51 protein-coding genes and 1 pseudogene (1 of these 52 only partly in view) are annotated in these 57,186 nt (G+C 67.5%); 40 read left to right on the forward strand and 12 right to left on the reverse strand.

Features of this window, described 5'->3' with window-relative positions; translation table 11 throughout:
- The 8 genes from G8760_RS27755 to G8760_RS27790 all read left to right on the forward strand — a co-directional run.
- A partial coding sequence (locus G8760_RS27755) for a phosphotriesterase family protein (RefSeq protein ID WP_207782813.1) occupies window positions 1-460 on the forward strand: 460 nt, incomplete at its 5' end.
- 107 nt (window positions 461-567) lie between these two features.
- Window positions 568-1,542, forward strand: a complete 975-nt coding sequence (locus G8760_RS27760; RefSeq protein ID WP_166356100.1) for an alpha/beta fold hydrolase — start codon at window positions 568-570, stop codon at window positions 1,540-1,542.
- An 8-nt stretch (window positions 1,543-1,550) separates the two neighbouring features.
- Window positions 1,551-2,297, forward strand: coding sequence for an enoyl-CoA hydratase/isomerase family protein (locus G8760_RS27765; protein ID WP_166356101.1), 747 nt, complete (start codon window positions 1,551-1,553; stop codon window positions 2,295-2,297).
- Window positions 2,298-2,302: 5 nt separating this feature from the next.
- On the forward strand, window positions 2,303-3,085 hold the full coding sequence (locus G8760_RS27770; RefSeq protein ID WP_246222712.1) for an enoyl-CoA hydratase-related protein: 783 nt from the start codon (window positions 2,303-2,305) through the stop codon (window positions 3,083-3,085).
- Window positions 3,086-3,310: 225 nt separating this feature from the next.
- Window positions 3,311-4,960, forward strand: coding sequence for an ABC transporter substrate-binding protein (locus G8760_RS27775; RefSeq protein ID WP_166356103.1), 1,650 nt, complete (start codon window positions 3,311-3,313; stop codon window positions 4,958-4,960).
- Window positions 4,961-5,012: 52 nt separating this feature from the next.
- Window positions 5,013-6,077, forward strand: a complete 1,065-nt coding sequence (locus G8760_RS27780) for an LLM class F420-dependent oxidoreductase (protein WP_207782814.1) — start codon at window positions 5,013-5,015, stop codon at window positions 6,075-6,077.
- Between the two features lie 31 nt (window positions 6,078-6,108).
- On the forward strand, window positions 6,109-7,536 hold the full coding sequence (locus G8760_RS27785) for an aldehyde dehydrogenase family protein (RefSeq protein ID WP_166356104.1): 1,428 nt from the start codon (window positions 6,109-6,111) through the stop codon (window positions 7,534-7,536).
- A gap of 40 nt (window positions 7,537-7,576) precedes the next feature.
- On the forward strand, window positions 7,577-7,942 hold the full coding sequence (locus G8760_RS27790; RefSeq protein WP_166356105.1) for a cupin domain-containing protein: 366 nt from the start codon (window positions 7,577-7,579) through the stop codon (window positions 7,940-7,942).
- Between the two features lie 39 nt (window positions 7,943-7,981).
- Here the strand turns inward: G8760_RS27790 and G8760_RS27795 are convergent, their stop codons facing one another.
- The gene (locus G8760_RS27795; protein ID WP_166356106.1) at window positions 7,982-8,533 is read right to left on the reverse strand and encodes a YbaK/EbsC family protein; all 552 of its coding nucleotides are present in this window, start codon (window positions 8,531-8,533) and stop codon (window positions 7,982-7,984) included.
- A 1-nt stretch (window position 8,534) separates the two neighbouring features.
- The gene (locus tag G8760_RS27800; protein WP_166356107.1) at window positions 8,535-9,089 is read right to left on the reverse strand and encodes a YbhB/YbcL family Raf kinase inhibitor-like protein; all 555 of its coding nucleotides are present in this window, start codon (window positions 9,087-9,089) and stop codon (window positions 8,535-8,537) included.
- Between the two features lie 122 nt (window positions 9,090-9,211).
- On the opposite strand from G8760_RS27800, the gene G8760_RS27805 reads away from it, so the two are divergent.
- From G8760_RS27805 to G8760_RS27880, 16 genes are all read left to right on the forward strand, one after another.
- A complete protein-coding gene (locus G8760_RS27805; RefSeq protein WP_166356108.1) occupies window positions 9,212-10,075 on the forward strand; it encodes a GTPase in 864 nt (287 codons plus the stop codon).
- A complete protein-coding gene (locus tag G8760_RS27810) occupies window positions 10,072-11,577 on the forward strand; it encodes a GTPase family protein (protein ID WP_166356109.1) in 1,506 nt (501 codons plus the stop codon). The genes G8760_RS27805 and G8760_RS27810 overlap by 4 nt, the downstream gene beginning before the upstream one ends.
- Window positions 11,578-11,806: 229 nt before the next feature.
- Window positions 11,807-12,448, forward strand: a complete 642-nt coding sequence (locus G8760_RS27815; RefSeq protein WP_166356110.1) for a single-stranded DNA-binding protein — start codon at window positions 11,807-11,809, stop codon at window positions 12,446-12,448.
- 110 nt (window positions 12,449-12,558) lie between these two features.
- Window positions 12,559-14,235, forward strand: a complete 1,677-nt coding sequence (ettA, locus tag G8760_RS27820; RefSeq protein ID WP_166356111.1) for an energy-dependent translational throttle protein EttA — start codon at window positions 12,559-12,561, stop codon at window positions 14,233-14,235.
- A gap of 607 nt (window positions 14,236-14,842) precedes the next feature.
- A complete protein-coding gene (locus G8760_RS27825) occupies window positions 14,843-16,168 on the forward strand; it encodes an ABC transporter substrate-binding protein (protein ID WP_166356112.1) in 1,326 nt (441 codons plus the stop codon).
- Window positions 16,169-16,205: 37 nt separating this feature from the next.
- Window positions 16,206-17,189 carry a carbohydrate ABC transporter permease gene (locus tag G8760_RS27830; RefSeq protein ID WP_166356113.1) on the forward strand — a complete coding sequence of 328 codons (984 nt, stop codon included), beginning with the start codon at window positions 16,206-16,208 and terminating at the stop codon, window positions 17,187-17,189.
- Window positions 17,190-17,193: 4 nt separating this feature from the next.
- Window positions 17,194-18,096, forward strand: coding sequence for a carbohydrate ABC transporter permease (locus G8760_RS27835; protein WP_166356114.1), 903 nt, complete (start codon window positions 17,194-17,196; stop codon window positions 18,094-18,096).
- Window positions 18,097-18,127: 31 nt separating this feature from the next.
- Window positions 18,128-19,279 (forward strand): ABC transporter ATP-binding protein, encoded by a 1,152-nt coding sequence (locus tag G8760_RS27840; protein WP_166356115.1) that lies wholly within the window; start codon window positions 18,128-18,130, stop codon window positions 19,277-19,279.
- Window positions 19,276-20,271: an NAD-dependent epimerase/dehydratase family protein gene (locus G8760_RS27845; protein WP_166356116.1), complete on the forward strand. Its 996-nt coding sequence runs from the start codon at window positions 19,276-19,278 to the stop codon at window positions 20,269-20,271. The genes G8760_RS27840 and G8760_RS27845 overlap by 4 nt, the downstream gene beginning before the upstream one ends.
- A gap of 2 nt (window positions 20,272-20,273) precedes the next feature.
- A complete protein-coding gene (locus tag G8760_RS27850; protein ID WP_166356117.1) occupies window positions 20,274-21,086 on the forward strand; it encodes an IclR family transcriptional regulator in 813 nt (270 codons plus the stop codon).
- A gap of 67 nt (window positions 21,087-21,153) precedes the next feature.
- Complete coding sequence (locus G8760_RS27855; RefSeq protein ID WP_166356118.1) at window positions 21,154-22,437, forward strand: aspartate aminotransferase family protein; 1,284 nt, start codon at window positions 21,154-21,156, stop codon at window positions 22,435-22,437.
- Entirely contained in the window at window positions 22,434-23,309 is an 876-nt protein-coding gene (locus tag G8760_RS27860; protein WP_166356119.1) for an SDR family NAD(P)-dependent oxidoreductase, read from the forward strand. Before G8760_RS27855 ends, G8760_RS27860 begins: the two co-directional genes overlap by 4 nt.
- Entirely contained in the window at window positions 23,296-24,750 is a 1,455-nt protein-coding gene (locus G8760_RS27865) for a hypothetical protein (RefSeq protein WP_166356120.1), read from the forward strand. The genes G8760_RS27860 and G8760_RS27865 overlap by 14 nt, the downstream gene beginning before the upstream one ends.
- A complete protein-coding gene (locus G8760_RS27870) occupies window positions 24,747-26,492 on the forward strand; it encodes a dihydroxy-acid dehydratase (RefSeq protein WP_166356121.1) in 1,746 nt (581 codons plus the stop codon). Before G8760_RS27865 ends, G8760_RS27870 begins: the two co-directional genes overlap by 4 nt.
- Before the next feature lie 70 nt (window positions 26,493-26,562).
- Window positions 26,563-27,441 carry an acyl-CoA thioesterase gene (locus G8760_RS27875; protein WP_166356122.1) on the forward strand — a complete coding sequence of 293 codons (879 nt, stop codon included), beginning with the start codon at window positions 26,563-26,565 and terminating at the stop codon, window positions 27,439-27,441.
- Window positions 27,438-28,076 carry a DUF8185 domain-containing protein gene (locus tag G8760_RS27880; protein ID WP_166356123.1) on the forward strand — a complete coding sequence of 213 codons (639 nt, stop codon included), beginning with the start codon at window positions 27,438-27,440 and terminating at the stop codon, window positions 28,074-28,076. Before G8760_RS27875 ends, G8760_RS27880 begins: the two co-directional genes overlap by 4 nt.
- 114 nt (window positions 28,077-28,190) lie before the next feature.
- On the opposite strand, the gene G8760_RS27885 is transcribed toward G8760_RS27880, so the two are convergent.
- A complete protein-coding gene (locus tag G8760_RS27885; RefSeq protein ID WP_166356124.1) occupies window positions 28,191-29,837 on the reverse strand; it encodes a glycoside hydrolase family 13 protein in 1,647 nt (548 codons plus the stop codon).
- 117 nt (window positions 29,838-29,954) lie between these two features.
- Here G8760_RS27885 and G8760_RS27890 point away from each other — a divergent pair, with 117 nt between their 5' ends.
- Complete coding sequence (locus G8760_RS27890; protein ID WP_166356125.1) at window positions 29,955-30,476, forward strand: mycothiol transferase; 522 nt, start codon at window positions 29,955-29,957, stop codon at window positions 30,474-30,476.
- Between the two features lie 63 nt (window positions 30,477-30,539).
- Here the strand turns inward: G8760_RS27890 and G8760_RS27895 are convergent, their stop codons facing one another.
- Complete coding sequence (locus tag G8760_RS27895) at window positions 30,540-30,938, reverse strand: globin (RefSeq protein WP_166356126.1); 399 nt, start codon at window positions 30,936-30,938, stop codon at window positions 30,540-30,542.
- Between the two features lie 98 nt (window positions 30,939-31,036).
- Between G8760_RS27895 and G8760_RS27900 the strand changes: the two genes are divergently transcribed.
- Complete coding sequence (locus G8760_RS27900; RefSeq protein WP_166356127.1) at window positions 31,037-31,462, forward strand: OsmC family peroxiredoxin; 426 nt, start codon at window positions 31,037-31,039, stop codon at window positions 31,460-31,462.
- A 72-nt stretch (window positions 31,463-31,534) separates the two neighbouring features.
- On the opposite strand, the gene G8760_RS30680 is transcribed toward G8760_RS27900, so the two are convergent.
- From G8760_RS30680 to G8760_RS27915, 3 genes are read right to left on the reverse strand one after another with little or no spacing between them, the layout of a single operon-like run.
- Window positions 31,535-32,692: a mechanosensitive ion channel family protein gene (locus G8760_RS30680; RefSeq protein ID WP_207782815.1), complete on the reverse strand. Its 1,158-nt coding sequence runs from the start codon at window positions 32,690-32,692 to the stop codon at window positions 31,535-31,537.
- On the reverse strand, window positions 32,689-34,806 hold the full coding sequence (locus G8760_RS27910; protein WP_166356128.1) for a prolyl oligopeptidase family serine peptidase: 2,118 nt from the start codon (window positions 34,804-34,806) through the stop codon (window positions 32,689-32,691). The genes G8760_RS30680 and G8760_RS27910 overlap by 4 nt, the downstream gene beginning before the upstream one ends.
- A 39-nt stretch (window positions 34,807-34,845) precedes the next feature.
- The gene (locus G8760_RS27915; RefSeq protein WP_166356129.1) at window positions 34,846-35,436 is read right to left on the reverse strand and encodes a GNAT family N-acetyltransferase; all 591 of its coding nucleotides are present in this window, start codon (window positions 35,434-35,436) and stop codon (window positions 34,846-34,848) included.
- Between the two features lie 74 nt (window positions 35,437-35,510).
- On the opposite strand from G8760_RS27915, the gene G8760_RS27920 reads away from it, so the two are divergent.
- Window positions 35,511-36,704 carry a MalY/PatB family protein gene (locus G8760_RS27920; protein WP_207782816.1) on the forward strand — a complete coding sequence of 398 codons (1,194 nt, stop codon included), beginning with the start codon at window positions 35,511-35,513 and terminating at the stop codon, window positions 36,702-36,704.
- Between the two features lie 213 nt (window positions 36,705-36,917).
- Window positions 36,918-37,304 (forward strand): annotated as a pseudogene (locus tag G8760_RS27925) (RNA polymerase sigma factor); the annotation flags it as partial.
- 295 nt (window positions 37,305-37,599) lie between these two features.
- Here G8760_RS27925 and G8760_RS27930 read toward each other — a convergent pair.
- From G8760_RS27930 to G8760_RS27945, 4 genes are all read right to left on the reverse strand, one after another.
- The gene (locus G8760_RS27930; RefSeq protein WP_166356131.1) at window positions 37,600-39,129 is read right to left on the reverse strand and encodes a DNA polymerase Y family protein; all 1,530 of its coding nucleotides are present in this window, start codon (window positions 39,127-39,129) and stop codon (window positions 37,600-37,602) included.
- Entirely contained in the window at window positions 39,129-39,845 is a 717-nt protein-coding gene (locus tag G8760_RS27935) for a hypothetical protein (protein ID WP_207782817.1), read from the reverse strand. The genes G8760_RS27930 and G8760_RS27935 overlap by 1 nt, the downstream gene beginning before the upstream one ends.
- Before the next feature lie 90 nt (window positions 39,846-39,935).
- Complete coding sequence (locus G8760_RS27940) at window positions 39,936-40,442, reverse strand: GNAT family N-acetyltransferase (RefSeq protein ID WP_166356132.1); 507 nt, start codon at window positions 40,440-40,442, stop codon at window positions 39,936-39,938.
- A gap of 96 nt (window positions 40,443-40,538) precedes the next feature.
- Complete coding sequence (locus G8760_RS27945; protein ID WP_166356133.1) at window positions 40,539-41,291, reverse strand: SAM-dependent methyltransferase; 753 nt, start codon at window positions 41,289-41,291, stop codon at window positions 40,539-40,541.
- A gap of 83 nt (window positions 41,292-41,374) precedes the next feature.
- Between G8760_RS27945 and G8760_RS27950 the strand changes: the two genes are divergently transcribed.
- From G8760_RS27950 to nucS, 7 genes are all read left to right on the forward strand, one after another.
- On the forward strand, window positions 41,375-41,884 hold the full coding sequence (locus tag G8760_RS27950) for a GNAT family N-acetyltransferase (protein WP_166356149.1): 510 nt from the start codon (window positions 41,375-41,377) through the stop codon (window positions 41,882-41,884).
- Window positions 41,885-41,999: 115 nt separating this feature from the next.
- Complete coding sequence (locus G8760_RS27955; RefSeq protein ID WP_207782819.1) at window positions 42,000-43,136, forward strand: FecCD family ABC transporter permease; 1,137 nt, start codon at window positions 42,000-42,002, stop codon at window positions 43,134-43,136.
- Complete coding sequence (locus G8760_RS27960) at window positions 43,133-43,978, forward strand: heme ABC transporter ATP-binding protein (RefSeq protein WP_207782820.1); 846 nt, start codon at window positions 43,133-43,135, stop codon at window positions 43,976-43,978. The genes G8760_RS27955 and G8760_RS27960 overlap by 4 nt, the downstream gene beginning before the upstream one ends.
- 14 nt (window positions 43,979-43,992) lie before the next feature.
- Window positions 43,993-44,964 (forward strand): ABC transporter substrate-binding protein, encoded by a 972-nt coding sequence (locus G8760_RS27965; protein ID WP_166356134.1) that lies wholly within the window; start codon window positions 43,993-43,995, stop codon window positions 44,962-44,964.
- Window positions 44,965-45,282: 318 nt separating this feature from the next.
- Entirely contained in the window at window positions 45,283-48,624 is a 3,342-nt protein-coding gene (locus tag G8760_RS27970) for an error-prone DNA polymerase (RefSeq protein WP_166356152.1), read from the forward strand.
- A 77-nt stretch (window positions 48,625-48,701) separates the two neighbouring features.
- On the forward strand, window positions 48,702-49,523 hold the full coding sequence (locus G8760_RS27975) for a phosphotransferase (protein ID WP_166356135.1): 822 nt from the start codon (window positions 48,702-48,704) through the stop codon (window positions 49,521-49,523).
- Between the two features lie 10 nt (window positions 49,524-49,533).
- Window positions 49,534-50,196, forward strand: coding sequence for an endonuclease NucS (gene nucS / locus G8760_RS27980; RefSeq protein WP_166356136.1), 663 nt, complete (start codon window positions 49,534-49,536; stop codon window positions 50,194-50,196).
- On the opposite strand, the gene G8760_RS27985 is transcribed toward nucS, so the two are convergent.
- The gene (locus G8760_RS27985) at window positions 50,148-50,726 is read right to left on the reverse strand and encodes a MarR family winged helix-turn-helix transcriptional regulator (protein ID WP_166356137.1); all 579 of its coding nucleotides are present in this window, start codon (window positions 50,724-50,726) and stop codon (window positions 50,148-50,150) included. The genes nucS and G8760_RS27985 overlap by 49 nt on opposite strands.
- 91 nt (window positions 50,727-50,817) lie before the next feature.
- On the opposite strand from G8760_RS27985, the gene G8760_RS27990 reads away from it, so the two are divergent.
- The 5 genes from G8760_RS27990 to G8760_RS28010 all read left to right on the forward strand — a co-directional run.
- Window positions 50,818-52,374, forward strand: coding sequence for an LLM class flavin-dependent oxidoreductase (locus tag G8760_RS27990; RefSeq protein WP_166356153.1), 1,557 nt, complete (start codon window positions 50,818-50,820; stop codon window positions 52,372-52,374).
- A gap of 55 nt (window positions 52,375-52,429) precedes the next feature.
- Window positions 52,430-53,830, forward strand: a complete 1,401-nt coding sequence (lpdA, locus tag G8760_RS27995) for a dihydrolipoyl dehydrogenase (RefSeq protein ID WP_166356138.1) — start codon at window positions 52,430-52,432, stop codon at window positions 53,828-53,830.
- Between the two features lie 504 nt (window positions 53,831-54,334).
- Window positions 54,335-55,375 (forward strand): dihydrodipicolinate reductase, encoded by a 1,041-nt coding sequence (locus G8760_RS28000; protein WP_166356139.1) that lies wholly within the window; start codon window positions 54,335-54,337, stop codon window positions 55,373-55,375.
- 9 nt (window positions 55,376-55,384) lie between these two features.
- A complete protein-coding gene (locus G8760_RS28005; protein ID WP_166356140.1) occupies window positions 55,385-57,070 on the forward strand; it encodes an N-acyl-D-amino-acid deacylase family protein in 1,686 nt (561 codons plus the stop codon).
- Window positions 57,034-57,186 carry the 5' portion of an ABC transporter permease family protein gene (locus G8760_RS28010; protein WP_166356141.1) on the forward strand. It continues 129 nt past the right edge of the window, so only the first 153 of its 282 coding nucleotides appear in the window; its start codon is at window positions 57,034-57,036; its stop codon lies off the right edge, out of view. Before G8760_RS28005 ends, G8760_RS28010 begins: the two co-directional genes overlap by 37 nt.

A 57,186-nucleotide genomic window follows, 5' to 3' on the forward strand; every position in this document is an offset into this window, starting at 1 on the left:
TCGGGCGCAGAAGGAGACCGGGCTGGGTTTGGTGTTGCATGCGGTGAAGAGTGAGGTGGGGGCGTGGATGTTGGATGTCCTCGAGGATGAGGGTGTTGATCTGCGGCGGGTGGCGGTGGGGCACTGTGACACGTATCCGAAGGTGGATTATCACGAGAGTCTGGCCCGTCGTGGCGCCATGGTTATGTACGACGGTTGCAGCGGCTTCGACGCCATCAATCAGGAGCGGCGGCTGAACAATGCCGTCGAGCTGATCCGCCGGGGCTGGGGATCCAGCCTGCTGCTCTCTCACGACGTCTGCGTACTGGCCATGCGGGAACGGCGCGGCGGACCCGGTTACACCTACGTGTTCAACCAGATGCGTCCCGACCTCGTCGCTGCCGGAGTGGACGAGGAGGTGGTCGAGGCGATCTTCACCGAGAACCCCCTGCAATTGCTCATCGGAAGTCGTGATCGCTGACAACGCTGTCCCGCACCGTATCCGCGTCGACGCCCGGCTTTAGCTCACGCCACGTGAGTGGGCGTTGGTTGGCCGCGGTCCGGGACTCGAAGAGAGACGAGGATGACATGAGCAACAGACGAGGTACACCGCTGAACCGCCGCACCATGCTGGGCGCTGTGGCCGCCGGAGCGGGTTTGGTCGCGCTCAACCCGGCCGGGGCTCTTGCCGCGCCGCCGGACCACGCCGGTCGGCCCGGTGGTCCCAAACCACGCGAGACACTCCTGCCGGCCCAGACGTCATGGGACCCAGAGCCGGAGTTCAGAGGCACCCAGGGGTTCGTCGAGCTGCCTGACGTGCGGCTGTGGTGCTGGGATTCCGGAGGGACGGGCCAGGCCATCATCTTCCTGCATGCCCATGTCGGTAGCGGGGCGACGTGGAACTACCAGCATGACGCGCTCTCGAAGGCCGGGTACCGGGTGATCAGCTACTCCCGTCGTGGTTATGACATGTCCGAGCGGGGGCCGGAGGACGATCCGGGAACGATGGCAGATGACCTCGACGCGCTGGCGACGGCGTTGGGTATCGACCGGTTCCACGTGGTCGGCACGGCCGGTGGTGGCTTCGCCGTCTTCGACTACGCGTTGTCCTTCCCGGAGCGGCTGCTCAGCGCCACCGTCGCGTCGACCCTCGCCGGCATCCAGGAACCGGAGTTTCAGGATGTGACGAGGGCGATCCTGCCGCCGGGCTGGTTCGAGTTGCCCGAGGACTTCCGCGAGTTGGGGCCGTCGTACCGGGCGGCGAACCGGGAGGGGACAGCGGCATGGCTGGACCGCGTGGAACATGCGTATGACAACTACATGCCGCAGGGCTCCAAGAACGCCATCACGTGGGACGCGATCAGCCGGGTGCGGACACCCGTCATGCTGTTGACCGGGACGTGTGACCTCTACCTACCGCCCGCCAGGCTGCGACAGATCGCCAGCCACGTGCGCCAATCCGAGACGGTCGTGATCAGCGAGGCCGGGCACACGCCGTTCTGGGAGCAGTATCTGGCCTACAACAAGGCCGTGCTCTCGTTCGTGCGCAAACATCGACGGTGAGGTCAGGGATGTCCGAGATCGAGTTCGAAGCCACCGAGGACGGTGTCGGCGTCATCACGCTGAACCGTCCGGAGAAGCTCAATGCCTTCAACTTCGCCATGCACCGCCAGCTCGCAACCGTGTTGACCAGCTCGGAGCTGCAGGATCTGCGGGCGGTGGTGCTCACCGGCTCTGGCACCGCGTTCTGCGCGGGTACCGACCTCGCCGAGTTGGGCGACCAACTCGGCGAGGCGGGTTCGGCGGCGTTCGAGGTGTCGACCGGGTCCGAGCTGTCGGCGAACTTCCGCGGCGCCCGACCGGTGATCATCGCGGCGGTCCGTGGCTACGCACTCGGTCTGGGCACCCTGGTGGCTATGCTCGCCGATCTGGTGGTGTGCGCCGACGATGCGCAGTTCGGGCACCCGGAGATCACCCATGGCCTGGTGCAGGGTAACGGCATCCCACGTCTACGTGAGGTCGTGGGAACCCGCAACGCCATGTCGCTCCTCGTGACCGGACGCCGGATTCCGGCCCAGGAGGCGTTGGCGATGGGCATGGTCAACGAGGTGGTGCCGGAAGCGGGGTTAGCTGATCGTGCCCGCGAGCTAGCTACCCAGATCGCCGGGAACTCCACCTATGCGGTGCACATGACCAAACGTTTCTTCTATGAGGCGGCCGAGATGCCCTACTCGGTGGCGGTACAGGCCGGCTACCGGGTGATGCGGACCGCTCAGCTGGCCCGGCGCGAACAGGCCAGCGCCACGTTCAGCTGGTGAGCGTCATGCTGCCGGCTGATCTCGTGGAGCTCGACGTCACGGGCCACGTCGCCACCGTGACGTTGAACCGCCCCGACGTGCTCAACGCGGTGAGTACACCGATGTACGAGCGTGTGCTGGAGGTCTTCACCGGGCTCGACGTCGCCTCCGATGTGTGGTGTGTGGTGCTCCGTGGGCGAGGGCGCGCTTTCTGTGTGGGTGCTGATCGGGCGGAGCGGGCCACCATGACCGACCAGGAGTTGCGCCGGCGGCGCGCACTGACTCCGCGGGTGTTCGACGCGATCTACCACTGTGGCCCGCCGGTTATCGCCCAGCTCCACGGCTATGCCCTCGGCGGCGGGTTGGAGCTGGCTCTGGCCTGCGACCTGCGCGTGTCCGCCGACGATGCGGTGTTGGGGCTGATCGAGACCAGCATGGGTTCGATGCCGGCCGGCGGGGGCACCCAGGTGTTGCCGCGGCTGGTTGGCCCCACGCTGGCCAAAGAACTCGTGCTCACCGGACGCCGGTTCGTCGCTGAGGAGGCGCGGTCATGGGGTTTGCTCAACCGGGTGGTTCCGGCCAGCGGCCTGGAGTCAGTGGTCGCTGAGCTGGCCGCGGCGGTGACTACGGTGGGCCCGCTGGCGAATCGCCAGGCCAAACGGGCGCTGAACTTGGCGTTCGACGTGGATGTGCGGGCCGGCGTGGAAGCCGAAGCGGCGTTATACGAACGCTTGGTGACCAGCCGTGACCGGCTCGAAGGTGTGGCCGCGGCCAAGGAGCGCCGCCGGCCGGAGTTCACGGGAGAGTAGAAGTGAGTGAGCCTTGTCGGCATATTTGACGTGTGATACATTACAGATCTCCTGTAATGTACGGAGCACTCGACTTCCTATGGAGAGCGCTGGCTCTACACACGGGTTCGCTCCCGCGCCGCCGGGGCGGGCTCTGCCGGTCCACACCGGATCGGATCTGTTACGAGCGGCGGGTCTTCGTTCGTGCCGCACGCGTTCGGCTTTCGGTGATAGGAGCGCACAAAGATGGTGAAGCGAAGGTTCAGCCTCGTAGTGGCCGGTGCGGCCGCGGCGTTGCTTGCGGTCGCGGGATGTAGCGACACCAACGGTGGAACGGGAGGCGACGCGGAACGAGAGCGGCCGACCATCGTGTACGGCATCGGCGCCACCCAGATCACCGCCATGGATCCCACCCAGGCGGTCCAGCCGTTGGACCGAGTGTCCACCATGATGATCTTCGACGGACTAGTCCGGTACCACGTCGGAGACGTCTCCGCGCCATTCGAGCCGGGTATCGCCGAAGCGGTTCCCGAGCCGGAGATGGACGGTGACACCCAGACATGGACCATCCGGATCCGCGACGACGTCGTCTGCCCGGCGGGCCGTCATACGGAGGCCTACCAGCTCACCGCCGACGACGTCGCGTACTCACTCAACCGCGCCGCTGACCCGGACCGGTCGAACTTCGCGGTGAACTACGCGGCCTTCGACACAGTGGAAGTGGTCGACGAGTCCACTGTCCGGGTCATCATGAGCACACCGCAGTCGCCTACGGCGTTCCTGCCACTCATCAGCAATTGGGGGCCCGCCGGGATCGTCTGCATGCAGGCTGTCGAGGCCGAGGGCGACGAGGAGTTCGCCAAATACCCCGTGGGCACTGGCCCGTTCATGCTCGATAGCTACACCCCGAGCCAGTCGCTCAAGCTCGTGGCGAACGACGACTACTATCTCGGCGAACCACTCGCTGCCGGATGGGAGTTCCGGTTCATCAGCGACGACGCAGCCCGGCAGGCCGCACTACTCAGCGGCGACCTGGACGCTGCCGATGCTGGTGCGGGCGACGGCGGTCGGTGGCTCGATCAGGTCGACGCCCACGACGGCTTGAAAGCCGTGGCCACGCCGATCTTCGGTACCTGGTACTTCCTGTTCAACACCGAACACGAGCCGTTGGACGACGTCCGAGTGCGGCAGGCGATCTCCCACGCGATCAACCGCGACGAGATCATCGCCGTCACCGGCGAGAATCTCGCCTTCCCCACGAAGAGTGTCGTCGACAGCGCGTTGCCTGGCGGGATCCCCAGCGAACACGTCGAGGAGGCCGGGCTCGAGTACGAGTTCGACCTCGATCGGGCCAGGGCGCTGCTGGCCGAGGCCGGCCACGAAGGAGGCGGCTTCTCCCTCGACATCGTGTCGCCGAACGCGGGCGGGGTGTTGACGTACTACGAGATCGTTCAGGCGCAACTGAAAGAGATCGGCGTCACCGTCAACATCGAGACCGTCGACACCGCCACCTGGCAACAACGTGTCTTCTCCGGCAGCGAACCCTTCGTGGTGAGCCTGGTGGCCTTCCGGCCCACCCCTCAGGTCACGTTCGGCGAGTTCTTCCATTCCGACTCGATGGTCGTGGGTGGCGCCCGGCCGGCGCAGAACTTCTCCTTCTATGGCGGCGCCGACGACCTCATCGAGCAGGCCGGCGCCGAGACCGATCCCGACCGCCAGCAGGAGCTGTGGCAGCAGATCGGCGACAAGCTCCTGGACGACGTCGTGGTGAAGCCGTTGATGGTCACCAAACGCGCTTACGGCGCCGTCGACGGATTCACCCTGGGCGGCACCGAGCCGGCCGAGAGCGTCCCGGGTAACTGGCAGGCCGGTCACGACGCCACCATCCGGGAATGACCACGCACTCGCGAGGCACTGGCCAGCGCGTGAGGTATCGAGAGGAGTACCGATGATCGAAAGAATCGGCTGCACGGTGGGGATGCTGGGAGACCCCGAGCATCCGGGCGATATCACCGCCGCCGTGCGGACCGTGGAAGACGCTGGCTACGAGTCGGCGTGGACCTGGGAGTCGTTCGGTCCAGACTGCTTCACGCCCCTGGCGTGGTGGGGTTCACGTTCGACGTCGATGCGGTTGGGCACGGCCGTGGCACAGATGGCCGCACGGGCCCCCACCGCGATGGCCATGGCGGCGATGACGCTGGACAAGCTGTCCGGCGGCCGGATGGTGGTCGGACTCGGTGTGTCCGGGCCGCAGGTGGTCGAGGGTTGGTACGGGGTGCCGTTCGAGCGGCCCCTGGGCTGGACCCGCGAGTACATCGACATCATGCGTCAGACGATGGCACGCGAGCGGGTGTCCTACCGTGGCACCACGTACAACCTGCCGATCTCTGGGGGTAGCGGTCTCGGCAAGTCGATCCGGACCGCGCTGCGGGACGCGCCGCGCACCGACATCCCCATCCATCTCGGCGCCGAAGGTCCGAAGAACATCTCGCTAGCGGCCGAGATCGCCGATGGCTGGCTGCCCACGAACTTCTCGCCGCTGGCTGACGACTGGTACCGGGAACGGCTGGAGATCGGGTTCAAGGCCCGTCCTGGCGGGAGGCCGGAGCATTTCGAGATCGCCCCGGCTGCCTCGATCTCGATCGGCCCGGACACCGAGACCGCGGCGGCCCGGTTGAAGCCGGGTATCGCCTTCCAGGTGGGCGCCAATGGTGCGGAGAACATGAACTTCCACCTCAACGCGGTAGCGCGGCTGGGCTTCGAGGAGCCGTGCCGGGAGATCCAGGAACGGTTCCTGGCTCGCGACCGGGAAGGTATGGCGGCAGCCGTGCCGACGGAGATGGTGGAGGCGATCGCACTGGTTGGTACGCCGGAGAAGATCAAAGCCGACCTGATGCGCTGGCACGACACCGTCGCGACGTCGTTCATCGCCCGGGCTTCTCTCAAGGATTTGGTGACGCTGGCGGGGATCTTCCACTCCACCACCGGCGCAGCGGCTGAGCAGAGCGCTTGAGTGTGGTGAGGGCGGATGGAAGTGGTCACGGATGACGTCGAGTAGTCCAGCGGGAGCGGATCGGTATCAGCATTGGATCGGTGGTCGCGAGCACTCTCCGGCGGCCGGAGAGTGGATCGTCTCTATTCGGCCCGGTGGTACCGAACCCCTCCATGAGATCGCCCGGGGAGACGCCGAAGATGTCGACAGTGCCGTGCGGGCCGCGCAAGCGGCCGCGCCCCCGTGGGCGGCTGCCCGGCCGGCCCGGCGCGGCCGGGTTCTCGCCGGTATCGCCGCCGGCATCCGCGATCAACTCAGCCGCCTCGCCGAATTGGAGGCCGCCGAGACGGGGAAGCCGCGGCAGCAGGCAGAGATCGAGATCAAAGGTGCGGCCGCCTATTTCGAGTACTACGCCGGGCTGGTCAATCTCCCCACCGGCGACATCATCGACCTGGGCGCCGGGTTCCACGGCTACACCCGGCACGAACCCTTCGGCGTCGTGGGTGTGATCACGCCGTGGAACGTGCCGCTCAACCAAGCCGCTCGTGCGGTGGCCCCAGCCCTCGCCGTCGGCAACGCGGTGGTCTGCAAACCGTCGGAGCATACGTCGGCCACCACGGTGGAGCTGGGCCGGATCGCCGCCGACGCGGGGCTGCCACCAGGAGTGCTCAACGTCGTGACGGGTATGGGAGCCGTCGCCGGTCAGGCCGTCGTCGAACATCCGGGGGTGCGCAAGGTGGCGTTCACCGGATCAGTGCGGGCGGGACGGGAGATCGGCCGGATCGCCGCCGACAAGATCATCCCGGTCACCTTGGAGCTCGGGGGCAAGTCTCCCAACATCGTGTTCGCCGACGCTGATCTGCCGGCGGCCGTGGCCGGTTCGGTGCGCGCGTTCGTGGCCAACGCCGGCCAGGTGTGCTCCAACGGCACCCGTCTTCTGGTCGCCGAAGAGATCCATGAAGAGTTCGTGGATTCCCTGGCGGCGGCCGTTGCCGACGTCAAGCCCGGAACCGACTACGGCCACCAGACCACCCGGGAGCAGTTCGATGCCGTCCTGTCGTACTTCGACATCGCCGCTGCTGAGGGAGCCACCTTAGTCACGGGTGGCCGGGCCACGGGCGAGGGCTGGCTGATCGAGCCGACGGTCTACACCGGCGTCACCAACCAGATGCGGATCGCCCGGGAGGAGATCTTCGGCCCCGTCGTGGTGGTCATCCCGGTCGCCGACGAGGCCGACGCGATCGGTCAGGCCAACGATTCCGAGTACGGACTCGCGGCCGGTGTATGGACGCGTGACCTGGCTCGTGCCCACCGGGTAGCGGCGCAGTTGCAGGCCGGTCAGGTGTTCGTCAACGACTGGACGGCCGGGCTGGTCGAAGGGCCGTTCGGAGGCTACAAGAACAGCGGGCACGGCCGCGAGAAGGGAGTGGAGGCACTTCGGCACTACACCCAGACGAAGTTCGTATCGATCAAGATCTGAGTGCCCTGACCGGGCATGGAACACACATGAGGAGCTGCTCGTGACCACCAACCTCCGTCCAGCCGAGTTCGACTTGACCCAACGGAAACAGCGACCGCTGGTTCCGCCGAGTGCTACCCCCATCAAGCCGGAGGAGATCCTCACCCGCAATCACATCATCCACATCAGCGACGACAAGAAGGTCGTGTACGGCCTGTGGGAGTGTGAACCCGGCACGTCACGGTGGGAGTACGAAGACCGGCAGGAGATGATCTACGTCCTGGCGGGCAAGATGACCGTCCAAGAGGACGGCGGCGACCCGGTCGAGCTGACGCCGGGCATGAGCGCGGCGTTCCCGGTGGGCTGGCGTGGCACCTGGGACGTCCACGAGACGTTCAAGAAGATCTACGTCGTCGTGCGACCCTGACGCGCAAGCACGGGTGAATCCCCGCGCTGTGGTGCTGCCTCACGGTGCGGGACGGCCCAGCCCCTCCACCACCTCCGCGCCGGGCCAGGCGGCCAGCTGCGATCCAGGGATCGTCAGCTTCGACCGTCGCAGCCCGCTGCCGATGACGGCGGATGGCAGCGTGGCGACGGCGGGGTCCACCAGGATCGGCCACCCGTCGGGTAGGCCAAGCGGGGTGATCCCGCCGTACTCCATGCCGGTGGCGATCACGGCTTCGTCCATGGGCAGAAACGACGCTTTGCGGACATCGAGGTAGCGGCGCACCACGCCGTTGACGTCGGCTCGCGTCGTCGCCAGCACCATGCAGGCGGCGACGCGAACCTCGCCGCCCCGGCGGCCGGCCACCACAACACAGTTCGCCGACGCGTCGAGTGCCACGTCGTAAGCGGCGCAGAATTCCGCCGTGTCCGCGAGCGTCGGATCGATCTCCGCGACCGATACGTCCACGGCTGGTTGGTCGGTCAACGCGCGGCGTACCGGCTCGGCCAGGAGATCCGGGCGCTGTTGGGCCGGGACCGTGGCCAGTCGGCCGATGGTGGCGGGGCCGGTCATGTCAGTGGGAGTAGACGGGGACGACCATGCCACGGGCCAGCGTGTGGAAGGCGAGGTTGAAGGAGACCACCGCCGGCGTGGCGTCGTCGCCCACTCCCTCGGCCCGCAGCGACGGCACGTCGACGGCGTGGACCACGAAGAAGTAGCGGTGTGGGACGTCGCCCGCCGGTGGTGCGGCGCCGGCGTAACCATACCCGCCGGTGTCGTTGCGCACCGAGAACGAGCCGTCGGGTAGCCCGAGTCCGTCGGCTGCTCCGGCACCCCGGGGGATCTCGGTGATCCGCGCGGGTATGTCGACTACACCCCAGTGCCAGAAGCCGCTGGGGGTCGGGGCGTCCGGGTCGAAGCACGTGACGACATAGCTGAGGGTGCCTTCGGGCGCACCTGACCACCGAAGGTGCGGTGAGAGGTTCTCGCCGGTCATGCCCCAGTCGTTGAAGAGGAAGTCGTTCGCCAGTTGCTCGCCGTCCTGGACGTCGTCGCTTTCGACATGAAAACTCCCGACCTGGGGTAGTAGGGAGTAAGGATCGGGAGCGGTCGGCCGCTCGAGCGACATGAGATCCTCCAGAGTGTTGTCGGCGTCGATAGTGACGTTAATGCAAACATGTCGGTGTGGCGCAACCGTCTCACGATCGCATGTATGACGCTTTGGGCGTTTTGTGTCGATTGCTGGGCGATATGGAATTCCCCTTCGACTCCGCGAGCGCGGCGGCTACCCGGCGGACCCTGGAGGAGGCACAAGCACTGCTGGAGCACTACGTCCTGATCCGGCCGCGCCGGGCCGACACGCCACTGCTGGTGGCGGTCTGTGGCGCCACCGGTGCCGGCAAGTCGACCTTGGTGAACTCGGCCGCTGGAGAGATCGTCACCACTCCGGGGGTGCTCCGGCCCACCACTCGGGTCCCCGTGTTGGTGCATCACCCGTCCGACACCCCGTGGTTCCCCAGCGAGCACGTCCTCTCCGAACAACGGTCGGCCGTCCGGGTGCCGAGGGGCGTCGTGCTGATGGACACTCCACCGCTGGCGTCGATCGCCGACACCAACCGACCGGCGGCGCCGCCGGCCATCGCAGCCGCCGATCTCTGGATCTTCATGACCACCGCGGCGCGTTACGCCGACGCGGTGCCATGGCACGTGCTGGCCCGGGCCGCCGACCGCCGGGTTCCGATCACCGTCGTGGTCAACCGCGTACCCACGGACGCCATGACCGAGATCCGAACCCACCTCGCCAGCCTGTTGGCTGCCCGGGGGCTCGGCTCGGCCACCCTCTTCGCGGTGGAGGAGACCACACTCGACAGCTCGGGTATGTTCCCGACACACGTCGCCGAGCCGGTCGTGCGCTGGCTGCATGAGGTCCCCGGCGAGGTCTCGGTGCGCACCGTCATGGCCCAGCGTGCGGTCGACGGCGCGATCGACCACGTGCTGGCCTTGGTGTCCCAGGCCCTGGACGAGGCCGAGGTCGACGTGTTCGGCGACGCCGAGCGGGCCGAATTGGGCGTGGCCATCGCCGACGTGCGGGCCGTGCGAGGTGCGGCCGGATGACCACCCGCCTGGCTGCACTCGCCACCGCGCTCGACGCTGGTTCCGGGCGGTTCTTCGACCCCTCCACAACCCAGGCCCGGGCCGTCCTCGACCGGGCCGGTGCTCGCCTGGAGCATTCCCTCGAACACACTGTCGTGGCGCTGGCCGGCGCCACCGGCAGCGGTAAGTCGTCGCTGTTCAACGCGCTGTGTGGCATGGGGATCGCCCGAGTGGGAGTGCGCCGGCCGACCACCTCACGGCCGTTGGCATGTGTCTGGGGGATCAGCGGCGCCGAGGCCCTGCTGGACTGGCTCGATGTCCCCGACGAAGGCCGGGTGTCCCGCGAGAGCGTCCTCGACTCCGGTGCGTCGGATGCGTTGGACGGGCTGGTATTGCTGGATCTGCCCGACCACGACTCCACCGAAGCCGACCACCAGCGCACGGTTGACCGTCTGGTCGATCTGGTCGACCTGTTCATCTGGGTGATGGATCCGCAGAAGTATGCCGATGAGGCTGTCCACGAGCGTTACCTCCGCGGGCTGTCGGCACACGATGACGTCACGGTCGTGGTGCTCAACCAGATCGATCGACTACGCGCCGACGACGTCGATGCCTGCCTCGCCGACCTGCGACGGTTGCTCGACGACGACGGCCTGACCGGTGCCCGGTTGTACCCCGTGTCCGCGGTCACTGGCGCCGGCGTCGACGAGTTGCTTGAGTTGCTCCGCGACACGGTCGCCAAGCGGCTGGCCATTCGGGAACGTATCGAGGCCGACACCCGGCGCATCGCGCTGCGTATGGAACAGGTGGTCGGTTCGGCCGCTCCCGGTGAGCTCGGCCCGGGGGAACACGAGCGTCTGGTGGACGGCTTGGCCGCCGCGGCGGAGGTCGATCAACTCGCCACGGCGGCGGGCCGGATGTACCTGCGGCGTGGGCGCGCGGCCCAGCCGCCCGAACCACCCGTCATCGACGAAGCTGTGACCACCCCCGTCGTCGAGGAGTACGGTACGGCCGCGGTTGGTTCGCTGAGCGCCGGATGGGGCGGCTCGATCCGGGCCGCCGCGACCGAAGCGGCAGCCGATGTGCCGGACCAGCTGGTGCGCGAGCTGGCCGAACTCGATCTTCGTGAACGCCCGCCACGCTGGTGGCAGCTGACCGGGGCGGTGGAGTGGCTCGCGATACTGACCGGGGTGGTCGGCGGTGGGTGGGCGCTCCTCGTGGAGCTCCGCTCCCGGTTCGAGTGGGGATGGCTGGACCGGCTGGATATCGCCGAACCCGAAGTGATCGGCAGCCCGGTGTCACTCGTGCTGCTGGTGACAGGTGGGGTGGTGGCCCTCGTCCTCGCCGTCGTGCGTTATCTGGCGGCCCGCCGTGCCCGACGTCGCCGGGCCGACGAAGCGCGGGCGGAGCTACGAGCGGTGGTGGACCGCGTCGCTACCAACGTGGTGGAGAAGCCGGTGGGCGCCGAGCTTGATCGTTACCGGACCTTCCGGGAGGCGTTGGCTGACGCGGCCGCCGACTAACCTCCCCTTCCCTCCTCCTCCCCTTCCGGTGATCATTGGCTTTTGACTACCGGATCCGGTAGTCAAAAGCCAATGATCACCGGAAGGGGAGGAGGAGGGAAGGTTGTCCACAGGTCATGGCGGGAGTCGTGGCAGGTTATCCACAACCGTCGATCGGGGTCTTCCGGTGCGCGGTCGGATCGGGGAGTGTCGAAGCAGTCATCTCCAAGACGAGTACAGGAGGTACTGGATGACTGCCGCAACACTGACCGTCACCGGGAATGTCGCCAGCGAGGTCGTGCGTGAGGAGAAGCGTGACACCAAGGAGCCTTGGACCCATTTCCGGATGGCGTGTAATGAACGCCGGTATGACGCCCAGGCCGGGTCGTGGGTGGACGGCGAGCCGTCCTTCTACACCGTCGTCTGCTGGCAATCTCAGTTGGCCAAGAACATCTGCCTATCGCTGAAGAAGGGCGACCCGGTCGTCGTCCATGGAAAGGTCCGGGTCCGGGAGTGGCGTGACAACAAGAACGTGCAACGGTTCAGTGCGGAGATCACGGCGAGCTCCATCGGGCATGATCTGTTCCGGGGTACGTCCACGTTCCAGCGGAACACCCGGGTGTCACAGGTAACGCCGGACAGCGCCGAGGTCATGGAGAAGCTGGCGCCGTACGTGTCCGAGAGCGACGGCGTCGACCAAGCGTCGGGTGAGGTCATTCCTGGTGACGGCGACGCCGTGCCGTGGCCTTCGACGCCGCCGGAGCCACCGGCGGCGCGGACGATGGAAGTCGGCTCGGGGCCGGGTACCGCCGTCGCCGGCGACGAATCCGATGATGACGACGACAACCAGGACGAAGCTGGCAACCTGGCCGAGGTGGGCCTGGCGGCTTGAGCGGCGGTACCCGTTTGGTGGCTCCGGGCTGCTCCGGAGCCACCAAACGTCACGAGCTGGGGCATGCCGTTTAAGGATTCGCCGTCGGAGGCCGTAGGCTGGGGAGCGCTATGGCGGAATTCATCTACGTGATGCGCAAGGCGCGCAAGGCGCACGGCGACAAAGTCATCCTCGACGACGTCACGCTCGCGTTCCTTCCAGGGGCGAAGATCGGTGTTGTCGGCCCGAACGGGGCCGGTAAATCGAGCGTGCTGAAGATCATGGCCGGCGTCGACCAGCCGTCCAACGGCGAGGCCTACCTCACTCCCGGTTACACGGTCGGCTTCCTTGCTCAGGAGCCAGCCCTGAACGAGGAGAAGACGGTCCTCGGCAACGTCGAGGAAGGTGTGGCCGAGACGAAGGCGATGCTCGACCGGTTCAACGAGATCGCCGAGAAGATGGCGACCGACTACTCCGATCAACTGCTCGACGAGATGGGCAAACTCCAGGAACAGCTGGACCATCGCAACGCCTGGGACCTGGACTCCCAGCTCGAACAGGCCATGGACGCATTGCGGTGCCCACCTCCGGACGCGGATGTCAGCGTGCTCTCCGGTGGTGAACGGCGCCGCGTCGCACTGTGCCGGCTCCTGCTGGAGCAGCCCGACCTGTTGCTGCTCGACGAACCCACCAACCACCTGGACGCGGAGAGCGTGCAGTGGTTGGAGCAGCATCTCGAGAAGTACCCAGGCACGGTTGTGGCGGTCACCCACGACCGCTACTTCCTCGACCACGTGGCCGAGTGGATCGCCGAGGTAGACCGCGGCCGAGTCCACGGCTATCAGGGCAACTACACGACGTACCTGGAGAACAAGCAGGCTCGGCTGAAGGTCGAGGGGCAAAAAGACGCCAAGCGGCAGAAGCGGTTGAAAGACGAGCTCGACTGGGTCCGGTCCAACGCTCGTGGCCGGCAGACCAAGCAGCGTGCTCGACTGGGCCGCTACGAGGAGATGGCGGCCGAGGCGGACAAGGCCCGCAAGCTCGATTTCGACGAGATCCAGATCCCGCCGGGGCCGCGGCTTGGCAACGTCATCGTCGAAGCCGAAGGGTTGGGCAAGGGGTTCGAGGACCGCACCCTGATGAAAGACCTGTCTTTCTCGCTGCCCCGCAACGGCATCGTCGGCATCATTGGTCCCAACGGTGTCGGTAAGACGACGCTGTTCAAGATGATCGTCGGTGACGAGTCGCCGGATGCCGGTACGTTGCGGATCGGTGACACGGTTAAATTGTCCTACGTCGACCAGTCGAGGGCGGGGATCGACTCCGCTAAGACGGTGTGGGAGGTCGTCTCCGACGGCCTGGATCACATCAAGGTGGGCCAGGTCGAGATGCCTAGCCGGGCCTACATCGCCGCCTTCGGGTTCAAAGGTCCCGACCAACAGAAGCCATCCGGGGTGCTGTCCGGTGGCGAGCGCAACCGGCTCAACCTCGCACTGACCCTCAAGCAGGGCGGAAACCTCATCTTGCTGGATGAGCCCACCAACGACCTGGACGTCGAGACGTTGCAGTCGTTGGAGAACGCCCTGCTGGAGTTTCCTGGTTGCGCCGTGATCACCTCACACGACCGCTGGTTCCTGGACCGGGTGGCCACCCACATCCTCGCGTGGGAAGGTGACGCGGAAGATCCGGCCAAATGGTTCTGGTTCGAGGGCAACTTCGACGCGTACGAGAAGAACAAGATCGAGCGGCTGGGAGCTGAGGCGGCGCGCCCGCATCGGGTCACTTACCGCAAGCTCACCCGCGACTGAAACAACAGGCGGGCTTACCGGCCATCTCGGCCGCGGGCCGGTCGCCGGCAACCGCCGTCCTGTAGCCGTCGCGCCGTCATCGAAGGTCGGCCCCGGGTCTCGTCCCGGGGCCGGCCTTCTTTTTGCGCCCAAGGTCCCGCGCCAGAACCCCCGGCGGGGAGCGATGACGGCCGCCCGTGACCGGTCCGGCAACCTCAACCAAGGACCCTCTCACCGCGGTTGTGCGTCGACTGAGGAGAACGCGGTCTAGCGCTGTGCCCGGCGCCAGGATCAACGCGCCCGGCGCGTCGGCCGCCAGTGATCGTTAGCGGATTTCCGCCCCCGGGCCCGGTGATCGTTGCCGGATTCGCGTCGCGATAGCGACCGAAATCCGGCAACGATCACCGGTGAGGAGGGCGGAAATCCGCTAACGATCACGGCGGCTTAGAGCCCGGATCCGGCGCTTAACGCCATGTGGCGGTAGCGAAGTGCGGGGCACACCAGGCGATCCGGTTGGTCCGGAGGGCACCTGTCGCTGCGCAGCGGTTGACAAATGATGGAGATGTTTATTCAATATGCCTGACTGTCGACAAATGAAAGTCTCTAACGCTCAGTGAAAGTCACCGGGATGTCGACCATCAACCGGAAGGACGGATACAGCGTGGTGAAGACGAGAAGCAGGACCTGGATGGTGGCCGCCCTTGCCGCGGTACTCGCGGCGGGATGTGGCGGCAGCGGGGGAGGATCGGGCGACGCCGACGCCGACGCCGACGCCGTGACCACGATCCGGGTGCCCAGCTGGTGGTTCGGTGAGCCCGGCAACCGTGACTGGCTGAACGCCGCGATCGAGGCCTTCGAGGCGGAGAACTCCGACGTCAAGGTCGAGGGTTACGAGTTGGCCTTCGGTGACTACACCGACCAGGTCCTCACCGAGGTGTCGGCTGGTGATCCGCCGGACGTGCTGCACCTGACCCTGACGAACATCGGCGACTTTCGACGGATCGGAGCCCTGGCTCCGCTCGACGAGTATCTCGCCGAGAGCGACATCGACGAGCAGACCTACGTGCCAGCCCAGTGGGAAGAACCGCTCACCGTCGATGGCACCACCTATGGCGTCATTCAGATGATCGCCAACTACACACCGTTCTACAACGTAGACATGTTGGCCGAGAAAGGTTATGACGAGTTCCCGGCCGACCCGGAGAGCTTCTACGCGATGGTCGAGGACATCGCCGATCCTCCCGAGCAGTACGGATACGCGGCGATGCTGCGGCCCGGATCGGCTCAGCAGACCTACCTCGACATCGCCCAGTGGGTGATCGCCAATGGCGGCCGGCTCGCCCGGGACGGTGAGGTCACCATCGATGCGCCGGAGAACGTCGAGGCACTCGAAGATCTGCGGGCACTGTATGAAGGCGGCGGAATGCCGCTCGACGTCGACAAGTCCACCTACCGGCAGATGTGGTGGGAGGGCAAGATCGGCGTCATCTTCGACGGCTCCTGGATGATGGGTTTCGCCGAGGACAACAATCCGGACATCGTCGATCGGCTCGATACCGCGTACCTGCCCTGGCCAGGGCAGGCCACCGCGTCGACCTACCAGCTCTGGGCGGTCTCCGAGGCGAGCCCGAACAAGGAGGAAGCCTTCCGGTTCATCGCGTTCCTCCAGAGCCAGGAGTGGCAGAAGGAGATGATCGAGACTACTCGTGCGGTGTCTCCACGCACTGACGCGATGCCCGAGGGATTCCTCGACGAGAACCCGTGGTTCGAGATCTTCGACGAAGCCGCCCGCGAATTCTCGGTCCCGATCATGCCGCCGGAGCTGCTGGACCATGGCAACGAGGTGATCCGCATCGTCACCGGCGCATTCGAGGCTGCCTTGTACCGGGGGACCCCGGTGGCCGACGCGCTGGCTACCGCCCAAGCTGAGGTAGAGGCCGTTGTCGGCGACTGATCAGGGAGCCCGAAGCGCCGGACACGCACGGAATGGCGTGGGCGCTGTGGCCGCCGGGATACCCGCCACACCCGGCGGCCCGGCTCCGCCATCTCCGGCCGCGCGCAGGGCGCGGTCGCGGTCCGCGTCGACGCGGCACCGGGCGGCCGGGCGTGAGGAGAAGTGGCTGCCGTACGTTTTGACCCTGCCCATCTTGGCCACCGCCGCGGTTTTGATCTTCGTGCCGCTGGGCCTAGGGATATGGGTCAGCTTCACCGACGCCGACACCCTGAGCCCCGATGCGTTGACCGGCGAGTTCACCGTCGAGAACTACACGAAGTTGGTGTCGGACGGGGCGTTCTGGAACTCGGTGCGGGTGACCGTGGTCTACTCCGTCGGCAGTGTCCTGGGCAGCCTGGTGCTGGGGTTGCTGACCGCCGTGGTGCTCAACCGCGCGTTCCGCTACCGGGGGCTGGTCCGCACGTTGATCTTGCTGCCGTGGGCGGTGCCGAACGTGGTGGCCGTACTCGTCTGGGTGTGGATGTATAACCCGCAGCACGGCGTGCTCAACTACCTGCTGACCCGCCTCCCGTTGGTTGACACCGCACCGTCCTGGCTGAGCAGCCCGAGTTATTCGATGCTCGCGGTGATCATCGTCACCGTCTGGAAGTCCTATCCGTTCAGCACATTGATGTTCCTGGCTGGCTTGCAGGGTATCCGGCATGACCTTTATGAGGCCGCCGCGATCGACGGTGCGAACGGCTGGCGGCAGTTCCGCGACATCACTCTTCCGGGGTTGCGCAGCGTGGCCAGTGTTGTAGTGGTCCTGGTCACCATCTGGAGTTTCGGTGAGTTCACCTTCATCTTCCTCATGACCGAAGGTGGGCCGGCCGGAGCGACCGAGACGCTCGTGCTCAACATGTATCAGCGTGCCTTCCGCTTCTTCGACGCCAGCTACGCGTTCGCGGTCGGCATGGTGCTGTTGCTGCTGGCGGTCGCGATCACCGCGGTGTACGCACGGATCACCCGGGTGAGGTGGTGAAGCCATGACTAAAACGCTCACCAGAACGTCCGCAACGGCGACGGCACTCACACCCGTCCCCGCCGGTGTGCACCGGCTGGCCCGGCTGTGCCGTGCCGCTGGGCTCTTCCTCCTGATCGTCGCACTGGTGTTGATCGCGATCTTTCCGATCTATTGGATGCTCGTCACCTCGGTTCAACCTTCGACGAGTCTGTTCTCGTGGCCGCCGCGGCTGGTCCCCAGCGACGGGGTGAGCCTCGGGGCATACACGGAGATGCTGACCTCGTCGGGGCTGTTGGGTTGGGTCGGCACCAGCATCCGGGTCTCGCTGGCTACCGCGTCGATCTCCGTGGTGGCGGCGTCGCTAGCGGCGTATGCGTTGTCCCGGTTCAGCTTCCGCGGCAGCAAGGCAACCGAGATAGGCATGCTGGCCACCCAGATGTTCCCGGGTATCTTGCTGGCCCTGCCGATGTACCTCGTCTTTCTCCGACTCGGCCTCGTCGACGACGTCAACGGGTTGACCCTGGCGTACCTGGCGTTCATCGTCCCCGTCAGTGCCACGCTGCTCAAAGGGTTCTTCGACTCCATTCCGAAAGACCTCGAAGAGGCGTCGCTCATCGACGGCACATCGCGTATGGGTGCGTTCTTCCGGGTGACGTTGCCGTTGTCGGCGCCGGGCCTGGCGGCGACCTTCCTGTTCGCGTTCATCGTGTCCTGGAACGAGTACCTGTTCGCGCGGATCTTGGTGCGGAGCGCGGAGAACTGGACGATCTCGTTGGGCATCGCTTCGTACATCGGGGAGTACGTCACCCCGTGGGACCAGATCATGGCCGGCGCCGTGCTGGTCACCCTGCCGGTCGCGGCGATGTTCCTGTTCCTTCAGCGCTACCTGCTCCAAGGCCTGACCGCTGGTGCGGTCAAGGGTTAGCGGGCGCCGTGCTTCGAGTAAGGAGAGCTTCATGGGTCATGCCGAACTGCGCGACCTGACCAGGGTCTTCGGTGACGTCGTCGCCGTCGACCACGTCGACCTCTCGATGGCCGACGGCGAGTTCGTCGTGCTCGTCGGCCCATCCGGGTGCGGCAAAACAACCACCCTGCGCATGATCGCGGGGCTGGAGACCGTCTCGTCAGGTCAGATCCTCATCGACGGGTCCGACGTGACGAACGCGCCGCCGCGGGCTCGCGACATCGCGATGGTCTTTCAGAGCTACGCGCTGTATCCACATATGACGGTTGCCCGCAATCTCTCGTACCACCTGCGGCTGCGGCGCCGTCCCAAACACGAGATCAACGAGCGGGTGCAGCGGATCGCGGCCGCCCTCGACATCGAGGCGCTGCTGGACCGGCGGCCGGCTCAGTTGTCCGGCGGCCAGCGCCAGCGGGTGGCGCTGGGCCGGGCGATCATCCGGGAGCCAACGCTGTTCCTCATGGACGAGCCGTTGAGCAACCTCGACGCGAAGCTACGGGTGCAAACCCGGGCCGAGATCGTGGCGTTGCAGCGGCGGCTCGGTGTGACGACGGTCTACGTGACACACGATCAGACCGAGGCGATGACCATGGGATCGAAGATCGTGGTCATGAAAGACGGGCGGGTGCAGCAGATCGACTCGCCGGCGCGGGTCTACAGCGATCCGGCCAACACGTTCGTCGCCCAGTTCATCGGAAGCCCGGCGATGAACCTTGTCCAGGTGGAATTGGTTCCCGACGGCGACCCGGTCCGGCTGCGATCACCTGGCGGCTGGTCCGTCGACGTGCCGGAGCCGCTGGCCGGGCGGCTGCGAGCAACGGCCCCGGAGCGAGCCCTGGTGATGGGGGTGCGGCCGGAGGATCTCCACCTGGCATCGGACCCGGACTCGGGCGGGCTGCCGTTCGAGGTGGTGGTGATCGAGAACCTGGGCCATGAGGTGCTCATCGACGGCACCGTCGGTGAACATGGGCCGCGGGCCGTCGTGCGCGCTGGTACCGGCCTGCTGGATCGGCTACGGCCCGGTGACCGGATCCAGGTGCGGCCGGACTGGCCGAGAGTGCGGTTCTTCTCCGCCAACGATGGGAGCGCGGTTGTGCTCGACCAGCACGGCTTACGACAACGAGACGAGGTGACGGTCCGGTGAAGGCTCTGGTGACGGGTGCGGCCGGCCGGGTGGGGCGGCGTTTGACCACCCGGCTGCGGGACGCTGGTGTTGATGTCGAGGCGCTGGTGCTCCCCGACGATACGGCCGGGCAGGAGTGGCTGACCGCGCAGGGTGTGCGCTGCTATGTGGGCACACTGGGCGAGCGCCAGCTGCTGCGTGAGGCCTGCGCCGGAGCGTCGTACGTCGTCCACCTAGCCGCCGTCATGGACTGGTCAAGCGAAGCCGACCATACGGTGTTCGAGCAGAACGTGCGGGGCACGTTGAACCTGGTTGAGGCAGCGGCCGGCAGCACCGAGCTGCGGAGGTTCTTTCTGGCCAGTAGCGACGAGGTCTACCCGTCGCTGGGGGCGGCGTACGTGCCGATCGACGAGGCACATCCGCAACGCCCCTACAGCGCCTACGGGCTGAGCAAGCAGCTGGCCGAGTCGATCGTCGACTACTTCGGCCGGGCCCGAAGGGTACCCGTGACCACGGCCCGGTTCGCGCTGGTCACCGAGGCACGTGAGGTGCTCAGCCCGGACGGCTGGTTGGGCCGGTTCCTGTTCGCGCGGCCGTTCCTGGGAATGTTGCGGGCTACCGGCCGGGAGGCAGCGGCGGCGGTGCTCGAAGCGGCCGGAGGGTACGACCCTGACGTGCTCGTCGACGCGATGGACGACGCGGGACAGCCCTACACCTTCCACGTGGTGGACGTGCGTGACCTCGTCGAGGGGATCTGGTTGCAGCTCACCGAGGAAGCCGCGGTGGGTGAGACGTTCAACCTCAGCGGGCCAGCGCCGTTCACCTATAGCGAGGCCGCGGACCTCTTGGCCGAGGCCACCGGACGCCGGGTGGTCCGAGTCCGGCTACCCGGTGTGCGGATCGACGTGTCGCACGACATCACGAAGGCCCAACGGATGCTTGGCTATGCACCGGAGATCGACATCGGGAGACTCATCGGCACCGCGACCCGTGCCGGTGCGGCAAAGGAGTGATGATGCCTGACACGCGACCCGGAGACGACACCGGTGGGGGTTCGCTGCAATCGGTGGATCGGACGGTGGCGATACTCAAGGTCCTCGGCACACCGGTGCCGAAGGCGCTGAGCGTCGTCGCCCAGGAGACCGGGCTGACGGAGGCCACCGCGGGCCGGTACCTCAACGCACTCGTCACCCACGGTTTCGTCGTCCGTGATCAGGAATCGAAGCGGTACCTCCTCGGTCCGGCGCTCCCCGCGTTGGCGGGCAGCATGTATGCGGGCAAGGATCCGGTGTCGCTGGCGCTGCCGGCGATGGAGCGGCTGCTGGGTGAGTTCACCGAGACGGTCAACCTCGGGCTGCGCCGCGGCGGTGAGCTCGTCGTCGTGCATGCCTTGGAGAGCAGCCATTCCATCCGCAAGGGCGCCATGATCGGCGAACGGGACCATTGGCACGCGTCGGCGCTGGGCAAGGCGATCCTGGCCACCTTGCCGGAGTACGAGGTGCGTGAGGTGCTCGCCGCTGGGCCGATGACCGCGCTGACCGAGCACACCCTCACCGAACCGGATGAGTTCCTGGCGCATTGCGACCTTGTCCGGCAGCGCGGGTATGCCACCGACGCCGATGAGTCCGAGATTGGGTTGCGCTGCGTGGCCGCCCCGATCGCCCGCCCGGGTGGGGCGGCCCGGTTCGCGCTCAGCGTCAGCGGACCGTCGCATCGGCTGGACCCGGAGCGGATCGAGCAGATCGGCCGGGTGATCCGGGATGAGGCGCGTGCGGTCGCGACCGCGATGGCCAGCGTCGTCGACACCCGGCCGGCGGATGAGGGCTAAGAGGTCGCACGACCCCAAAGCTGACATGACAACACGACGAAGCGATCGAATGCAGGGAGAGACAACGATGCAACAACCAGGGCGCGCAGCCATTCCGGGTGGCGTCAACAGCGGGCAGCGGCTGGTGCCGGGCCTGGAGAACCTGGTGATCACCGGGGCGTCCGGAGCGACGTTCACCGACGACCAGGGCCGGACCTACACCGACTACCACGCGGCGTTCGGGCCGCCCGTGCTCGGGCACAACGACCCCGACGTCGACGCCGCGGTGACCGCCGCGGTCCGGTCCACCGACCTACCTGGCGTGGGAGTCACGAGCCAAGAGATCGCCCTCGCTGAGACGTTGGTGGGGTTGTACCCGTCGGTGGAGCGGGTGCTGCTGACCGTCACCGGCAGCGAGGCGACGTTCCATGCGCTGCGGGTGTCGCGGACCGCCACTGGCCGGCGTCTGGTGGTTAAGTTCCAGGGGTGCTATCACGGCTGGCACGACTCCGTCTGCATGAACGTCATCTCCGCTCCGGACCGGGTGGGGGCCAAAGACCCGATGAGCGAAGGCATCCTGCCGGAGGTGCTCGACGCAACCCTCGTGTTGCCGTTCAACGACCTCGACGCGGTCCGCCGGGCCTTCGACGAACACGGCGACGACATCGCCGCGGTGATCATTGAGCCGATCCCACACAACATCGGATGTGTCCTGCCGGAGCAGGAGTTCTTGACCGGCCTCCGCGAGCTGTGCACGGCCCGTGGCTCGGTGTTGATCTTCGACGAGGTGATCACCGGCTTCCGGCACGGTCTCGGCGGCTACCAGGAGATCTGTGGGATCACCCCGGATCTCACCACCATGGGTAAGGCGATCGCCAACGGCTACCCGCTCGCCGCGATCGGTGGCCGCCAGGACCTGATGGAACTGTTCAACACCACACCCGGCCGTCCCGCCTTCTTCGCGGGGACGTTCAACGGGCACCCCGCCATGGTCGCCGCGGCGAACGCCACCATCACCAAGCTCAAGAACGAACCGGTCCACGACCACCTGTTCCGGCTGGGCGAACGGGCTCGGCAGGGGTTGCGGGAGGTGTACGCCCGGCTCGACGTGGACGCCGTGGTGTCCGGGTTCGGCTCGGTGTTCGTCACCTACTTCATGCCCGGTCCGGCACCGCGCAACTACGACGACCTGCTGGCCAACGACGCCGACTTCTTCGTCGGGTACCGGCACGAGCTCATGTCCCACGGCATCTTCGAGCTGCCGCTCAACCTCAAACGCAGCCACGTCTCCTACGCACACACCGACGCCGACATCGACCAACTGCTGGATGCGACCGAGAAGGCCGTCCGGCAGTATCTACAGCGGCCATGACACCCGCCGCGCAGCGGTTCAGTCTCAGCGGGCGGCGGGTGTTGATCACCGGCGCCCGCCGGGGGATCGGACGAGGTATCGCCGTGGCGCTGGCCGAGCACGGGGCCGACGAGGTGATCGTGCTGGACCGGCCCGGGCCCGACGACCCCGACGTCGAGGCCACCCTGGCCGCGGTGCGGGCAGCGGGCTCGGCGGCCCGGTACGTCGCTCACGACCTCGGCGACACCGTAGGGATCCGGCCGCTACTCGCGCGGATCCGGCGCGACGCTGGGCCGCTGCACGTCGTCGTCAACAATGCCGGGGTAGCAACCCTTGAACACGCTGGCGACGTCACGGTCGAGCAGTGGCGGCAGGCGATGACGGTCAACGCTGAGGCGGCCTTCTTCGTGGCGCAGGCCGCCGCCGAATCGATGATCGACGACGGTGTGGCCGGCCGGATCGTGAACATCACGTCGAACAACGCGGTGGTGGCGGAGGCGGGGCTCGCGGCGTACAACGCGTCGAAGGCGGCGGTCGAGTCGATGACCCAGACCTTGGCCATCGAGCTCGGCCCGCACGGCATCACGGTGAACACCGTCGCCCCGGGGATCATCGACACCGGTCTGGCCGAAGACTTCCCACTGGATCGGGAGCGGTTCGACGAGTACTACCGCGAACACATCCCGCTGCAGGGCCGGTTCGGCCGGGTGGACGACTGCGTCGGTGCGGTGGTGCTCCTGGCCTCCGACGCCGGGTCGTACATCACCGGTCAGCGGATAGTGGTAGACGGGGGAGTGCTCGCCAGCCAGGTGCCGCGGTTGCAGTTCATGCCGCCGCCCCGCCGGTGGGCGCCGGGCAGCGCTGAGAAGGGGGACAACGGTGACGACGACTGATGGTGGTGGCGGTGCGCCGCTGGTCAGGGAGGTAACACCGGAGACCAACCGGTGGCGGCCGTGGGCTACCCGGCTGACCGCCGGCGTTGCCCAGGTCGATGTCACACCGCCGGTGGGTATCCGCGCCCACAACTGGGGTGCCTCGCGCGTGGAAGTGGCCACCGGTGTACATCAGCCCCTCACCGCCAGCGTGTTGAGCTGGCGCGACGGCACCGGATGGCGCGACCTCGTCACCGTCGACCTTGGCTGGTGGGGCAGCGTCGAGCGGTACCTGAGCGTGTTCACGCCGTTGTGCGACCTCATCGGTGCCACTGAGGAGAGTCTGCTCCTGCACCTGGTGCACACCCACGCCGGACCAACCCTGGCGGTCGAAGGCGACGACGCACCAGGGATGGAGCTGGTCGGGCCGTATCGGGCGGAGCTGATCGACCGGCTTGCCGGCGCGGTGCACCAAGCTCGATCCGCGGCCCGCGAATCGGTGGTGACGTGGGCGTACGGAAAATGTTCACTGGCGGTCGGCCGAGACCTGCCCTGCGGGGAACGTGACGTCGTCGGCTTCAACCCGGATCAGCCGGCCGATGACACCGTGCTCGTCGGCCGAGTGAGCACCGCCGGAGAGGTAGCCGCGGTGCTGGTGAACTACGCCTGCCATCCCACCACACTGGCGCACGAGAACTCGCTGCTCTCACCGGACTTCATCGGCTCCACCCGGGCCGTCGTGGAGGGCAGGGTGGGAACGCCATGCCTGTTCTTCCAGGGCGCCTCCGGCGACCTGGCCCCACGCGACCAGTACCTTCCCGGCACCAGCCTGGCCGAACGGAACGGCCGCTCGCTGGGCTACGCCGTGCTGGCGACGCTGGAGACGATGGGTTCACCGGGCACCGAGCTGGCCTTCGACGGTGTGGTCGAGTCCGGCGCGCCGTTGGCGATCTGGCGTGAGCACCCGGCCCCGGCGCCGGCGGCCACCAGCTACCAGCGCCTGCCCGTGGAGCTCACCCGGACCCCGCCCATGACCGCCGCGCAGCTGGCCGAGCGGTTCCCCGGGATCGACCCGGTGGCGGCGGAGGAACGGCTGCGCCGGGCCACCCGGCTGCGGGAGCACTACGCCGACGGTGCGACCCTGACCTACCCGGTGTGGATCTGGACGATGGGCGACGCGGTGATCGTCGCCTCGCCCGGCGAGGCATTCTCGCTGCTCCAGACCGAGCTGCGGCGGCGGCATCCGGACCGGCCGATCATGGTGCTGAACCTCACCAACGGCCCAGGGTTCATGTATCTGCCGACCCGGGCTTCCTACCGGCGCGACCGGTACCAGGTATGGCAGACCCTGCTGGCCGAAGGCTGTCTAGAAGAGGTGATCGACGTGGTCGACGCCCACATCCCGGCCCGGTCCGCCGAGGCTGCGGGACACCAACCGTCGACGGCGGAGCCGACATCATGACGAGCGCGAGTGGGGTAGGCACAGACCGCCCACGGCGGAGCCGGCGCTGGACAGCCGGGACCGACGAGACGGCGATGTCGCACCGGGTGGCGTTGCGCATCGGCCCGGCCGGCCAGGATCAGCCGGTCATCGGCATCGCGGATACGTCCAGTGCGTTGAACCCGTGCCATGACGGGTTCGCCGCGTTGCTGCCCCACATCGAGCGGGGCATCCGTGACGCCGGCGGCATCCCGGCCCGGTTCCCGGTGATGTCCCTCGGTGAAGACTTGATGAAACCCAGCGCGATGCTCTATCGGAACCTCGTCGCGATGGAGATCGAGGAGACCATCCGGGCCAACCCACTGGATGGTGTGGTGCTGCTGGCCAACTGCGACAAGAGTGTGCCCGCTGCCATCATGGCGGCGGCCAGCGCGAACCTGCCCTCGGTGCTCGTGCTCGGCGGGGCCAGGGCAGCACCGGAGTTCCGCGGCCGCCCGCTGGGCAGCGGTACCGAGTTGTGGCGGGCGTTGGAGGACCGGCGGGCCGGACTCCTCGACGACGACCACTGGGCACGCCTGGAGCGGTGCCTGGCCGGGGCCGGGGCAGGCGCGTGCAACACCATGGGTACGGCGTCCACTATGGCGGTGATCGCCGAGGCGTTGGGTATGTGTATACCGGGCAGCACCGGGTTGCCCGCGTCGGGTACCGATATCGAGCAGATCGCCTACCAGGCCGGCCGGCTCGTAGTGCGGCACGTGGTCGACGACGTACGGCCCGCCGCACTGATCACCCAGGCTGCCATGGACAACGCGATCCGCCTGGTCGCGGCCATCGGTGGCTCCACCAACGCACCCGTCCATCTCGCGGCGATCGCCGGCCGGCTCGGCCTGGAGGCGGGGCTGCGCCGGATGGACACGTTGTGGCGGGACGTGCCGATGGTGGTCGACGTCGAGCCGGGCGGGACCCGGCTGATTCACGACTTCCGGGCGGCCGGTGGAGTGGCTGGACTGTTTCGGGTGCTCGGATCGTCGCTTGAGCCCGACGTCCGGGCCGCGGACGGCCAGCCGTGGTCCAACCATGCCGCGGAGATCAGGGTCGACGAGCAGGTAATCCGGTCGCCGGCCGAGCCCGTCGCGCCGGCGCCCGCGCTGGCGGCGGTGTTCGGCACGTTGGCTCCCGACGGTGCGGTGATCAAGGCCGCGGCCGCGTCGCCGGAGCTGATGGCGCACTCCGGGCCGGCGCTCGTCTTCGACTCCTATGAGGTGATGCGCGACCGCCTCGACCGCGACGACCTGCCGGTGAGCGCCGACCACGTGCTGGTGATCCGGGGCGCTGGGCCGATCGGTGGGCCTGGGATGCCGGAGTGGGGGATGGCGCCGATCCCGCGCCAGCTGGCCGAACAAGGTGTCCGCGACATGCTCCGAGTCAGCGACGCCCGGATGAGCGGCACGAGTTTCGGCACGGTGGTGCTGCACGTCGCTCCCGAATCGGCCGCCGGTGGCCCGCTCGGCCTGGTCCGCGACGGTGACCGGATCAGCTTCGACCTCGCCCAGCGGCGCCTCGATCTCGACGTGCCTGCCGACGAGCTCGCGCGTCGTACCCCGGCGGCGCCGCCAGCGGCGGCAACCGCGCACCGGCGTGGCTGGCCCCGCCTGTACCGGGAGCACGTACTGCAGGCCCCCGACGGATGCGACCTCGACTTTCTCGTGGCGCCCGGTCCAGGCCCCGAGCCGTTCGTGGAGCCGGTGGTCGGCCGCTCCTAGCGGTCCGCGCTCGGCGCCGTAGAATCGGTGCCTGTTCACGTCACCCGGTTCGAGGATGGTGCCTGCACCAATGGTCCGCCACGTCACACAGGTGCAGGTGCGATGGGCCGACCTCGATGCCTACGGGCACGTGAACAACGTCGCGTTCCTTCGTTACCTGCAGGAGGCCCGGGTCGACCTGCTGTTCGTGCAGGCATCCAGAGACGGCGTATCCGGCCTCGCCGAGGGCGTCGTGGTCCGGCGGCACGACATCGACTACCTGGCGCCCTTGCAGGCGGGAGCACATCCGCTCCGGGTAGAGATCTGGATCCACGAGGTCCGCAACGCCACCTTCACCGTGGGGTACGAGCTGATCGACGAGCACGCCCCGGAACCCCGCGTCTGTGCTCGGGCACGCACGGTGCTGGTCCCGTACAACCTCGACGCCGGGCGGCCGCGCCGGTTATCCGATGACGAACAGGCGCTGCTCCACCGACACCTCGACGCAGATCGGCTGGTCCCGCCAGCCGAGCCAGCCACGATGCCGCTCCGTGACGAACCCACCAAGACCCACCTCTACGAGTGCGCGGTACGGTTCGACGACCTCGACCGCTACGGGCACGTCAACAACGTCACCTTCGCGGAGTACGTTCAGGAGGCCCGCATCGACTTCGCGCGTTTTCGGCTGTTCGACGTCGACGGAGGGCCGCCGCACGCGGTGGTGGGCGGACAAAGCCTGGAATACCTGGCCCCGGTTCCAGTGCGTTCCGAGCCACTTCACGTGTACCTGTGGCTCACCAAGATTGGCGACACGTCGTTTCACCTGGCCGCCGAGGTGGCCGACCAGCACCAGGTCTACGTGCGTGCGGTTAACCGTCTGGTCGCCATCGATCCGTCCGGCCAGCGGGCCCGCGCGCTTGTCCCCGCTGAGCGGCAAGTTCTCGAGCAGTTCCTCGGAGGCACTACATGACCACCCTGACCCCGGCACACCCCGGTGGTGCGGCCGATGTGGCGACCTTCGCCCAGCGCGTCGCCCGATTCGAACCCGAGGCGGTCACCCGGATCGTCGCTCACGGGCAGGTCGCGGGGTGTTTCGCCGAGACACCATTCGACGCGCTGGCGCTGCGGACGGTGGCCTTGGCCGAACCCGTGGAGATCGACGTCGTGCTCGAAGCCGCCACTCTCGCCGCCCGCGCCGTGGGGGTCGGTGGTGAGCTCGAGTTGCCGCCGGCGCTGCCGGCGCTGCGCTGGACCAGCAGCCTGCCGCCGCGTTCGGGGTGGTCGGAGCTGGGCAGGCTGGCGCTGGCCGACGTGGTGGCCAGGGTGGACAACGGCGTGGAGGAGTTTCGACGCCGGGCTCCGGACGAGGCTAGTGGCCGTGACTTACGCGCCGGGCGGGCAGCGCTAGAAGGGTTGGCGGCGCAGATCTGGGACGTCGAGATGGCCCACGGTGTTCCGCTCCGGCTGGCGCATGCCGCGTCGTCCTACGGGTTCCTCGGCGGACAGGGTGAGGTCGTGTTGCGCTCGGTGGGATCGTGGCAGCGGCTCGACGCACCGAATGGAACCGTGTTGGCCCGAGGTGGGCTGGCCCTGTTCGCCCTCTGAACGCCCCGCCCTCGCCCGTCCTCGCCCCGCCCCATGATCATGAACACTTTGCCGTGCCATAGCACGGCAAAGTGTTCATGATCATGGGGCGGGGCGAGGACGGGGCGGGAACAGTCAGGTGGTGACTAGCCAGGCGGACGTATCAGCTGGCAAGTGGCCGTCGGCATTGAGCGGGCCACTGGTCAGCAGCACCTGCCGGTGCTCGGGCAGGGGCACCGGCGCGGCACCTAGGTTCACCACACACACGAATCCGTCCGATCGGTCGAATGCCAGCACGTCGGACCCGAGGTCGCGCCAGGTGATCGTGTCGGAGGCGAGGCCGGCGTGGGTGTTCCGGATCCGCAGCGCCGAGCGATAGAGCTCCAGCATCGACCCTGGATCGCCGTCCTGAGCCTCGACGGACATCGCCCCCCACTCGGCCGGCTGCGGTAGCCACGAGCCTCCGGGACCGAAGCCGTACGACGGGCCGCCGGACGTCCAGGGCAACGGCACCCGGCAGCCGTCGCGGCCCCGTTCGGTGTGCTGCGATCGCTCCCACACCGGGTCCTGGAGCGCCTCGTCCGGCAGGTCGATGACCTCCGGAAGGCCCAGCTCCTGGCCCTGGTAGACGTAGGCGCCTCCGGGCAGCGCCAGCATGAGCAGCGCCGCCGCGCGGGCCCGTCGTCGCCCCAGGTCCTCGTCGAAGAGACGCTCGTCCGACCTCTGCTGGACCGTCCCACCCGTGGTGTCGGTACGGCCATAGCGGGTCACGACCCGTTCGACGTCGTGGTTCTCGAGCACCCAGGTGGCAGGCGCGCCGACGGAGCCGAGCACCGTGACCGACTGCTCGATGGAGACCCGCAGCGCCTCGGCGGACCAGGCGGCCTTGAGGTAGTCGAAGTTGAACGCGCTGTGCAGCTCGTCGTCACGCAGGTAGCGAGCCAGCCGCTCCGGGGCCTCGACCCACGCTTCGGCGACGAACAGCCGTGGCGGGTCGTAGGCGTCGGCCACCTGTCGCCAGCCCCGGTAGATCTCGTGGACGCCGTCGCGGTCGAAGAACGGGTGGTCGGCGATCTGTGGGGAGTCGAGCAGGTTGGACTCGTCGTAGGGGAGGTCGGGTGCCTCCATGTCCTTGACCATGCCGTGGGCGACGTCGATCCGGAAACCGTCGACGCCGAGGTCGAACCAGAACCGCAGGACACTGAGGAACTCGTCACGGACTTCCGGGTTCGTCCAGTCGAGGTCCGGCTGGGTGACGTCGAAGATGTGGAAATACCACTGCCCGGGGCTGCCGTCCGGCTCGGTGATACGTTCCCACGCCGGGCCGCCGAATACGCTGCGCCAGTTGTTCGGTGGCTGGTCACCGTTGGGTCCGCTACCGTCGCGGAATATGTACCGGGCCCGTTCGGGCGACCCGGGGGCGGCACGCAGCGCGTCCTGGAACCACGTGTGCTCGGACGAGCTGTGGTTCGGCACGATATCGAGGACCACCTTCAGATCCAGCGCGTGGGCGTGGTCGATGAGCTCCTTCGCCTGAGCGAGATCACCGAAGCGTGGATCGATGTCGCGGTAGTCGGCGACGTCGTATCCGCCGTCGTTGAGTGGCGACGGGTACCAGGGGTTGATCCAGATCGCGTCGACACCGAGATCGCGCAGGTAGGGCAGTCGGCGAAGAAGGCCGGCGATATCGCCCTCGCCGTCACCGTTGGCATCGGCGAACGATCGGATGTAGACCTGGTAGATGGTGGCGCGGCGCCACCAGTCGCTGCGGGATCGTGTCACGAGCTGCCAGCCTATGATGGTCCGGACGTCGGGGCGACGGGAACGCCGATGTGTGCTGTCTCACATGTTACGACGACGCCGTGGGAGACCGCGGTGGCCAACGAGGAGGGGCGCCCCATGAGAAGCGTCGATGTGCTGGTAGATGCGTACGGCCGAGTCCGCGAGGGGGTACACCACGTCGTGTCCGGGCTCGCGCCGGAGCAGCTGAGAGCCCGGCTGGACAGCGAGGCTAACTCGGTCGCCTGGCTCGTGTGGCACCTCACCCGGGTCCAGGACGACCATGTGGCCGACGTCGCCGGAGTCGACCAGGTGTGGACCTCCGACGGCTGGGTGGAACGGTTCGCGCTGCCCTTCGACGCGTCGGCCACCGGTTACGGGCACACGAGTGACGACGTCGCACAGGTTCGGGTCGAGTCCGGGGCGTTGCTGACCAACTACTACGACGCCGTGCATCACCACACACTTCAGTACCTGAGTGGGCTGACCGACGCCGACCTCGACCGCGTTGTGGACATGTCCTGGGACCCTCCGGTGACCCTCGGGGTCCGGCTGGTGAGTGTGGTCGACGACGGAGCTCAGCACATCGGGCAGGCGGCGTTCATCAGAGGTGTGCTCCAGCGCCGCTCCCCCTCCCGGTGATCATTGGCTTTTGACCACCGGATCCGGTGGTCAAAAGCCAATGATCACCGGGAGGGGGGAGGGTTATTCCTCGAAGGTGTTGACCAGCGAAAACGCCGCGCGTTCGAGGTAGTCCCAAAGCGTCTCCCGGTACATCGGCGGCAAGTCGAGTTCGTCGACGGCGACCTTCATGTGGTGGAGCCAGCGGTCGCGGGCCGCCGGATTAACCGTGAACGGGGCGTGCCGCATCCGCAGCCGCGGGTGCCCCCGTTGTTCGGAGTACGTCGTAGGACCACCCCAGTATTGTTCGAGGAACATCCGCAACCGCTCCTCGGCCGGGCCTAGATCCTCTTCGGGGTACATCGCCCGGAGTTCGGGGTCTTCGGCCACGCCCTGGTAGAACCGGCGGACCAGCTTGGTGAAGGTGTCATGGCCGCCGACGGCCTCATAGAAGTTGTCCACACGCGTCGTCACACTTCCCATTGTGGCAAGCCCACTGTTAGTGCCGCCACGACGGCCGGGCAGGATGGGATCAACCGTTGACGTGACACACATGTTGGACGTCGGAAAGGATCTCTCTTATGGCAACCACCCGCACTGCCACGACCCGCTGGGAAGGCACCCTCTTCGAGGGCGCCGGGCAGGTCACCTTGGAATCGTCCGGCCTGGGCACGTATGACGTGTCGTGGCCGGCGCGCGCCGAGGAGCCGGGCGGCAAAACCTCCCCCGAGGAGCTCATCGCCGCCGCCCACTCGTCCTGTTTCTCCATGGCCTTGTCCAACGGTCTGGCCAAGGCAGGCACCCCGCCCACCTCGCTGGACACGAAGGCCGAGGTCACCTTCCAGCCCGGCGAGGGCATCACCGGCGTCAAGCTGACCGTCCGTGGCACCGTCGACGGCATCTCCGCCGAAGATTTCGCCGCCGCGGCCGAAGCGGCCAAGGAGGGCTGCCCGGTCAGCCAGGCGCTCACGGGCACCACCATCACGCTGGACGCCGCCCTCGCTTGATCCCCATGATCATGAACACTTTGCCGTGTCATGACACGGCAAAGTGTTCATGATCATCAGATCGTGGGGGGCTCAGACTTCCGGAGCGGGCGGCCGAGAGGCCTTCTGCTGCTGTTCGATCGGAGTGTCGTCGGTCGACGCCGGCTTCTCGGCCGGATCCGCCGGCGCTGCCGGGCTGGTGTGCGGCGCCTCTGGCGCGCTCGGTGCCTGCGTCGGGCTGGGGGACGGCGTTGGGCTGGGGGACGGCGTTGGCTCCGGCGGCTGCGTCCGGCTCGACACCCGCCCATCCGATTCCGGGGGCTCCTGCCGGATCCAGAGCGTGCGCTGTGGGAACGGGATCTCGATACCCTCGGCGTCGAACCGTCGTTTGATCCGCTCTCGCAGCTCGCGGGCGACCTTCCACTGTTCCAGAGGCCGCGTTTTGACGACGAGCCGGATGTCGATGCTGTCGTTGCCCAAGGCCTCGACCCCCCACACCTCGGGCTCCTCGATGATCAGGTCTTCCCAGAGTTCCTCGGTGGCGAGCTCGAAACTCACCTCTTCCAACAGCCGGCGAACCACGGTGGTGTCGGAGTCGTAGGCGACGCCGACGTCCACCACGGCCCGGGCCCACTCCTGGCTGAAATTGCCGATCCGGAGAACCTCACCGTTACGTACGTGCCAGACCGCGCCGTCGACCGAGCGCAGCCGGGTGACGCGCAGGCTGACCGCCTCGACCGTCCCGGTTGCCTCACCCATATCGATGACGTCCCCGACGCCGTACTGGTCCTCGACGAGCATCGCCACCCCGGCCAGGAAGTCCTTGACCAGGTTCTGCGCGCCGAACCCCAGCGCGACCCCCGCGATACCGGCCGAAGCCAGCAGCGGGCCGATCGAGTAGCCCAAGACGTCCAGTGCCATGACGATCACTACCACCGCCACGACGGCGGTGACGGTGCTCTTGGCGAGTGAACCCAAGGTTTGCACCCGCTGGACCCGGCGCTCGGAGTAGACCCCAGCGCCACCCAAGACCACGCGGGCCGCCGTCTTCGAGCCGAGCATGGTGGTCCGGGGCTCTTTGTCGACGGACCGCTGTACCAGCCTTCGGATAAGCCTGTGCAGCACGTAACGCACAACCACGCCGATCACGATCAGCATGATCAACTGGAGCGGCTTGTCCAGCAGGACGTTGGTCCACCAGTCGTTGCTGAACCGTTCCGGGTCGGCGTCGTCCTGCACGCGGATCGTCACGGCGATTCACCCTCCAGGCCGAGCTGGTGGGCGAGAAAGCTCAGCTGGTCGGCAGAGAGGTCGACGGTACGAGACACCGCCCGGGCACCGTGGCCCACCTCACGTTCGGCCCGAAGCAACACGGGGCGGTCGTCGACAGGAGCGTTGGTAGCCCGTTGCAGGGCGGCGGCCATCTTCCGGGCATGGAGCGGGTCGACCCGGGTGTCGCCGTCGAACACGGTAAACAGCACCGCCGGATAGGTCACGTCGTCGTGAACGTGGTGGTACGGCGAGTAGCCGAGCAGCCAGTCCAGCTCGTCGGGGTGGTCGGCGGTTCCGTATTCGTCGTTCCATGTGGCGCCCAGGCCGAACTGCTCGTAGCGGACCATGTCCAGCAGCGGCGCCGAACACACCACCGCGCGATAGGTGTCAGGACGCTGGGTGAGGGCGGCGCCGACGAGCAGGCCGCCGTTGGACCCGCCGGAGATGCCGAGCTGGTCAGGTGTGGTCCAACCCTGCTCGACCAGGTAGTCCGCGGCGGCATGGAAGTCGTCGAAGACGTTCTGCTTGTTCTCCCGCATACCACCCCGGTGCCACTGCTCACCCTCTTCGGACCCGCCACGTAAGCCGGCTACTGCCCAGATGCCGCCCGCCTCGACCCAGGCGAGGATGCTGGCCGAATAGGCAGGGGTGAGGGCGATGTTGAAGCCGCCGTAGCCGTACAGCACCGCCGGGCGCGGGCCGGGTGCTCCGTCGTCGGGGGCAACGATCACCATCCGCACCGCGGTGCCGTCCGCCGACCGGTACGTGACCTGTTCGGATCGCACCGCTGGCAGGTCGACGCTACCGGGGCTGGTGGCCCAGGTGGTGACAGTCTGGTCGGTGGCGTCGTACCGCAGAACGAGCCCCGGGGTGGTGTGGTCGGTGTAACCGAACCAGCATTCGTGGCCCCCCTCGGGCCGTTCGCTGAGCCCGCCAATGCTGCCCAGGCCGGGCAGCGGCACGGTGTGGAGGTGTTCGCCGGTGGTGAGGTCGTGCACGCTGACCTCGGAGATGGCATGCCTGGTGCGGGCGGCCAGCAACACCGGCCGGTCGAGTTCCGGCCCGTCCAGGATGGCGTAGTCGTCCAAGACCGCGGTGTCGTCCTCGGGGAGCAGGTCTTGCCAGTTCTGCGGCTCCGGGGCTGTTGGGTCGACGACGGCGAGCCGGCGACGCGGCGCGTCGAGATCGGTGAAGACGTAGAGGCGTCCGTCGCGACCAACCTGCGGGTAGACCTTCGCATCGAGACCGACCGCCACGGCTTGTAGATCCGGTGCGTCGGGCTCACTGGTGTGGAGGTCGGCCATCCACACGTCGTTGCGGGGAGCCGTTCCCTGGGCCGCGGCGACAACCAGCCAGCGGCCGTCCCGGCTCACCGAGGCGCTGTAATAGTTGGTCTTGTCCAGGCCAGCGCCGAAGATCTCGACATCGTCGGCCGGGTCGGAACCCACCCGGTGCAGGTAGACGCGGCGGTGATACTGCCCCTCACCATCCGGCACGGCATCCGGGGGGAGCCGCCGGACGTAGTAGAACGCTTTGCCGCCGGGTAGCCAGCCGATAGGAGAGTAGCGGGCTCGGTCGATGGGACCGTCGACGATCTCCCCGGTGGCGACGTCCATCACCAGGACCGCCGACTCCTCCCGGCCGCCTTCGGACAGCTGGTAGGCCAGGAGATCGCCCTCCTTCGACGGCTGCCAGGTGTCGAGTGTGGTGGTACCGGCGGGGTCCACGACCATCGGGTCGATCAGCACCTCTTCGGCGCCCTCCGGCCCAGCCGTCAGCAACACCGCATGCTCCTGGTCAGGGGAGCGTCGAGTCCAGAAGAATCGTCCACCGCGCCACACCGGCGCCCCTACCGCACCGGAGCGCAGCAGATCCGTCAACCGTTCGGTGAACCGGTTCCGCGTCGCCCAGCGGGCGCGATGGCTGCGGAACAGCGTGTCCTGTGCGTCGGCCCACGAGCGGGTCGTGTCGGCGTCGGGATCCTCCAGCGCGCGGAACGGATCCGGCACGGAGCGACCATGCAGAACGTCGACGTCGTCCCCAGCCGGGGCGGCCGGATACTGCGGATTCGAGTTCGGGGTATCGAGTGCCACCCGCCCGACTCTAAGCGACAAGAGGGCAGCCAGTCGCGGTCAGCCCCGCGGCTCTCGCCACATGGGGATCACCGTCGGACCGTCCGGAAGGACGATCTCCCCCGTCGGGCGAAACCCGAACTTTTCGTAGAGCGGTACGTTGCCCAGCGCCGACGACTCCAGGTATGCGGGCATACCCGCGGCGTCGACCCGCGCTAGTCCGTCTCGTAGCAACGCGCCACCGATTCCGCGACCCGGCCACGCTGCGCCGACGGTCTGCAAATACCAATGGGGCGGACTCTTCGGCCTGGCCCGGGCGACGGTACGGAAACTGGCACCCGCCCGTGGCAGGGCGGTGCCCAGCGCACGCACGAGGTAGGGGAGATGCCGGAGGGTGACGAGTGGGTTGGAACGCTGGCCCGGCAACGCCCACAGGGCCGCACCCGCGATCCTGCCGTGGTCGATGGCCACCCAGGTGCCGTGGGGAGTGGTGTAGGCCTCGAAGGCGAACAAGTGGGTGAGCCGGCGGTGATAGTCGCGCTCCGGGAGCACGTGGCGCATGAAGGGGTCGGTGTCGAAAGCCTGGGCCAGCGCAGCGGCGACGGCAGGCATGTCGGATCGCTGCGCCTTTCGTACCACTGGACCAGCCATGGCTCGACCTTACCGACCGGACACAGGCGTTATGGTCGACACCAGCACATGAGGCGTACCTCGACGACTTCGGGATGGGACAGCACAGCATGGTGACGGATCACGTGGGCCACCGGTTCGACGCGCCGACAGTGGAGGATCTCCGGCAGCACGGCAGCGTCAAGTGGTCCAAGTTTCCGCAGGCCCTCGGCGCGTTCATCGCGGAGATGGACTTCGGCACCGCACCTGCCGTGGCGGCCGGGGTGCGCGCCGCCGCCGATCAGGCCATGTTCGGCTACCTGCCTGACGCGCTGGCCAGCGACCTCGGTGCGGCTTGCGCCGAATGGCACGAGCGCCGCTACGGCTGGGCGGTCGACCCAGCCTCCGTACACCCCGTCGCCGACGTCCTGCGGGCTCTCGAGGTCACCATCCGGCACTTCACCCGCCCGGACAGCCCCATCGCGCTGCCCACACCGGCGTACATGCCGTTTCTCTCCATCCCGGAGATGATGGGCCGCGAGATCATCCAGGTGCCGATGCTGGAGGGGGAGGACGGGTGGAGATACGACCTCGACGCCCTGGATCAGGCGTTCGCCGCCGGCGCCGGCCTGCTGGTGTTGTGCAACCCGCACAATCCGATCGGACGGGTGCTGCGCGACGACGAAATGGTCGCCATCGCCGAGGTGGTGGAGCGGCATGGCGGCCGGGTGTTCGCCGACGAGATCCACGCGCCGCTGGTATATGAGGGACACCGTCACCGGCCGTACGCGTCGTTGTCCCCCATGACCGCTGGCCACACCGTCACGGCGACCTCGGCGTCGAAGGCGTGGAACATCCCGGGACTGAAGTGTGCGCAGCTCATCCTGTCCAACACCGCCGACGTCGAACGGTGGCGTCGCGGCCACGGAGCAGAGGAGTACCGGTACGGTGCCAGTCCGCTGGGCGCCGCGGCCAACACCGCCGCCTACCGGGACGGCGAGCCGTGGCTGGACGACGTCGTCGAATATCTGGACGGCAACCGCCGGCTCCTGGGGTCGCTGGTCGCCGAGCACCTGCCCGGAGTCCGCTACACCATGCCGGAAGGCACCTATCTGGCGTGGCTGGACGTGCGCGAGGCCGAGCTCCCGTCCGATGATCCGGCGCAGCTGATCCGGGAGCACGGTGGGGTCGCGTTGGTGAACGGTGTGGACTGTGGCGCCGCGGGGGCCGGGTTCATCCGGCTCAACTTCGCCACACCCGCCCCGATCCTCGAAGAGATCGTCCTCGGCATCGCCCGCGTGTGCACCTGATCTCCGTTTGTGCACCTGATCGTTTCTATGGCGACGATCAGGTGCACAAGCGATGGCGACGCCATTGGTCGACGCGTGGTGGTGTCGTCCGATCACGTCTCACGATGCGAACGTCCGACGATCAGATGCATCAACGGGCTGTCACGGTCGGAGCATGCATCTGATCGTCCGGAGCCGGAGCCGGAGCCGGAGCCGCAACGGGATCGGGGGACGGTGCAGGCCGCGATCGCCGCTGTTCATGCGGAGGCGACCCGGCCGGAAGACACTGACTGGTCTCAGGTACTGGCGTTGTACGGGATGTTGTCCCGGATGGTGCCGCAGAACCCGATGGTGATGCTCAATCATGCGGTGGCCCTGGCGATGGTCGACGGACCACGGGCAGGGTTGGAAATGTTGGACGGTTTGGAAGACGACCATCGGCTGGTCCGACACCACCGGCCCAGTGCGGTACGGGCACATCTACTGGAGATGGCTGGCGACTCCGACGCTGCCCAGGAGGCTTGTCTGGTGGCTGCGGCCCGGACGACGAGTCTGCCCGAACAGCGGTACCTGCAAGCCCGTGCGGCCCGGATCCCAACCGCCAACACCAACCCACGCTGACCCACGCAGGACACTAGATCCGCTGTCTGCTTCCTTGCTGCGCGCCGCCGTGTGCAGCAAGCCTCCTTGTTGTCGCCCTGACAACAGTGAGCTTCCTTATGGCGATGGCTTGCCTGCAGTAAGCGTCCTTGTGGTGGCGGCGCGGCTGGGGGTGCGGTGGCGGCGAGCTGGGGTGCGGTGGCGGCGCGGCTGGGGGTGCGGTGGCGGCGCGGCTGGGGGTGCGGTGGCGGCGCGGCTGGGGTGCGGTGGCGGCGCGGCTGGGGCGGCGACCGGGGTGGCGACCGGGGCCGGGGCCTTAGGTGTAGATCGCCTCGACGGCCCATTGACCATTCTCGACGGTGAGCAGCCAGGCCCGGCCGTCGTCGGTGGTGACCTGGAACCGGGCACAACGCCGGCTGCGACGGCGATCCCACCAGTACTCGCGGATCGGCCAGGGTCCGGTCCAGGCGGTGATGGTGAATGTTTCGCGCCCCACGACGAGCTGGGTCGGGGGCGCCGACACCACTGAGCGTCCACTGACCGTGACCGGCTCACCGGTGGTGTCGAGGATCCGAGCCGATCGGGGTTCGGCTGGGACGATGGACGGCGCTGGCCGAGGGACTCGGCCCGGCCACGGGTGCTCGGCGGGTAGGGCCGGGGCCGTTGTGTCACCCCATGGCACCCGCACCACCTGTTCGGCTGGTCCGCGGCCTCCCGCGAGCCGGGGCCGGGTCACGGCGGTATGGCCGAGCATGACCTGGATCCGAGTAGCTGCCCGGGAGACGTGTTCGTCGTTCTCTGCCTGCCCCCACAGTGGGAGTTGCCGTCCGGTATCGATGACGACCTGGTCGGGGGTCAGTGCGAGGCGGGCCAGGCTACCGGTCAGCCGGCCGGCGGTGCGCCAGGCATCCAGCTGCCAGCGGACCCGCTCGGCCACCGCGAGACTGGACAACAAGCCGTCGTGCCGCCACAGCCGGGCCAGGCTCTGGCCGTCGGTGGTGCTGGCCTCGACCTCTACCCGGACGCAGGCCAGCCCGCGTTCACCCAGCTTGGCGTGCATGAGGTCGGCCAGGCTCTTGGCGGCGAACACCGCGGGTTCAGATTGCTCGATTGGGGGCTCGAACTCGAGATGTGCGGAGAGGTCTTCACCAGGTGGGCGGGTGGCCGGCGGGCGGGCCTCCAGGCCGGAGGCGAGCCGGTGGGCGGTAGCGCCTTCGGCGCCGAAGCGGGCAAGGACGTCGCGGAGCGGTAACTCGACGAGGCGGCCCAGTGTGCGGATGCCGAGCCGGACCAGGACATCGGTCAGATCCGGCAGGTCCAGGACGGACACGGGATGTCGGGCGAGGAATTCAGCCGTGCCGGACGACGGGATGAGGCAGAGCCCGTCGGTGTCGTCCAAGGCGGCCCGGGCGGCGAGGTTGGCCGCGAAGACGCCGTCGGCCACACCGACGGCGCAGATGAAGTCTCGGCTCAGCACCGCGTCGCGGATCAGCGTAGCCACGGATTCTTCTCCACCGTAGTACCGGCTCGGCCCCCGGGCGGGGATCGCCAGCAGGCCGGGACGGATCATCTCCACCCGCGGGCAGACCTCCTCGACGAGCGCAACGACCTGCTCGAACGCGCGAGTCTCGCCCTCAGGGTCGGCTTCGAGGACGGTGAGCTCTGGGCAGAACCGTTGGGCATCGCGCAGCCGCTGGCCACGGCGGACCCCGGTAGCCCGGGCCGCCGGGGTACAGGCGGAAACTCGGGCGGAGCTAAGCACGACGGCGGGGATCGCGGGGTCGGTTCCAGCGGCGGTGAGGGGCCAGTCTGGGCACCAGACCACGAGTGTGCGTTGCTGATCCATCACGCCACCTGATGGGTGCTGGAAACCGGGGTGGTGGTGCTGGCCTGCCGCTCGGACATGTTGGTCACCGAGGCTAGTTCGGCACTGCTCACCGAGCCGTCGGGGCCGGGCAGCCACAACCAAGCAGAGCGTGGCCGACCTCCGGTGCGGCGTCCTTCCGCCACAACTTTCACGCGTCGGCTGTGTAAGTGTCCATGGCCTTGCTGGACTCCCAGCCACGACGAGGACTCCACCCGTAGCCGTACCGACGCGCCGTCCCACCCGCCGGTGGTAATCAGCGCGCAGCCGGACCGGCGAGCCAGGGCGGTGAGCCGCCGGACGATACCAGCCTGCGGCCGGGCTGGTGGCTGGAGCAGGACGATATCGACGGCTTCCAAAAGTGCTGCGGTGACATCGGCCCACCGGTCCGCCGGACGGTCGACGAGCAGGACTCGATCAAGATCGCAGCCAAGATCGGCAGCGGCGACGGCGCCCAGCTCGGGTAGACCAACAACCGCACTCCAGGAACCTTCCTGCGAGGCCCCGGCGAGCAGCGCCAGCGCCAGCGCACCTGGGGCGTCGAGACTGACCACCTGACCGCGGGGGAGTCCGGAGAGTAGCCCATGGAAGGCCGGTAGGACCGGGAGAGAGAACTCTTCAAGAGCGGTGTACAAATGTTCGGTTCCGGCTACCTTGGCCAGTGCTTCGGCCGCTCGCTGACGTCTCGATGGCCTCATGCTTCAACTATCGAATGTGTGTTCGATTCTGTCAACCGCCTACACCGCGAGCTTCGCCCGGTGGCCGCCCGTCGCTACGGCGCCAGCATGCTATGCCGGCACCCAATCCTTGAAGCCGAGCTGTTGGTACAGCGCCAGGGCGGGTTCGTTGTCGCCGCTCACCCGTAATGCCAGTCGCGTATCGTCGGCGCCCGCGATGGCAGCCTGTGTGCCGCGCACCAAGGTCCTGGCCAAACCGCGGCGTCGATGTAACCGGTCGGTGAACAGTTCGATGATGAACGGACAGTCGGGAGTGTCTGGCCACGGCGCTCGAACGACCAATAGCAGCGCCGCGACGATCTGCTGGTCGCTTGATGTAGCAACCAGGGAGGCGTTCTGCCACAGCTCGCCGTAGTCGCCAGCGAAGGAGGCTCGGACGTCGGTCAGTGCGTCTTCATAGGTGGCGCTCGCTGTCCCCGGATCGTAGGACTCGAAATACAACCGACCGAGCGCTTCGGTATCCGCTGGCCGGCAGGGCCGAATCGCATATCCCGCTGGCGCGTCACGCCGAGACGTCGGCGTCGTGGCTGGGCAGACCAGTGTCCGTTGTGTAGACACCCGAACATTCTGACAGAATCGCGCGCCAGTTGCCGCTCGATATTGGCTGTCGCCGTGGCCCGCCGCGAGGTCGGATACGGCGGCGCGGATGAGGCTTCATCTGGGGTGGTTGGACCGTCGCAAAACCAGAGTGACGAAGCCGAGTGTGCCTCGGTAGCCGCGCAGCCAGGCGTCGCGATGGCTATTCGCGACCGCCATGGCTTCGATGCTGCCGGGGTCGTCAGGGTGGTCGAGGGCCCAGCTAGCGACCGCGCCGGTCCATGCCCACTCGTAGTCGTCCCACTCGTGCTGGGTGCTCACGTGCCCGGCGATCGGGATCCAGCCTTCGGCCCGGATCTGGTCGACCGTCGTCGCGAGGTCGCTGTATTCGTCGGCACTGAATCCGACGTCGAGGGTCTCCGGGCCCGGGGGTTGTTCCCAGAACCCGTCGCCGAGTACCAGGCATCCACCGGTGGCGACGTGGCGTCCGGCGGCTTGGATGGTGGGCAGCAGGCCCCCGAATGCGTGGGTGGCGCCGACGCTGAGGACAACGTCGAACGAATGGTCCGGCTGGAACTCGTTCGCGTCGATGGCGTGTAGCGCGATCCGTTCGGGCCGGCCCACACCACGGAGGGTCTGTCGGGCGTCGTTGATTGCTTCCGCGTCGACGTCCACACCCTCCACGTGAAGGTCGGGATGATCTTGCAGGGCATGGCTCAGCCAGGCACCCTCGGCGCAACCGAGGTCGAGTAGGTGCTCGTCGCCGCGCTTGATGGCATGGCTGAGCAGCATGCGGACGGAGGCGCCGTGTAGCGGGGCGGCGATCGGGTGGTTGGTGTGGGCGATGCGACTGAGCTGGCTGCGATCCATCGGGTCATCCTGTCAACGATGGCGGCGGGGCGCCGGTGAATATTCGGCTGCGGGCGCCGGGCTTGGTGGGTATAAAGGTCGACGTGATCCGGGTTGCCCGTGCCGACGACTTAATCGCCCTGCAAGAGATCGAGGTCGCGGCCGGTGCGCCGTTCCGTGACCTCGGCATGGACATGATCGCCGACGACGATCCGCCTACCGTCGCAGATCTGACGGCGTTTCAGGTCGACGGCCGGGCCTGGGTGTCCGTCGACGAGCGTGACGTCCCGGTGGCTTATGTACTTGCCCAGGTGGTCGACGGGGAAGCACATGTCGAGCAGGTCTCCGTGCATCCGCGCTACGCCCGGCGCGGGCTGGGCCGCGACCTGCTGGAGGTGGTGGCCGACTGGGGGCGTCGGCAGGGTCTGGCCGGGCTAACCCTCACCACCTACGCCGACGTTCCATGGAACGCGCCGTACTACATCCGCCTTGGGTTCCGGGTACTGGCCGACGGTGAGCTCACCGACGGTTTGCGACGCATCCGCGAGGAGGAGGCCGCCCGGGGGTTGGATGCCTGGCCGCGGGTGGTGATGCGGCGGCCGCTGACACGCTAGTGCGCATGGTGCACTCGACCGTCGAACTGCACATAACCGAGGGTGATTTGTGCCAGGGCGGAAGCGTTGATTATCGTTGCGATAACGATAATCAACACATTCTGCGGGGAGTCGGATGCGATCTCGGGGGATGGCGCCGGCCGAGACAGCGCCGGCCGAGACAGCGCATCAAGTCCGTACCGCCGAGATGCACCACGGTGCCAGCGCTACCGCCACTACCGGCACCGAAGATGGCGTCCGCCCCCGGACTCGCACCCGTGCCGTCGCCGCCCTGGGTGCCTTGGCGGCGCTGCTGCTCGGCGCGCTGGTATTAGCCGTATCGATCGGCCCGATCCAGATCCCGTTCACGGAAACTGTCCAGGTGGTCCTCGGCAACCGGAGCAGTGAGCACGCATCGATCATCGACAGCATCCGGTTGCCCCGCGTCCTGGTGGGGTTGTTCGTGGGTGCCGCCCTGGGGGTGGCCGGAGCAGTGATGCAGGCGTTGTTCCGCAACCCGCTCGCCGAACCAGGTGTGCTCGGAGTATCCAGCGGGGCTGCCGTCGCCGCGGTGGCGGTCATCGTCTCCGGAGCGACCGCGGCTGGCGCCTGGGTTCTGCCGCTCGGCGCCTTCACCGGGGCACTCGGGGCGCTGGTCCTTGTCTATGCGGTGGCCAGCGCCCGGCGTGACCGGTCCATCGCGACGTTGTTACTGATCGGGATCGCTCTCAACGCGCTGTTCGGCGCCGTCGTCAGCGCCATGGTCACCAATGCGCCCAATGACGACACGTTGCGCGGCGTGGTCTTCTGGCTCAACGGCGACCTAGTGGCCCGCACCTGGAGCCATGTGCAGATGGTAGTTATCCCGGTCGCCATCACTCTGGCGGCCGTGCTCGTCTTCACCCGCGACCTCAACGTCATGCTGCTCGGCGAGGTCCAGGCCCAGGCTAGTGGGGTTGACGTGGTGCGGCTGCGCCGCGTGCTGCTGGTCCTGGCCGCCGTCCTCACCGGCGCCGCTGTGGCGGTAGCCGGAATCATCGGCTTCGTCGGCCTGGTGGTGCCGCACCTGATCCGCATGGTGCTTGGTCCGGATCACCGGTTGCTGCTGCCGAGTGCCGCGCTGCTCGGCGGCACGTTCTTGGTGCTGGCTGATCTCGTCGCCCGGATGCTGTTCTCACCTGTCACCTTGCAGACCGGTACGGTCACCGCCTTGATCGGTGCACCGGTATTCCTCCTGCTGGTCTTGCGACGACGACGGGCGCCCCGGACATGAGCGCCTCGGACATGAGCGCCAACGGGACGGCGCCAGCACCACATGGGCTGCGGGCAGACGGCATCACGGTGGAGATCGACGGCCGCACGATTGTCGACGACGTCACTCTGGCCGCCCAGCCGGGCCAGGTGCTCGGTCTGATCGGACCGAACGGCGCAGGGAAAACCACGCTGGTCCGGGTGTTGGCGGCGGTGGCCACCCCAGCGCGAGGTGAGGTGCGCGTCGGGGGCCGCGCGCTGCGTCGCCTGCCCGCCCGGGAACGCGCCCGCCAGGTGGCCTACGTGCCGCAGGACACCGCGTTGGACTTCGATTTCACCGCGCGCGACGTCGTGCTGATGGGGCGGCATCCCCACGTCGGCCGGTTCGAGCCGTTGCGCGTCGCCGATCATGACATCACTGACGCCATGCTGGCCGAGGCGGGAGCGTCGCACCTGGCCGGCCAGTTGGTCACCACGCTGTCGGGAGGTGAGCGCCAGCTGGTGCACCTAGCCAAGGCGCTGGCGCACCAGCCTGAGGTGCTGCTACTGGACGAGCCGGTCGCCGCGCTCGATCTGCGGCACCAGCTCCATGTTCTGCAGTTGTTGCGCCGCCAAGCCGACCGTGGGCTGGCGGTGATCGCGGTGCTGCATGACCTCGAACAGGCGGCCCGGTTCTGTGACCGGCTGGCGTTGATGCAGCACGGGCGGCTAGTCGTCTCCGGCCACCCGCGAGAGGTCCTGACCCACACCAGTCTTGCGGAGGTCTACGGCGTCAACGCTGTCGTCGTCGACGACGTCACGACCGGAGCATTGCGGATCACCGCACTTGACGTCCTCCCAGACTTCGCCCCAGTTAAGAGATGAAAGTGAGTTGTTCGATGACCGCACGTTTTGGCACCGACCGGCTGCGCCGGTCCCGTCTACATCCCGCCGGCTGGCTGCTGGTCCCGGCGCTCGCGCTGGTGCTGGCCGCCTGTAGCAGCGACGACGAGCAGCCGACGGCGTCGGCCGCGGCTGACGAACCAGTCGCTGCCGAAGCCCCCTCGAACGTGGCTGCCTTGTCCAGCGACACCGCCGAAGCCGTTCGTGCGCTGGCCGGCGCCGACCGGCTCGTCGCTGTTCCGGCGAGCACCACCAACGAGCATCTCGGCAACTATCCGGACGAGATGGAGCAGGTGCCCAACCACGTGCCGCCGAGCGACAATCTCGACCCGGAGCAGGTGCTGTCCTGGGGGCCGGACCTGATTGTGGTCACCGCCCGCCACGACGGTGAACAAGACGCGGACGACCTGCTGGAACAGAGTGACGTGCCCCTGGTGACGATCCAGAACAACTGGGGCAGCATCGACGAGCTCCAGGAGAACTACCGGGTGCTCGGCGAGGCTCTGGGGGCGCCTGAACGGGCTGAGGAGCTGATCGCGGACATGGATGCGGAGCTCGCTGCCGTCGCTGGTCACCTGACCGACGCCGACGACGCGCCGACCGTCCTGGTGTTGACCAATCAGGCGGACAATCCGTTCATCGCCGGACCCGACTCGATGCCGACCGACCTGGTTCGCCATGCCGGAGGTGCACCGGCCGTTGAGGATGCCGGTATCGAGCGCACCATGCCGGCCGAGCCGGAGCAGATCATCCGGACGAACCCGGACGCGATTCTGCTGGTGGATGTGCTCGGCAAGGGCCGCGAGTCGTTCGACGGGGTGCTCGGTAACGAAGCGGTAGCCGAGATTCCCGCCGTCGCCGAGGAGCGCGTGCTCATGCTGCCCGGCCGTTCGGCTATGGCCTCGGCCGGCGTACACGTCGTCGATGGTGTGCAAGAGATCGCCGCCTGGCTACACCCGGCCGGGTGAGGGCAGCCACCACCCAGGTATCGAGTTGTGGTGGTGGTCACCGGTGGCTGTCCGGGCGCGGGCCCAGTGTGGATCCGCGCCCGGATCCAGGCTGGGCCGCCGCGGTGAGACGGCCCAGGGCCGTTGTCATGCGCCACAAGGGCGCCGGCGAAGGAGTTGAAGGGAAACGTATGTTCGATTATTGTCAAACATACGTTCGATGGTGGTGGTCCTGACGCGGCGCTGAGAAGAATCCTCCGCCGAAGCTGCCGCCACCACTGTCGAGGGCGAGGCGGCATGCCTTCGTGAGGTGCGCGTTGATGATCGGCTGGGGTGAGTATGGGATGGCATAACCCACCGGTGTCCTGGCAGGAGCTCGAACGTGCGCTCTCGTGGGGCAGTGGCTGGCGTAGCGATGGGGAGAAGCTCCCACGTGAGGTCGGCTCCCTGATCCGGCGGCCCCGCTCCGGTGACGAGGAGGTCCGCCGGCCGGACCACACCGGTCCGGCCTGGGCGGAGCTGCACTGTCATTCCGCGTACAGCTTCCTCGATGGTGCGTCCGAGCCGGAGACGCTGGTGGTCGAGGCCCTTCTGCAGGGGGTCGAGACTCTTGCGATCACCGATCACGACGGCATGTACGGCGTGGTGCGGTTCGCCGAGGCGGCCCGTGACGCCTACGAGATGTACGGCGAGCAGCTCGGCGGGCGCAGGCTGGGCACGGTGTTCGGGGCGGAGTTGAGCCTGGGGTTGACCGCTCGGCAGGGCGGCGTACCCGATCCCGAAGGGCACCATCTGCTCGTCCTGGCCCGAAATCCGGAGGGTTACCGCCGGTTAGCCGGAGCTATTACCACTGCTCAGCTGCGGGGAAAGAAGGGCCAGCCGATCTACCACCTGGACGAGCTGGCCGATCAGCACGACGGGCAGTGGGCTGTGCTCACCGGCTGCCGTAAAGGGCTGGTTCCGTCGGCCCTCGAACATGACGGAGCCGACGCCGCGGAGAGCGAGTTACACCGACTGGTAGACATGTTCGGCCCAGAGAACGTCTTCGTGGAACTGATCGACCACGATCAACCACTCGACGATGCCCGCAACGACACCCTGTTCGAGCTGGCCCAGCGGGTGGGAGTGGCGGTGGTCGCATCCAACAACGTCCATCACGCCAGCCCGGCCGACGCCGATCTCGCCCACGTCTTGGCCGCTATCCGGGCCCGCAGCAGCCTGGACGACCTCTCCGGCTGGCTGCCGGCCGCCGGGACGGCGCATATTCGGAGCGGGGCGGAGATGGAACAGCGGCTGGCGCGTTTCCCTGGAGTCCGGGAGGCCACCGTCGAGCTGGGCCGGGCCTGCTCGTTCGACATCACGCTGATCGCCCCGAACCTTCCCGAGCGAGAGGTTCCCGACGGCCACACCGATGCGAGCTACCTGCGGGTGAAGGTCGAGGAAGGCATCAACACCCACTATCCGGAAGGCCACCCGAGAGCAGCCGAGGCGCGGCGTAAGGCGGAAGAAGAGCTGGCCGTCATCGAGCGGCTCGGTTTCCCCGGGTACTTCCTCATCGTCTTCGAGATCGTCGAGTTTTGCCGACGCGAGGGCATCCTCTGCCAGGGACGAGGGTCAGCGGCCAACTCGGTGGTGTGTTACGTGCTGGGCATCACCGCCATCGATCCGATCCAACACGAGCTGCTCTTCGAGCGTTTTCTCACCGACGCTCGGGTCGGCCCACCGGACATCGACATCGACATTGAAAACGCCCGCCGGGAGGAGGTCATCCAGCACGTCTACCACAAGTACCACCGCGAGTACGCGGCTCAGGTGGCCAACGTCAACAGCTATCGGCAGCGGATGGCGCTGCGTGATGTCGCCCGTGCCCTGGGATACAGCCCGGGCCAGGTGGACGGGTGGTCGCGACACGTCGGACACCACGAGCCGATCTCTCCCGACATCGGGGTGCCGGACGACGTCGTGCAGCTGGTCTACCGGATGTTGCGGCTGCCGCGGCACCTGTCGATCCACTCCGGTGGCATGGTGCTCTGCGATCGTCCGGTGGGGGAGGTCTGCCCGGTCGAATGGGCAAGCATGCCGAATCGGAGCATCCTGCAGTGGGACAAGGACGACTGCGCAGCCGCTGGACTGGTGAAGTTCGATCTGCTCGGCCTGGGCATGCTTTCGGCGCTGCGGGAGTCGTTCGACCTGCTCGACGAGCAGACCGGGGAGCGGCTCACGTTGAAGAACGTCCCGCAGGAGGACACGGCGGTTTATGACATGCTCTGCGACGCCGACACCATTGGGGTGTTCCAGGTCGAGTCACGTGCTCAGATGGCCACGTTGCCCCGGCTCCGGCCGGAGGAGTTCTACCACCTGGTGATCGAGGTCGCCCTGATCCGGCCGGGGCCGATCCAGGGCGGCTCGGTGCACCCATACATCGAACGCAAGACCAAGGGTTACCGCCCGGACGAGCATCTCCCGCATCCGACGATGGCGAACGCCCTCAACCGCACGTTGGGGGTGCCGCTGTTCCAGGAGCAGATGATGCAGCTGGCCATCGACTGCGCCGGGTTCAACGGCCGAGAGGCCGACCAACTACGCCAGGCGATGAGCTCGAAGCGGTCCGAGGAGCGGATCGGGCGGCTACGTGACCGGCTGTTCCGAGGGATGGCGGCGAAGGGGATCGGCCCCGATATCGCCGAAGACATCTATCAGAAGCTGCTGGCCTTCGCCAGCTACGGGTTCCCGGAGTCACACGCGTTCAGCTTCGCCCACCTGGTCTACGCCAGTGCGTGGTTGAAGCGGTATCACCCCGCCATCTTCACCACCGCTTTGCTGAACAACCAGCCGATGGGGTTCTACTCGTCGCAGACGCTGGTGGAGGATGCCCGGCGGCATGGGGTGGTGGTCCGTGGTGTCGACATCAACGCCAGCGACGTCAAAGCGACGCTGGAGGAGCGGGTGCCGGTGGAGTCGGATCATCCACACGCGCCGCAAGCTCCGCAGCCGGTGATCCGGCTCGGCCTGTCCACGGTGCGCGGCCTCGGCTCGGAGCCGGCTCAGCGGATCGCCGACGGCCGGCCGTATGACGACGTCGCCGACCTCGTCCGCCGCGCCCGGGTGCCGCAGGCAGCACTGGAGTCGCTGGCTACCGCGGGTGCGTTCGGCTGTTTCGGCCTGGATCGCCGGGCGGCGTTGTGGGCGGTTGGTGCTCTGGCGAAAGACCGCGCCGACCAGCTGCCAGGCACCTCGCCGGGCGCCGTCGCGCCAGTGCTGCCCCGGATGACGGCGATCGAGCAGACCTTCGCCGACCTCTGGGCCACCGGGGTCTCGCCGGACAGCCACCCGGTTCAGCACGTGCGTGAGCAGTTGGAGGCGTGGGGTGCGGTGCGCACCGTCGAGTTGCGCGATAGAGACCACGGTGAGCGCCTGATGGTGGGTGGCCTGATCACGCACCGGCAGCGGCCGCCCACCGCGGGTGGCATCGTGTTCATGAACGTCGAGGACGAGACCGGCATGGTCAACGTCATCTGCCCACCGGGCGTGTGGAAGCGGCAGCGGCGGGTCGCGTTGGAGTCCACCGCCATCGTCGTCGACGGCCGGCTGGAGCGGCTCGACGGCGCGATCAGCCTGTACGCGAACCGGCTGGCTCCGCTGAAGGTGACCGGTAGCACCGGCAGCCGTGATTTCCGTTGATGGGCCTTCAGCGATCGGTTGTCGGCCATGAGCACCGCTGCGCCGAGGGCCCTCAACCCAGGTTCTACAGTGATGCCATGCTTGCGGATCACGATGACGAGGTCCCTCTGTTCGGTGGTGATGTCAGCGACGGCGTGGTCCGACGCGGTGACACGGTCCGCCGCGCGCTCACCCCCAACAGCCCTGCCGTCCATGCCTACCTGCGGCATTTGGAGCAGGCGGGTTTCCCGCACTCACCGCGGTTCCTCGGTATCGACCACCAGGGTCGCGAGATCGTCACCTACATTGACGGCGAGATGGGTGGACGACCGCTGAACTCGTGGGCGGTGACTGATACCGCGCTCACCGAGATCGCGGTTATCCAGCGTCATTTGCACCAACTCTCGGCCGGGTTCACCCTGCCGGACGGGGTGGAGTGGACCGAGGGGCTTGGGAGTGTGCCCGATGCCCCGGCGCCGCCCGGCGAGCCCGACGTCGTCGGTCACAACGACATCACTTTCGAGAACGTGATCTTCCGGGACGGTCGTCCGGTTGGCATCGTCGATTTCGATCTCGCCGGGCCGACTTTGAGGCTGCTCGACATCGCTACCACCCTGCGGTACTGGGCGCCGATGTCGCCACCGCAGGATCGCGATCCTGCCCTGCACAACGCCGACGCGGGGCACCGGGCCAGGCTGTTCGCCGATGCCTACGGGCTCGACGCCACTGAACGCGCCGACCTGCTCGACGTCACCGACTGGCGGTTCGAACGAGCCTGGCACGCCATGAGGCATCGGGCGGAAACCATCGGTGGCGGATGGGCGCGGATGTGGAACGACGGCGCCGGTGATCTGATCAAGCGCAGCCACGCGTGGTTCAAAGAGCACCGCCTAGCCATCACCGACGCCTTGACCCGGTAACGTCGTCTCCGTGCGTCTCGTCATCGCCAAGTGCCAAGTTAATTACGCTGGCCGGCTCACCGCTCACCTCCCCATGGCCGTCCGGTTGATCATGGTCAAAGCCGATGGGAGTGTGCTCGTGCACTCCGACGGAGGCTCCTACAAACCGCTGAACTGGATGAGTCCTCCGTGCACCCTGGTCGAGGACGACCACGTCTGGACGGTTCAAAGCACCAAAACCGACGATCGCCTGGTTATCGAGATCGAGGAGCTCCTGCACGATACCCACTTCGATCTTGGTGAGGATCCCGGGCTGGTCAAGGACGGGGTGGAGGCCCACCTGCAGCGGCTGCTGGCGGAGAACGTCGAGACGTTTGGCGCCGGCTGGCGGCTGGTCCGCCGCGAGTATCCGACGCCGATCGGGCCGGTCGATCTGTTGTGCCGCGACGAGTCCGGGGCGACGGTTGCGGTGGAGATCAAGCGCCGTGGCGAGATCGACGGGGTGGAGCAGCTGACCCGGTACGTGGAGTTGCTCGACCGCGATCCGCATCTGAGCCCGGTGCGCGGGGTGTTCGCCGCGCAGGAGATCCGGCCGCAGGCTCGCACGCTGGCCGGCGACCGCGGCATCACCTGCGTGACGGTGGACTACGACGCGCTGCGCGGACTGGACGATCCGTCGACGCGACTCTTCTGACCGGCCCGGCCACGCGGCAACTTCTCCAGCTCACCGCGGATCTCGTCGACGGCCTGGCAGGTGTCAGCCACTGGGTCGTGGTGCTGGACGTGTTCGGCGACCCGGCGTAGTAGCTGCCGCAGCTCTGACCTCTCCGGGGCTTCCAGCGGGGCCAGCAGGTGGTCTTCGGCGGCGGCTAGATGCCGCTCCAGTCTTACGAGCAGGTCGCGGCCTGGTTCGGTGGCGACGACGTGGCGCACCCGGCGGTCGGCCGGGGCCGGACGTCGCTCGACGAGGCCGGCATCGGTCAGATCGTCGATCAGGTAGGTCATGACCGTCCGGTCGATTCCGAGGTGCTGAGCGAGCGCGAGCTGGCTGCTGGGCGGGCAGTAGGCGGCCGCCGCGAGCACGTGATAGCCGCGTGGGCCACCGGGTAGCTGCTCCAGTGCGGTGTCGAACGTCTTGACGTAGGCGCGGAAGATCCGCCCGAGCGCCCAGCCAAGGTCGGTTTCCAGGCCGGTGACGTGGCCCTGCTCCGCCGCCGTTGTCATGAGGTGCAGTCTACGCGCCGAGGGGAAGGTTTGCGGCAATGAAGATGTTCAGGTAGACATATGTTCTGTAAAACAGATGATTGGATGAATGATGCCTGACTATGGTCACGAGTTGCTCTTCGGTACCTTCATCACACCGTCCGCCGCTCAGGCTGACCACGTCGTCGAGTTGGCCCGGCTGACCGACGAGGTGGGCCTCGACCTGGTCACCGTCCAGGACCACCCGTACCAGCCCGCTTTCCTGGATACCTGGACGTTGCTGTCGGTCATCGCCGCACGCACCTCCCGGGTTCGAGTGCTGCCCAACGTGGTGAGCCTGCCGTTGAGGCCGCCTGCCGTGCTGGCCAAGAGCGCCGCCACACTCGACATCCTGAGCGGTGGCCGGGTCGAGCTCGGCCTCGGCGCCGGGCCGTTCCTGGAACCGATCGTCGCGATGGGCGGCCCGAAGCGGACGCTGGGGGAGAACATCGAGGCTCTTGAAGAGGGCATCGAGATCATCCGCGCGATGTGGCGGCCACACGATGGCCCGGTGCGGGTGGGCGGACAGCATTACCGGGTTTGGGGTGCCAAGGCTGGTCCGGCCCCAGCCCATGAGATCGGCATCTGGCTGGGTGCGGTCAAGCCCCGAATCCTCGGCCTGACCGGCCGGCTCGCTGACGGCTGGTCGGTCAGCTCGCCCTATGCCGGGCCGGATCAGCTGACGGATATGAACGCACGAATCGACGAGGCCGCCACCAGCGCCGGCCGCGACCCGTCGGCCATCCGGCGGCTATACAACCTCATGGGAAGTTTCGACGGCTCCGGTGCTGAATTCCTCCAGGGGCCGCCAGCCGTCTGGGCCGAGCAACTCGCCGAACTCGCCGTGACCGAGGGGATGAGCACGTACATCCTGGGGAGTGACGACCCGCTCGTCATCCGCCGGTTCGCCGCCGAGGTGGTGCCGGCGGTTCGAGAGCTGGTCGGACAGGAGCGTGCGGGTGCACCCGGCGTCGGATCGCCGTCCGAGACGAGTGGCTCTGGCGTCCGGGTACCGGTGGAAGCCGAGCCCACGGTATTGGGTGTCGCGCCCACGCCTGACGACGGCCGTCGGCTCAGCAGCGAGCGGGTATGGAATGACGACGAACGTCCCACGGGCCCCACACCCGACACCGAACGCAGCTACACCGCCCATGAACGTGCGCGCGGCCAGCACCTGATCGACGTCCACAACCACCTGCGGGCCGAACTCGACGAGCTACGTGGCCTGATCGACCAGGTCGAGGCCGGTGCGATCGAGCCCGGCGCCGCCCGCTCGCACATCAACACCATGACGATGCGGCAGAACAACTGGACGTTAGGCACGTACTGCGAGTCCTACTGCAGAGTGGTCACCACCCACCACACGCTCGAAGACCAAGCGCTCTTCCCGTACCTACGACGCGCCGATTCCCGGTTGGCTCCCGTCATCGACCGGTTGGAGCAGGAACACGCGGCCATCCACGGCGTCCTCGAGCGGGTGGATCAGGCGCTGGTCGGTCTCGTCGGTGGCCGGCACGGTGTCGGGGAGGTCCGGGCCGCTGTGGACTTGCTCACAGACACGTTGGTGTCGCATCTGTCCTACGAGGAACGCGAGCTGGTGGAACCCCTCGCCCGGCTTGGTCCCCAGTGATCGGCTTGGTTCCCAGTGCCCCGTACATCTGGGGGCGGGCACTAGGCTGTCTTCCATGAGTGCGCACTTCGATGTCGTGGTCCTCGGTGCAGGCCCTGGCGGATACGTCGCCGCGATCCGCGCCGCGCAGCTGGGTAAGTCCGTTGCTGTCGTGGAATCCAAGTACTGGGGCGGGGTCTGTCTCAACGTCGGCTGCATCCCGAGTAAGGCGCTACTGCGCAACGCGGAGCTGGCCCACCTCGTCAAGCATCAGGCCGATACGTTCGGGATCAGCTTCGACGGCGAGGTACGGGTCGACTTCGCCAAGGCGTTCGAGCGTAGCCGCGACGTCGCCGAGGGGCGCGTCAAGGGTGTGCACTTCTTGATGAAGAAGAACAAGATCACCGAGTTCGACGGCTGGGGCACGTTCACCGACGCGAATACCCTCGACGTCGCCCTCAACGCGGGCGGCAACGAGACCGTCACGTTCGACCACTGCATCGTCGCCGCCGGCGCTACCACCCGGCTGCTGCCCGGCACCCAGCTCAGCGAGCGGGTCGTTACGTACGAAGAGCAGATCATGCAGGGTGAGCTGCCCGGCAGCATCATCATCGCCGGTGCTGGCGCTATCGGGGTGGAATTCGCCTACGTGATGGCCAACTACGGCGTCGACGTCACCGTCGTCGAGTTCCTCGACCGGATGGTGCCGCTGGAAGACCCCGACATCTCCAAGGAGCTGGCCCGGCAGTTCAAGAAGCTGGGCGTCACGGTGCGCACCTCCACTCGGGTGGACGCCATCGATGACAGCGGCGACAAGGTCAAAGTTACGGTCACCAGCGGCGACAAGGAAGAGGTCCTCGAGGCCGACAAGGTCCTCCAGGCCATCGGCTTCGCCCCTCGTGTCGAGGGATACGGCCTCGACAAGACCGGGGTCAAACTCACCGAACGTGGCGCGATCGACATCGACGATTACATGCGGACCTCGGTACCCAGCATCTACGCCATCGGCGACGTCACGGGCAAGCTCATGTTGGCCCACACCGCCGAAGCGATGGGTGTCGTGGCGTCCGAAACCATCGCCGGCGCCGAGACCATGCCGATCAACTACGACATGATCCCGCGTGCCACCTACTGCCAGCCGCAGATCGCCGCGTTCGGCTACACCGAGGCCCAGGCCAAGGAGAGGGGCTACGACGTCAAGACGGCGAAGTTCCCGTTCATGGCTAACGGCAAGGCGCACGGCCTGGGGGAGACCGCCGGCTTCGTCAAGATCGTGGCCGACGCCCAGTACAACGAGATCCTGGGCGCGCACATGATCGGCCCGGACGTCACCGAGTTGCTGCCGGAGCTGACTCTGGCCCAGCAGTGGGATCTCACCGCCGACGAGGTCGCACGGAACATCCACGCGCACCCGACCCTGTCGGAGTCGGTCAAGGAGGCCATTCACGGCATCGCCGGCCACATGATCAACATGTGAGCACCTAGCCCGCTCACTGAACGCGCTTTGAGGTTGCGCGCCTTGGTGTAGGGAGATCGGCGTCCCAAAGGTGTTCGTGGGTTGGCCCGGAAGGTGTGTGCACCTGATCTCCGTTTGCTCACCTGATCTTTTTTGTGGCGACGATCAGATGCAGGAGTGATGACGACGATGCTGGTCAGCGCGGTGTGCGCTGCACCTGATCTCGTCTCATGGTGTGGACGCTTAGCGATCAGGTGCATGATGCGCTCCTGCAAGCGGTTGTCGTGCATCTGATCGCCAACCGTCCACACCGCGAGACGCGCAGCCGAAGGCAACCCAGGTGTTTCTGCACTCCGCTACCGCCAGATGGCGTTAATGGCCGAATTCGGCGTCTAACACCATCTGGCGGTAGCGGAGTGACGGAACCAGCGATAGGCGGTCACTGGCCCGGCTGGGAGGCACTCGCATCCCCCAAAGTCAACTAATACTTGACGAGAATTCCACACCTACCGTACGGTTCTCGCCATGACTGTGACTCACACCTCGCCCCCTGCTCCGACCGGCCCAGGTCACGACACCCCCATCGACGTTGTCCACGTAGGGCTCGGCCCGATTGGACAGCAGGTGCTGACCTTCCTGTCGGATCGCATCAGCTACCGCAGCGTTGGCGCGGTGGACATCGACCCGCAGCTGATCGGGCGCCCCCTGGGTGCTGTCGCGGACGTGGTGAGCAGCGACGCCGTCGTCGTCGGCTCCATCGGTGAGTTGCCCAAGGCGGCGCCGGGCGCGGTGGCCATCCATTGCGCCGGGTCCTCGTTGGAGAAGGTCGCGAGCACCTTCGTCGAACTCATGGAGGCCGGCTACCACGTCGTCTCCACCTGCGAAGAGCTGTCCGACCCGCGGGCGACCCAGAGCGAGCTGGCCGCACGGCTCGACCGAGTAGCGGTCGACAACGGCGTGGTGTTGCTCGGCACCGGGGTGAACCCGGGCTACTCGATGGACTACCTGCCGGTGGTGCTGGCCGCGTCGCAAAGAGCGGTTAAGGGTGTCACCGTGCACCGGGTCCAGGACGCCGGCCTGCGGCGGCTGCCGCTGCAGCGCAAGGTGGGCGCGGGGCTGACGGTGGAGGAGTTCGCCGAGCGAGTCCAGCAGGGCACCATCCGGCACGTCGGCCTGCCGGAGTCGGCTCGGCTGGTGGACCGGGCGCTGAACCTGGGATGCACCAACTTCACCGAGACCATCGACCCGGTCATCGCCACGACGGCTGTCCCGTTGGGCGACTCGGCGGTCGAGCCGGGCCGGGTGCTGGGGATCGACCAGCTCGTCGTCGCGCACCGGGACGGCGAAGAGCTGATCCGGCTGCACCTTCAGATGGCGGTTGGGCTTCCCGACCCGCGGGACGTCATCACTGTCGACGGAGACCCGGGCCTGGAGACCGTCATCCGCGGTCTACACGGAGACTCGGCCACCGCAGCCGTGGTGGTGAACTCGCTCGGCCGGGTCCGGGTGGCGCCGCCTGGGCTGCGAACCGCCGACGAGATCCCCGCCTCCCCGCTGAACTTCTAAGGACACCGGGTGGCCAGCCTGCTGATCAAGAACGCCCGCATCGTCGACGGATCGGGTGCCGCGGCCCAGCCGGGTGACGTACTGCTCGATGGCGACCGGGTCGCCGCCGTCGGTGCTGACACCGGCGGAATTGCGGATCGGGTGATCGACGCCGACGGCCGGGTCGTGTGCCCGGGGTTCATCGACATGCACAGCCATGTCGATTTCACCATCGAGCGTTACCCCCGGGCCGACGGGATGCTGCGGCAGGGGGTGACCACCATCGTCACCGGTAACTGCGGGATGAGCCCATTCCCAGCTCGGGCGGAGGACGGGGCAGGTGCTGATCCGCGCTGGCCTGACCTCGACGCGTTCGCGGCGGCGATCTCGCGGCGTCCGGTTGCCGTCAACGTCGCTCCACTGGTGGGCCATGGTGCGGTGCGGCTGGCCGCGATGGCCGACCCGGGCGCGGCCACCCCCAAACCCAGCGAGCTGACCCGGATGCGCAGCCTCGTTGCCGCCGCCATAGCGCAGGGTGCACACGGCATGTCCACCGGGTTGATCTACGACCCGGGCCGGTTCGCCGAGACGGCGGAGATCGTCGAGCTGGCCATGGTGGTCGCGGCACACGGCGGCTTCTACGCCTCACACATCCGCGACGAGGGCGACGCCCTGGTGGACGCGGTCCGCGAAGCACTAGAGATCGGCCACGCCGCCCAGGTTCCGGTGCAGCTCAGCCACCATAAGGCCAAACGGCGCCGGAACTGGGGAGCGGTGGGGAAGACCCTGCCCATGGTTGACGACGCCGCGGCGGCCGGACTGGACGTCCTACTGGACTGCTACCCCTTCCCGGCCAGCAGCACCAGCCTGTGGGCGTACCTTCCCACCTGGGCCCGGGCCAGCCGGTTGCTCGGGGAGCGCAACGACGACGGCCGCCTCCCGTCGGACCTACGCAACAACGTGATCGAAGGGATGGAGGAGCGTTTCCCCGGCTCGTCGTCGATCCCCGGCGCGGGCACCGACCTCGACGACCTCACCATCGGCGACATCGCTGTTCCCGACCGGTTCGAGCGGCATATCGGGCAACGGCTGGTGGACGCGGCACACGCCGACGGAGTGTCCCCGGCCGACCTAGCGCTCGACATGCTGCTCGCGGGGGAGAAGGTGCAGATCATCGACCACGCGATGAGCGAGGCGGACATGCGGACCGTCCTGGCACATCCACGGTGCATGATCGGCAGCGACGCCCGGCTGATCCACCCGGACATCCCCGGCGTGCCGCATCCGCGCAACTACGCCACCTTCACCAGGTTCCTCCGGCTGGCGGGGGATGGGTTGATGCCGCTGGAGGAGGCGGTACACCGGTGCACCGGGCTACCCGCTCAGCGGCTCGGATGGGCCCGCGCGGGACGCCCGGCCCCGGCGAAACACCTGGACCGCGGCCTGATCCGGCCCGGGGCAGCCGCCGACCTGCTGATGTTCGACCCCGACCGGTTGCGCGACCACTCCACCTTCGATGACCCCAAACGATTCAGCACCGGCCTGGACCTGGTGGTGGTCAACGGTGTTGTGGTCGTCGAGAACGACGACGACACCGGAGCAGCCGCCGGCAGGTTCGTCCGCAACCACCCGGCGCCGGCGAACCGACCGCCCCGAACCGAGACGAGGGGAGGGCAACCATGGCCGGATTCGTCGGCAGGCGCCTCGTCACCCTGATCCCCGTCCTGCTTCTGGTCGCGCTGATCACGTTCGGCATCCTGCATTTCACGCCGGGTGATCCGACCATCGCCATCCTCGGTATCGACGCCACTCTCGAGCAACGAGAGGAACTC

The organism is Phytoactinopolyspora limicola, from assembly GCF_011320225.1.
Taxonomy (GTDB): Bacteria; Actinomycetota; Actinomycetes; order Jiangellales; family Jiangellaceae; genus Phytoactinopolyspora; species Phytoactinopolyspora limicola.

What these genes read in the sequence shown, in the direction of transcription:
- G8760_RS27785 (WP_166356104.1), top strand. Translation starts at nt 6,109, where the DNA reads ATGACGTCGAGTAGTCCAGCGGGAGCGGATCGGTATCAGCATTGGATC.
- G8760_RS27935 (WP_207782817.1), bottom strand. Translation starts at nt 39,845, where the DNA reads ATGAGGCCATCGAGACGTCAGCGAGCGGCCGAAGCACTGGCCAAGGTA.
- G8760_RS27990 (WP_166356153.1), top strand. Translation starts at nt 50,818, where the DNA reads ATGCCTGACTATGGTCACGAGTTGCTCTTCGGTACCTTCATCACACCG.
- G8760_RS27985 (WP_166356137.1), bottom strand. Translation starts at nt 50,726, where the DNA reads ATGACAACGGCGGCGGAGCAGGGCCACGTCACCGGCCTGGAAACCGAC.
- G8760_RS27770 (WP_246222712.1), top strand. Translation starts at nt 2,303, where the DNA reads ATGCTGCCGGCTGATCTCGTGGAGCTCGACGTCACGGGCCACGTCGCC.
- G8760_RS27800 (WP_166356107.1), bottom strand. Translation starts at nt 9,089, where the DNA reads ATGTCGCTCGAGCGGCCGACCGCTCCCGATCCTTACTCCCTACTACCC.
- G8760_RS27960 (WP_207782820.1), top strand. Translation starts at nt 43,133, where the DNA reads ATGAGCGCCTCGGACATGAGCGCCAACGGGACGGCGCCAGCACCACAT.
- G8760_RS27870 (WP_166356121.1), top strand. Translation starts at nt 24,747, where the DNA reads ATGACGAGCGCGAGTGGGGTAGGCACAGACCGCCCACGGCGGAGCCGG.
- G8760_RS27970 (WP_166356152.1), top strand. Translation starts at nt 45,283, where the DNA reads ATGGGATGGCATAACCCACCGGTGTCCTGGCAGGAGCTCGAACGTGCG.
- G8760_RS27760 (WP_166356100.1), top strand. Translation starts at nt 568, where the DNA reads ATGAGCAACAGACGAGGTACACCGCTGAACCGCCGCACCATGCTGGGC.
- G8760_RS27965 (WP_166356134.1), top strand. Translation starts at nt 43,993, where the DNA reads ATGACCGCACGTTTTGGCACCGACCGGCTGCGCCGGTCCCGTCTACAT.
- G8760_RS27900 (WP_166356127.1), top strand. Translation starts at nt 31,037, where the DNA reads ATGGCAACCACCCGCACTGCCACGACCCGCTGGGAAGGCACCCTCTTC.
- G8760_RS27920 (WP_207782816.1), top strand. Translation starts at nt 35,511, where the DNA reads ATGGGACAGCACAGCATGGTGACGGATCACGTGGGCCACCGGTTCGAC.
- lpdA (WP_166356138.1), top strand. Translation starts at nt 52,430, where the DNA reads ATGAGTGCGCACTTCGATGTCGTGGTCCTCGGTGCAGGCCCTGGCGGA.
- G8760_RS28000 (WP_166356139.1), top strand. Translation starts at nt 54,335, where the DNA reads ATGACTGTGACTCACACCTCGCCCCCTGCTCCGACCGGCCCAGGTCAC.
- G8760_RS27860 (WP_166356119.1), top strand. Translation starts at nt 22,434, where the DNA reads ATGACACCCGCCGCGCAGCGGTTCAGTCTCAGCGGGCGGCGGGTGTTG.
- G8760_RS27955 (WP_207782819.1), top strand. Translation starts at nt 42,000, where the DNA reads ATGCGATCTCGGGGGATGGCGCCGGCCGAGACAGCGCCGGCCGAGACA.
- G8760_RS27780 (WP_207782814.1), top strand. Translation starts at nt 5,013, where the DNA reads ATGATCGAAAGAATCGGCTGCACGGTGGGGATGCTGGGAGACCCCGAG.
- G8760_RS27840 (WP_166356115.1), top strand. Translation starts at nt 18,128, where the DNA reads ATGGGTCATGCCGAACTGCGCGACCTGACCAGGGTCTTCGGTGACGTC.
- G8760_RS27880 (WP_166356123.1), top strand. Translation starts at nt 27,438, where the DNA reads ATGACCACCCTGACCCCGGCACACCCCGGTGGTGCGGCCGATGTGGCG.
- G8760_RS27825 (WP_166356112.1), top strand. Translation starts at nt 14,843, where the DNA reads ATGTCGACCATCAACCGGAAGGACGGATACAGCGTGGTGAAGACGAGA.
- ettA (WP_166356111.1), top strand. Translation starts at nt 12,559, where the DNA reads ATGGCGGAATTCATCTACGTGATGCGCAAGGCGCGCAAGGCGCACGGC.
- G8760_RS27890 (WP_166356125.1), top strand. Translation starts at nt 29,955, where the DNA reads ATGAGAAGCGTCGATGTGCTGGTAGATGCGTACGGCCGAGTCCGCGAG.
- G8760_RS27915 (WP_166356129.1), bottom strand. Translation starts at nt 35,436, where the DNA reads ATGGCTGGTCCAGTGGTACGAAAGGCGCAGCGATCCGACATGCCTGCC.
- G8760_RS27895 (WP_166356126.1), bottom strand. Translation starts at nt 30,938, where the DNA reads ATGGGAAGTGTGACGACGCGTGTGGACAACTTCTATGAGGCCGTCGGC.
- G8760_RS27765 (WP_166356101.1), top strand. Translation starts at nt 1,551, where the DNA reads ATGTCCGAGATCGAGTTCGAAGCCACCGAGGACGGTGTCGGCGTCATC.
- G8760_RS27815 (WP_166356110.1), top strand. Translation starts at nt 11,807, where the DNA reads ATGACTGCCGCAACACTGACCGTCACCGGGAATGTCGCCAGCGAGGTC.
- G8760_RS27945 (WP_166356133.1), bottom strand. Translation starts at nt 41,291, where the DNA reads ATGGATCGCAGCCAGCTCAGTCGCATCGCCCACACCAACCACCCGATC.
- G8760_RS27775 (WP_166356103.1), top strand. Translation starts at nt 3,311, where the DNA reads ATGGTGAAGCGAAGGTTCAGCCTCGTAGTGGCCGGTGCGGCCGCGGCG.
- G8760_RS27855 (WP_166356118.1), top strand. Translation starts at nt 21,154, where the DNA reads ATGCAACAACCAGGGCGCGCAGCCATTCCGGGTGGCGTCAACAGCGGG.
- G8760_RS27805 (WP_166356108.1), top strand. Translation starts at nt 9,212, where the DNA reads ATGGAATTCCCCTTCGACTCCGCGAGCGCGGCGGCTACCCGGCGGACC.
- G8760_RS27835 (WP_166356114.1), top strand. Translation starts at nt 17,194, where the DNA reads ATGACTAAAACGCTCACCAGAACGTCCGCAACGGCGACGGCACTCACA.
- G8760_RS27975 (WP_166356135.1), top strand. Translation starts at nt 48,702, where the DNA reads ATGCTTGCGGATCACGATGACGAGGTCCCTCTGTTCGGTGGTGATGTC.
- G8760_RS27850 (WP_166356117.1), top strand. Translation starts at nt 20,274, where the DNA reads ATGCCTGACACGCGACCCGGAGACGACACCGGTGGGGGTTCGCTGCAA.
- G8760_RS27795 (WP_166356106.1), bottom strand. Translation starts at nt 8,533, where the DNA reads ATGACCGGCCCCGCCACCATCGGCCGACTGGCCACGGTCCCGGCCCAA.
- G8760_RS27875 (WP_166356122.1), top strand. Translation starts at nt 26,563, where the DNA reads ATGGTCCGCCACGTCACACAGGTGCAGGTGCGATGGGCCGACCTCGAT.
- G8760_RS27930 (WP_166356131.1), bottom strand. Translation starts at nt 39,129, where the DNA reads ATGGATCAGCAACGCACACTCGTGGTCTGGTGCCCAGACTGGCCCCTC.
- G8760_RS27810 (WP_166356109.1), top strand. Translation starts at nt 10,072, where the DNA reads ATGACCACCCGCCTGGCTGCACTCGCCACCGCGCTCGACGCTGGTTCC.